This window comes from Pseudomonas sp. NBRC 111133 (genome assembly GCF_001320605.1).
In the GTDB taxonomy this organism is placed as follows: Bacteria; Pseudomonadota; Gammaproteobacteria; order Pseudomonadales; family Pseudomonadaceae; genus Aquipseudomonas; species Aquipseudomonas monteilii.
In genome coordinates this window covers 1-56,043 of record NZ_BCBJ01000076.1, presented here as the reverse complement: position 1 = coordinate 56,043, position 56,043 = coordinate 1, and the positions used below count along the sequence as shown (strand labels likewise).

Sequence of the window (56,043 nt, the reverse complement as noted above, 5' to 3'; positions counted from 1 at the left end):
TGGTGCACAACAAGCCATCAGCCTTTGTGCACAGCTGTTGTTGCAGCCGGGTGATGGTGTGGCTGTGGAAAACCCCGGCTACCGCGCGGCCGGGCATGCCTTTGCGCTGGCTGGCGCCTCATTGTATGGCGTGCCTGTGGACGAAGAGGGCATGGACTGCCGCCTGCTGGGTCAGCAGGCGAACTGCCGGCTGGCATATGTCACGCCGGCCCACCAATACCCGACCGGGGTCACCATGAGCCTGGCACGGCGCCTGGCGTTGCTGGCGTGGGCCGAACGCAACGATGGCTGGATCATCGAGGACGACTATGACGGCGAGTACCGCTACAGCGGTGCGCCCTTGGCCCCATTGGCGGCGCTCGACCGGCACGGTCGGGTGCTGTACGTCGGCACCTTCGGCAAGATTGCGTTCCCCGCGTTGCGCCTGGGTTACCTGGTGCTGCCGCCGCAATTGGTGCAGGGATTCAGTCAGGGCAAGGCGTTGGCCGTGCGGCATTCGGAAGTCAGCAGCCAGTGCGTGATGGCCGAATTCATGGCACGCGGGCATTTCCAGCGGCATATCCGCCGTATGCGCAAGGCCGCTTTGAGTCGACGTAACGTACTCACGGCTGGCTGGCCTGTGGATATTCCCGGGTTGGGCGAGATGCCGGAAGTGGCGGCCGGGCTGCATGTGAAGGTGGATGTGGATAACTTTGCGCGGGAGCAGGAACTGGTGGCAAAGGCAGAAGCAGTGGGGGTAGAGGTGACGCCGCTGAGCAATTTCTGGCTGTCGGACAGCGACGTGCCTGTGGATAAGCGGGCAGGGCTGGTGTTGGGGTTTGCGGCGGTGCCGGAGGGGGCGATTGCCGAAGCCTTGATGAAACTGCGCAAGGCCTGGAGAAAGTGAATTGGGCCCGCTGTGCGGCCCTTCGCGGGCACGCCCGCTCCCACAGAGTCCGCTTGTAATGCGATCAATGTGGGAGCGGGCATGCCCGCGAAGCAGGCGACTCAGGTTCCGGATTTGATCCGCGTCCAGGCCCGGGTTCTGGCCCGCTCTGCGTCCCGCGCCAAGGGCTTGAGGGTATAAAGCTTGGCCATCGCCTCCGCTGTCGGATACAGGTTAGGGTTGTTGCGAATCGCCGGACTCACCTTTTCAGTCGCATCCTTGTTCGGGTTTGGGTAACCGACAAAGTCGCTGATCGGCGCAATCACCTCAGGCCGGAGCAAGTAATTGATGAACGTGTGGGCATCTTCCGGGTTGGCCGCATTCTTTGGAATCGCCAGCATATCGAACCAGATCGGCGCACCTTCCTTGGGCAGGCGCATGTCCACCACCACGCCGTTCTTGGCATCGCGCGCCCGGTTCGCGGCCTGCGAGAAACTGCCGCTGTAACCCACCGCCACGCAAATATCGCCATTGGCGATGTCTGCCATGTACTTCGAAGAGTGGAAGTAGGTGATGTGCGGGCGGATCTTCAGCATCAACGCTTCGGCCTTCTTGTAGTCGGCCGGTTTGTCGCTGTTCGGCGGCAAGCCCAGGTACTGCAGGGCCAGCGGCAGAATCTCCGAAGGCGAATCGAGCAGCGCCACGCCGCACTGCTTGAGCTTGGCGATGTTCTCTTCCTTGAAGATCAGGTCCCAGCTGTCCACCGGGGCGTCATCGCCGAGCGCTGCCTTGACCTTGGCCGGGTTGAAGCCGATCAGCACGGTGCCGTACATGTAGGGCACCGCGTACTTGTTACCCGGGTCGTTGGCCTCGATCAGCTTCATCAGCGCCGGGTCCAGGTGCTGCCAGTTCGGCAGTTTGCTGCGGTCCAGCGGCTGAAACACCCCGGCTTCGATCTGCTTGGCGAGGAACACGTTGGACGGCACCACCACGTCATAGCCGGAGTTGCCGGTGAGCAGCTTGGCCTCCAGCGCCTCGTTGGTGTCGAAGATGTCGTAGATCAGCTTGACCCCGCTGTCCTGCTTGAAATCGGTCAAGGTCTGCGGGGTGATGTAGTCGAACCAGTTATACACACGCAGTGTGCGCTGCTCGGCTTGAGCGTGCAGGGCACCGGTGAACAAGGTGGCAGCGATGAACGGGGCGAGCAGATGCTTGAGTCGGACCATTACCGGGCTCCTGGCTGGGCGCGCTGGAAGCCTTCCAGCACATTGACCGCGTTGATACCGATTTCTTCCACAGCGTAGCCGCCCTCCATCACGAACAGGGTCGGCTTGCCGAGCTGGCCGATACGTTTTCCCATTTCCAGGTAGTCCGGGCTGTCCAGCTTGAACTGCGAGATCGGGTCGTCCTTGAAGGTGTCCACACCCAGCGAGATCACCAGTACGTCGGCGTCATAGCGGGCAATGCGCTGGCAGGCATCCTCCAGGGCTGCGCTCCAGGCCGCCCAGTCGCTGCCGGCCGGAAGCGGGTAGTTGATGTTGCAGCCCTCACCGGCACCTTCGCCGGTTTCGTCGGCATAGCCCAGGAAGAACGGGAATTCGTCCTGCGGGTCGCCATGGATCGAAGCGAAGTACACGTCGTCGCGGCTGTAGAAGATGTCCTGGGTGCCGTTGCCGTGGTGGTAGTCGACGTCGAGGATGGCGACCTTGCGTTTGCCTTGGTCAAGGAAGGCCTGGGCGGCGATGGCGGCGTTGTTCAGGTAGCAATAGCCACCCATGACTTCGCCGGCGGCGTGGTGCCCCGGTGGGCGGCACAGGGCAAAGGCCGAATGGGCGCCTTGCTGGATTGCCGCCTGGGCCGTGAGGGCGACCTGGGCGGCGCTGTAGGCGGCCTGCCAGGTACCGGCGGTGATCGGTGCGCCGGCATCGAAGCTGTAGTAGCCCAACTCGCCATGCAGGCCGGTGGGTTTTACCTGGCGCAAGGTGCGAGCAGGCCAGGTGAACGGCAGCAGGTCGCCCTCCTGGCCCAGTGCGGCCCAGTGCGGCCCAGCGCGCCCAGGCGCCTTCGAAGAAGTCGAGATAGTCGGCGCTGTGGATGCGCAGCAACGGCGCGCGGCCGAAGTCGGTAGGGCCCTGAATGTCGCCCAGGTTGCGTTTTTTTACCTGGTCGAGCACATGGTCAGCGCGCGAAGGCATTTCGAAGCAGGGCATCAGCTTGCCGTCGATCAGCTCGCAGCGGCCGTGGTGCAGGCGGTGATCATCGGAATAGATCGTCAGCATTGTTGTTCTCCGTTGGATACTGGCGTGGGTCCATTGTCATGGGCAGGTCAGTGGCGGAGAACGACGCAAACGGCCAAAAGGGGATCGATGTGGCCAAGCTCTTTGGCCGGCGCTGGTCAACCGCGGAAGAGGCTGGGCGCTACACCACTCCAACGCTGGAACGCATGCCGAAAACTGGCGGTCTCGCTGAACCCCAAGGTTTCCGCAATGCGATAGATCGGCATCTGTTCATCAGCCAGCAACTGCTTGGCCCGCTCGAACCTCAGTTCATCCAGCAACTGTTGATAGCTGCTGCCCAACGCCTGTAAATGCCGGCGCAGGGTGCGCGACGAACAATTCATTTGCCGCGCCAACCCTTCCAGCCCAGGCGCGGCGTCCAGCTGCTGTGCCAGCAGCTGACGAATCCGCCCCAGCCAGGCCTGCCGCCCCGTGAACTCCAGGTTCAGGCGCCGGCAGCGTTCGCTCATGGCCTTGTGGGTAATCGAGTCGGCCAGCGGCAGCGGCATGTCCAGCCAGCGCCGTTCAAAAGCCAAGGCATTGTCCTGAGCGTCGAAACCCACCGGGGATTGGAATGCACCGGCATAGAGCGCGTGGTAACCGGGCCGTGAGTGTTCGAAACGGGCGCCTAGCAGAGGCAGTGGGCGCCCAAGCAAATCGTCGCAGATGACTTTCAGCGACACCAGGCAGAACTCCGCGTTGAATGCGCTCAACGCCGGGCTGTCGTGGTAGTCGCTGGCACTTAGCCAGACCCGCTGGCCGTCCTCGATCAAACGTAGCTTGAACACTGTTCCCAGCAGTGCCGGATATGCCAGCGCCAGGCGCAAGGCGTCACCCAAAGTGGCACTGGAGAGCAAGGCGTAACCGAGCATGCCGTAGCACGACACATGCATGCGCCGGCCCAGTTCAAGGCCGATGTCCTCGCGCCGGGCCACCGCGTTGGCGCACACCTGCAGTTCCTGCTGGGTGGTGATGCGCGCATCGGCATGCCCCAGGTCTGACGGGCCAATGCCGCTGCCGGCCAGCAGCGCTGATGCCTCGCAACCGTCTGCCTGGAAGACGTTGAGGATCAGCGAAACCGCGTTGAGGGTGGTGAGGTGGCTGTGCAGCATGCTGGGTAATCCCGTTGGGCTGGGACGCATTATCGAGCAAGTAGTGTGCCGATATCGGCAAGCGGTCTGCGCGCCGCCTGTTTTGCGGGCAAAAAAAAGGCCCGAAGCATAGGCTCGGGCCTTGAAAGGTTGAGAGGTGTCTAGTCCCTTAACCTGGTGAGACTGTTTGCAGCAGCCGGGTTACGCCTTCAGCGGAACCAGACGGGGAGCGATCATGTTTTCCGGACGCAGGATGTCGTTGAGCATCGCTTCGTCCAGCAGCTTCTCTTCGCGCACCAGTTCCAGTACGCCACGGCCTGTTTCCAGGGCAACGCGGGCGATACGGGTGGCGTTTTCGTAGCCGATGTATGGGTTCAGGGCGGTGACCAGGCCGATCGAGTGCTCGACCAGCTCACGGCAGCGTTGTTCGTTGGCGGTGATGCCGACGATGCAGTGTTCGCGCAGCATGTCCATGGCGCGTTGCAGCAGGCGGATCGAGTCGAAGATCTTGTAGGCGATCAGCGGTTCCATCACGTTCAGCTGCAGCTGGCCACCTTCGGCGGCGACGGTCAGGGCCAGGTCGTTGCCCATGATGGCGAAGGCCACCTGGTTGACGGCTTCCGGGATAACCGGGTTGACCTTGCCTGGCATGATCGAGCTGCCTGGCTGACGCGCTGGCAGGTTGATCTCGTTGATGCCGGTGCGCGGGCCGCTGGACAGCAGGCGCAGGTCGTTGCAGATCTTCGACAGCTTGACGGCGGTACGCTTGAGCATGCCGGAGAACAGCACGAAGGCGCCCATGTCGGAAGTGGCTTCGATCAGGTCGGCAGCCGGCACCAGCGGCTGGCCGCTGATGATTGCCAGGCGCTGCACGGCCAGGGCCTGGTAGCCAGGGTCGGCGTTGATGCCGGTACCGATGGCAGTACCACCCAGGTTGATTTCGGTCAGCAGTTCCGGAGCCAGCGAGCGCAGGCGCTGCAGGTCTTCGGTCATGGTGGTGGCGAAGGCGCGGAATTCCTGGCCCAGGGTCATCGGCACGGCGTCCTGCAGCTGGGTACGGCCCATCTTCAGTACGTGGTCGAATTCTTTACCCTTGGCAGCGAAGGCCTGGATCAGGCTGTCGAGGCTGGCCAGCAGCGCGTCGTGACCCAGCAGCAGGCCCAGACGGATAGCGGTCGGGTAGGCGTCGTTGGTCGACTGCGCCATGTTCACATCGTTGTTCGGGTGCAGGTACTGGTACTCACCCTTTTGGTGGCCCATGGCCTCCAGCGCGATGTTGGCGATGACTTCGTTGGCGTTCATGTTGGTGGAAGTACCAGCACCGCCTTGAATCATGTCCACCACGAACTGCTCGTGGTAGTCGCCCTTGATCAGTCGTGCGCAGGCTGCGCTGATCGCGGCGTGCTTGGCATCGCTCAGGTGCCCCAACTCACGGTTGGCGTCAGCAGCTGCCTGCTTGACCATCGCCAGGCCGACTACCAGTTTCGGGTAGTGCGACAGCGGAACGCCGGAGAGGTGGAAGTTGTTGGCAGCGCGCAGGGTCTGGATGCCGTAGTAGGCATCAGCAGGAACTTCAAGGGTACCCAACAGATCTTTTTCGACGCGGAACGATGCAGCAGAGGACATGATGTATATCATCTCGATTTTGACCCGGCACATGCCGGAATGGCGCCAATCCTAGGCCTGAAGGTGATTTTGCGGCCAATGCTGTTGCACGCTAACCTATGCACAAACGGCATAGTGTTTCATGTGACGCCAATTGACATTCGAGCGTGTTCCATTTTGGTGCATGCCGGGAGATGTGCTTCGTGAACCTTGAAAGCAAATGGCTGGAAGATTTCAGCGCGCTGGCTGCCACCCGCAGTTTTTCCCAAGCTGCAGAGCGGCGTTTTGTGACCCAACCGGCCTTCAGCCGGCGCATTCGCAGCCTGGAGGCAGCATTGGGCCTGCAGTTGGTGAATCGTTCCCGCACACCGATCGAACTGACTGAGGCAGGGCAGCTTTTTCTTGTCACGGCGCGTACGGTTGTCGACCAGTTGAGCGAAATTCTCCGCCATTTGCATCACCTTGAAGGTGGGCAGGGCGAGGTCGTCCAGGTGGCGGCGGCGCACTCCCTTGCATCGGGCTTTTTCCCCCGCTGGGTAGCCCAGTTGCGCAACGACGGTTTGAACATCGCCACCCGCCTGGTTGCGACTAACGTCGGGGATGCCGTGCATGCATTACGCGAAGGTGGCTGCGACCTGATGCTGGCGTTCTATGACCCGGACGCGGCCTTGCAGATGGATGCCGAGATTTTCCCGTCGCTGCACATGGGCACCACCGAAATGTTGCCGGTGTGCGCCGTGGACGCCGAAGGCAAGCCGTTGTTCGACCTGGAGGGCGAGGGCAGCGTGCCGCTGCTGGCCTATACCGCAGGCGCGTTCCTGGGGCGTTCGGTCAATTTGCTGCTGCGCCAGCGTAACCTGCGCTATACCACCGTCTATGAAACCGCTATGGCCGATAGTCTCAAGAGCATGGCGCTGGAAGGCATGGGCATCGCCTGGGTGCCGCGCCTGTCGATGCGCGGCGAGCTGGAACGGGGCGAGCTGGCGATCTGTGGCGGCAGCCAGTGGCATGTGCCGCTGGAGATCCGCCTGTACCGCTGCGCCCTGGTACGCAAGGCCAATGTACGGCTGTTGTGGCGCAAGCTGGAAGGCGCGGCGGCGGTTGACCCAAAAGTCAGCCAAAGCCCCGAAAAATAAGGGGCGACAGTTGGTCGCCGGGGTGCCTTAAACGCACCACCTTACGGTATACTGCGCGGCCTTTCGACCGGATGCGTCCGGTCCTGATCAGCAAACAAGCCACGCCGGTCGTCCCGCGTGGCTTGTTGTTTTTTGACGCGCCCAAGGGCGCACAAGCGAAGAGGCTCGACGATGAGTGCACTGGTTGGCGTGATCATGGGCTCCAAGTCCGATTGGTCCACCCTTAGCCACACCGCCGATATGCTGGAAAAACTCGGCATTCCCTACGAAGTGAAGGTGGTTTCCGCCCACCGCACCCCGGATCTGCTGTTCCAGTATGCCGAGGAGGCCGAAGGCCGTGGCATCGAGGTGATCATCGCCGGTGCCGGTGGCGCAGCCCACCTGCCAGGCATGTGCGCCGCCAAGACCCACCTGCCAGTGCTGGGCGTACCCGTCCAGTCGTCGATGCTGTCGGGCGTCGATTCGCTGCTGTCGATCGTGCAGATGCCAGCCGGCGTACCGGTTGCCACCCTGGCCATCGGCCGTGCCGGTGCCGTCAACGCTGCACTGCTGTCGGCCAGCATCCTGGGCGCCAAGTACCCGCAGTTCCACGCGGCGTTGAAGCAGTTCCGCACGGAACAGACCGACACCGTGCTGGACAACCCAGACCCGCGCCAGGCTTGAGGCTCAACCCATGAAGATCGGTGTAATCGGTGGCGGCCAGCTGGGCCGCATGCTGGCCCTGGCGGGCACCCCGCTGGGCATGAACTTCGCCTTCCTCGACCCGGCGCCGGACGCTTGCGCCGCGCCCCTGGGCGAGCACCTGCGTGCCGACTATGGCGACCAGGATCACCTGCGCAAGCTGGCCGATGAGGTCGACCTGGTCACCTTCGAGTTCGAAAGCGTCCCGGCCGAGACCGTGGCCTTCCTCTCGCAGTTCGTGCCGGTTTACCCCAGCGCCGAAGCGCTGCGCATCGCCCGCGACCGCCTGTTCGAAAAAAGCATGTTCCGCGACCTGGGTATCCCGACCCCGGCCTTCGCCGACATCCTCTCGCAGGCAGACCTGGACGCCGCAGTGGCCAGCATCGGCCTGCCGGCCGTGCTGAAAACCCGCACCCTAGGTTACGACGGCAAGGGCCAGAAGGTACTGCGCACGCCTAAAGACGTGGTAGGCACCTTCGCCGAGCTGGGCAGCGTGCCGTGCCTGCTGGAAGGCTTCGTGCCGTTCACCGGCGAAGTGTCGCTGGTGGCCGTGCGTGCCCGCGATGGCGAAACCCGCTTCTACCCGCTGGTGCACAACACCCACGAAAGCGGCATCCTGCGCCTTTCGGTGGCCAGCCAGGCGCACCCGCTGCAGGCTCTTGCCGAAGACTATGTGGGCCGCGTGCTGCAAAAACTGGACTATGTAGGTGTGATGGCCTTCGAGTTCTTCGAAGTCGACGGTGGCCTCAAGGCCAACGAAATCGCCCCGCGCGTGCACAACTCCGGGCATTGGACCATCGAAGGCGCCGAATGCAGCCAGTTCGAGAACCACCTGCGCGCCGTTGCCGGCCTGCCGCTGGGCTCGACTGCCAAGGTGGGTGAGAGTGCGATGCTCAACTTCATTGGCGAAGTGCCGGCTGTAGATAAAGTGGTCGCCATCGGTGACTGCCACCTGCACCACTACGGCAAGGCCTTCAAGGTCGGCCGCAAGGTTGGCCACGCCACCCTGCGCTGCCACGACATGGCTACCCTCGAGCGCAAGATTGCCGAAGTAGAAGCCCTGATCAGCAACTGATCGAACTTCTACCACCGGCTTGCCCTCTGAAAATGGCAACAAGCCAAAGCGCTGTCTAGGCTTTGGCTTGTTCCATCTTCGAACTGCAGAGGGATTGCCATGGGCATCATTGGAACCATCTTCATCGGCCTCATCGTCGGCCTGCTGGCCCGCTTCATCAAACCGGGCGACGACAGCATGGGCTGGATCATGACCATCCTGCTGGGTATTGCCGGCTCCCTGCTGGCCACCTATGGCGGCCAGGCGCTGGGCATCTACCAGGCCGGGCAGGCAGCGGGCTTCTTTGGCGCGCTGGTCGGTGCCGTGGTCCTTCTGGTGATCTACGGATTCATCAAGAAACGCTGAATACTGGTTAGAATGCCCGGCAATTCATCCGAGTTGCCGAGCATTTCCATGCGTGCCTTTTTCCTTGTCCCCTTGCTGTTGGCCAGCGCCCTGGCCCATGCCGAACTGCCTGAAACCGACTGGCTGGAGCTGATGCCCAAGTCGGACCAGAAGGCGCTCGAGCAAATGCCCGAAATCGACCACAATTCACCGGAAGCCATGGGCACCTTTACCGACAAGGGCGGCCTGAAACAGAGCAAAGGCCTGCCGGCGGTGATGTACTCGACCAAGACCGTTGCAGCCATGAACGGCAAGGACATCCGCCTGGGCGGCTACCCCGTGCCGCTGGAAAGCGATGCCAAGGGCAACAGCACACTGTTCTTCCTGGTGCCGTACCCGGGTGCGTGCATCCACGTGCCGCCGCCGCCGCCGAACCAGCTGGTGCTGGTGCGCTACCCGAAAGGACTGAAGATCGATGACATCTACACACCGCTGTGGGTCAGCGGCACGTTAAAGGTGGAAAAGGTCAGCAATGACCTGGCCGATGCGGCCTATGCGCTGGATGCCGGGAAGGTGAGGGTGGTGGAGGACTCTGACCTCTAACTGTCTGCACCGGCCTCTTCGCGGGCAAGCCCGCTCCCACAGGTCCTCCACAGTATTCAAGGCTCATGGAGACCCTGTGCGGGCTTGCCCGCGAAGAGGCCCGTAAAACCACTGCAAAACTCAGATCATTTCACAACCGATCTGCACGCCCAGCGAATGACTCGCGCCAGGCCTCAGCTGCACCACGTCATCCCAAACATTCGCCGTCTCGATGCACAGCATCCGCTGCCAGCCATCATCCGCCATATCCGGTAACTCCCGAGCCCGCTCGGTCCACGGGTTCCAGATCACCGCCGACCGCGACCCACTGCTGGTCAGGGTAATCCGCCGGCTCCAATGCGGGTCGACAATGCTCAGCGCCTGCGGGGTATCGAGGTAGATCCGGTCCGTCTCCCCGGCAAACGCCAGCGCCCCTTGCTGCTGGCGCTGTTCCCAGCCAGCCAGGGTCTCGATATAGCCCAGCCCCTCGACGCCCTCGACCCGCGCCTGACGCACATCGCTAACTGCAAAGTAACTGTGCAACGCCTGGCTGATGGTAACCGGGGTGTTGCCCATGTTGCGGCTGGTCAGGCTCAGCTTCAGCTCGTCACCCAGCTCCACCACCAGCTTCAGCTCGACGTCATGGGGCCAACCGGGCAGGTCGCCCTGCGCCTCAGGCAGCTCGAACTCGATACGCAGGCCGTCGCCTGTTTCCTCGATGCCCAGCAACTGCCAGTCACGTGAGCGCGCCAGCCCGTGAGCAGGTGCCTGCTCGCCGTGGTACATGGCCTGCACGGCCTGGGGGTTGCGCTGCAAGTTGCCAAACCACGGCCAGCACACCGGCACCCCGGCGCGAACCGACTTGCCCTGGCGGAAGATGGCCTGGTCGCTCAGCCACAGCAGCGGCGGCTCGCCGACCCGCTGGTAGCTGAGGATCTGTGCGCCTTGCTGGGCGATCAGGAGTTCGGCGCGGTCGCTGCTGATACGCCAGCAGTTCAGTTCGCCATGTTGCTCGGTTACGACCTGGTAGGTAGCCATTGCATTCATCTCATTGGTTGCCAGTGGGCCTTGGACCCGGGCACATGCAATGAGTTTACCGCCGGCGAGGCTTAGCGACGAGGCACAGACCGGGTACGGCCACTGCCGTCGATGGCGACGAAGACGAATACCGCTTCAGTAACCTTGCGCCATTCGCTGGACAGCGGGTCGTCGCTCCACACTTCGACCATCATCCGGATCGAGCTGCGGCCGATCTCCAGGGTCTGGGTATAGAACGACAGCTGCGCGCCTACCGCGACCGGTACCAGGAAGGCCATGCGGTCGATGGCCACGGTGGCCACGCGGCCACCGGCGACGCGGCTGGCCATGGCGGTGCCGGCCAGGTCCATCTGGGCAACCAGCCAGCCGCCGAAGATGTCGCCGAAGCCGTTGGTCTCGCGCGGCAATGCGGTGATCTGCAAGGCCAGGTCGCCTTGTGGGATTGGATCTTCTTGTTCGAGCTCAATCATGCGATGGGGCCTCTGACCCGTGACGCTTTTCGTTGGTGTGGCGCAAAGGCCGGGTAAACGATTCAGCTTGAAACATACTACGCCGATTTCGTTTCACTGGGCGGCCGTAGGGAAACTCTGCGAAACCGTCTGACAATACTGACCGGCGTTTTCGCACAACATCCCACGTTAGGGGCAACCTTTTCCTACGAACTGCCAGTATATAGAGCATAACGGCCAGCGACGACCGCGCATTCATGAATATGTGTAGGGATTTTGTATCGCTTTCAGCGCAGCTCGGCTATTTGCTATCTTCGCGTGTCACCTAATCCAGAAGCCGCGTACCAAGCGGCCTGCATGCCCTACAAAGAGAACAACGAGCGATGACTTCCGTGCCCAGCAGTATCGAGCAGCCCTCGCGGCCGCTGACCCGCAGTGACTACAAGACCCTTTCACTGTCTGCCCTGGGCGGTGCGCTGGAGTTCTACGACTTCATCATCTTCGTGTTCTTCGCCACAGTGGTCGGCAAGCTGTTCTTCCCGGCCGACATGCCCGAGTGGCTGCGCCTGATGCAAACCTTCGGCATTTTCGCCGCCGGCTACCTGGCGCGGCCGCTGGGCGGCATCATCATGGCGCACTTTGGCGACCTGCTCGGGCGCAAAAAGATGTTCACCCTGAGCATCTTCATGATGGCCCTGCCGACCCTGATCATGGGCCTGCTGCCCACCTATGCACAAATAGGCATGTGGGCGCCGATCCTGCTGCTGCTGATGCGCGTGATCCAGGGCGCGGCGATCGGCGGTGAGGTGCCGGGTGCCTGGGTGTTCGTGTCCGAGCACGTGCCGGCGCGCAACACCGGCTACGCCTGCGGCACCCTGACTGCGGGCTTGACGGCGGGCATTCTGCTGGGGTCGCTGGTGGCGACCCTGATCAACAGCGTGTACAGCCCTGAAGAAGTGGCCGATTACGCCTGGCGGATTCCGTTCCTGCTCGGTGGTGTGTTCGGCCTGTTCTCGGTGTACCTGCGCCGCTGGCTGCACGAAACCCCGGTGTTCGCCGAGATGCAGCAGCGCAAAGCGCTGGCCGAAGAGCTGCCGTTGCGCGCCGTGCTGCGTGACCACCGTGGCCCGATCATCCTGTCGATGCTGCTGACCTGGATGCTGTCGGCCGGCATCGTGGTGGTCATCCTGATGACCCCGGCACTGCTGCAGAGCTTCTACCACATCAGCCCGACCGACTCGCTCAAGGCCAACAGCCTGGCGATCGTGCTGCTCAGCCTTGGCTGCATCGGCGCCGGCAGCCTGGCCGACCGCTTTGGTGCGGGCCGCGTGTTCGTGATTGGCAGCCTGTTGCTGCTGGCCAGTTCCTGGGCTTTCTACCACAGCCTGCCGACCCGGCCTGAGCTGTTGTTCCCGCTGTATGCGGTGACTGGTCTGTGCGTGGGCGTGATTGGCGCGGTGCCCTATGTGATGGTCAAGGCGTTCCCGGCGGCGGTGCGTTTCAGTGGGCTGTCGTTCTCGTACAACGTGGCCTACGCGATCTTTGGCGGGTTGACGCCGATGGTGGTGACTGCGCTGCTCAAGGTCAGCCCGATGGCGCCTGCTTATTATGTGGCAGGGCTGTGCGCCGTGGGCCTGGCCGTGGGCCTGTACCTGCTCGCCAACAAGCGCTGATCTGCTTCGAGGCCATACCTGCTTTCAGTGATGGCCTTTCATCCAATTGTCACAATGAAGTCATATCGTGTTCATGCGGCCTGCCGATACTTGGGCCCGTTCCATCCAACACCCCAATATTCCTGCTAGGAGCAAGGCATGAAACTGAAGCGTTTGATGGCGGCCCTCACCTTTGCCGCCGCTGGCGTTGCAACCGCCAACGCGGTAGCCGCTGTCGATCCTGCGATCCCGACCTACACCAAGACCACCGGTGTTTCGGGCAACCTCTCCAGCGTTGGTTCCGACACCCTGGCGAACCTGATGACGCTGTGGGCCGAGGCCTACAAGAAGGAATATCCGAACGTAAACATCCAGATCCAGGCGGCCGGCTCCTCCACCGCGCCACCCGCGCTGACCGAAGGCACCGCCAACCTCGGCCCGATGAGCCGCAAGATGAAGGACGTCGAGCTGCAGGCCTTCGAGCAGAAGTACGGCTACAAGCCGACCGCCATCCCGGTTGCCGTCGACGCCCTGGCTGTGTTCGTGCACAAGGACAACCCGATCAAAGGCCTGACCATGGCTCAGGTCGACGCCATCTTCTCTTCCACTCGCCTGTGCGGTGGCAAAGCCGAAATCAAGACCTGGGGCGACGTGGGTGTGACCGGCGACCTGGCCAACAAGCCAATCCAGCTGTTCGGCCGCAACTCGGTATCGGGCACCTACGGCTACTTCAAGGAAGAAGCCCTGTGCAAAGGCGACTTCAAGCCTAACGTCAACGAACAGCCTGGCTCGGCCTCGGTGGTGCAGTCGATCAGCTCTTCGCTGAACGGCATTGGCTACTCGGGTATCGGTTACAAGACCGCCAGCGTCAAGACCGTAGCCCTGGCCAAGAAAGAAGGCGGCGAGTTCGTTGAAGACAACGAAACCAACGCCCTGAACGGCACCTACCCGCTGTCGCGCTTCCTGTACGTGTACGTCAACAAGGCCCCGAACAAGCCTCTGGCCCCGCTGGAAGCCGAGTTCGTCAAGCTGGTGCTGTCGCAAGCTGGCCAGCAGGTCGTGGTGAAGGATGGCTACATCCCACTGCCGGCCAAAGTCGTCGACAAGACCCTGGCTGACCTGGGCCTGTCGCACGCGGGTAACGTTGCAAAGAAGTAACTAACTGAAGAAGAGGCCGGTGCTGATATCCGGCCTCTTCCACGAAATTCCAGTCCGAAGCCAGGCTCCCTGTGCGGCGGGCTTTCGCGCGTCACCACTTTGTAATGTTTTTGTCACACGGGACCGCTAGGGTGTGCGCATGAATGATCTGGCCAATTCCAACATGACCCAAAACTCCCAGCCCGTGCGCATTGATTTCAATACGCCCGAGTTGCAACGCAAGCGCCGCATGCGTGCGCTCAAGGACCGCCTGACCCGCTGGTATGTGCTGGTGGGCGGGCTTGCCGTTCTGGCGGCCATCACCCTCATCTTCTTCTACCTGGCCTATGTGGTGCTGCCACTGTTCCAGGGCGCCCATCTGAGCAGCAAGCAAGCCCTCGCGCCGGCCTGGCTGCAGCAGGATGCCGGCAAGCCGCTGATGATCGCGCTAGAAGAGCAGAACCTGGTGGGGATGCGTGTTTCGGACAAAGGCCAGGCATTGTTCTTCGATACCAAGACCGGTAACGAACTCAAGCGTGCCGACCTGCCCGTGCCGGCAGGCACCCAGGTTACGTCGATCAGTGCCGACCAGCCGGGTAGCCCGCTGGTGGTGCTGGGCTTGTCCAATGGCCAGGCGCTGGTGTTCCACCACACCTACAAGATCACCTACCCGGACAACAAGAAATCCATCACCCCAGGCATCGACTACCCGTACGGCGAGCAGCCGTTCGTGCTCGACGAACAGGGCCGTGCGCTGGAGCACGTCAGCGTCAACGTCAATGGCGATACCTTGCTGCTGGCCGGTTCCACCGGCGCGCATCTGCAGGTGCTGGAGCTGACCCGCACGGAAAACATGATGACCGAAGAGGTCACCACCGAGCAGAACCGCATCGAACTGCCGCAAATGACCGAAGCGGTAAAGAACATCTTCATCGACCCGCGCCAGCAGTGGTTGTACGTGATCAACGGCCGCGCCACTGCCGACGTGTTCAGCCTGCGCGACAAGAGCCTCAACGGCCGTTACAAGCTGTCTGAAAGCGGCGATACCGAAATCACCGCCACGGCCCAGCTGGTTGGCGGCATCTCGCTGATCATCGGTGACTCCAAAGGCGGCCTGGCCCAGTGGTTCATGGCACGCGACCCGGACGGCGAGTCACGCTTCAAGCAGATTCGTATCTTCCAGATGGGCAAAGCGCCTATCGTGCAGATCGACGCCGAAGAGCGCCGCAAAGGCTTCATCGCGCTGGACGCAGACGGCAAGCTGGGTGTGTTCCACAGCACCGCGCACCGTACCCTGCTGGTAGAGCCGGCTGCCGAAGGCCCGGGTATCCTGGCCCTGTCGCCACGCGCCAACCGCATCATCATCGAAGAAGGCGGCAAACTGCTGCCCTTGAGCCTGCGCAACCCGCACCCGGAAATTTCCTTCAGCGCGCTGTGGGGCAAGGTGTGGTACGAGAACTACGACGAGCCGAAATACGTCTGGCAGTCGACCGCCTCGAACACTGACTTCGAGCCCAAGCTGAGCCTGTCGCCGCTCACCTTCGGCACCTTGAAGGCCGCGTTCTACGCGATGATCCTGGCCGCCCCGCTGGCCATTGCCGCCGCCATCTACACCGCCTACTTCATGGCCCCGGGCATGCGCCGCAAGGTCAAGCCGGTGATCGAACTGATGGAAGCGATGCCCACGGTAATCCTCGGCTTCTTCGCCGGCCTGTTCCTGGCCCCTTACCTGGAAGGCCACCTGCCGGGCGTGTTCAGCCTGTTCCTGCTGATGCCGGTTGGCATCCTGCTGGCCGGCTTTGCCTGGACCCGCCTGCCAGAGTCGATCCGCCTGCGTGTGCCGGATGGCTGGGAAGCGGCGATCCTGATCCCGGTCATCCTGTTCACCGGCTGGTTTGCGCTGACCATGAGCCCGCATCTGGAAAGCTGGTTCTTCGGCGGCGACATGCGCCTGTGGATCACCAACGATCTGGGCATCACCTATGACCAGCGCAACGCCCTGGTCGTGGGTATCGCCATGGGCTTCGCGGTTATCCCGAACATCTACTCCATTGCCGAAGACGCCGTGTTCAGCGTGCCGCGCAGCCTGACCCTGGGCTCGCTGGCCCTGGGCGCGACGCCCTGGCAGACCCTGATCCGTGTGGTCATCCTCACCGCCAGCCCGGGCATCTTCTCGGCGCTGATGATCGGCATGGGCCGTGCGGTGGGCGAGACCATGATCGTGCTGATGGCCACCGGCAACACCCCGGTGATGGAGATGAACCTGTTCGAGGGCATGCGCACCCTGGCCGCCAACGTGGCCGTGGAAATGCCGGAATCGGAAGTCGGCGGCAGCCACTATCGCGTCCTGTTCCTGGCCGCTCTGGTGCTGCTGATGTTCACGTTCGTGATGAACACCTTGGCCGAGCTGATTCGCCAGCGTCTGCGCAAGAAATACTCGTCGCTTTGATAGAAAGGTAGCGATCCGTGAAAAAGGATTCCCTCAAAGGCTGGTTCAAGAGCGGCGCCCCCGGCGTCTGGATGAGCGGCGGCGCGGTGGCCATGGCGGTGATCATGACCGTCGGCCTGCTGGCGGTGATTGCCGTGCGCGGCCTGGGCCACTTCTGGCCGGCCGATCTTGTCCAGGCCACCTACAAGGTACCGGGCCAGGCTGACCACGTCGTCATCGGCGAAGTGGTGCAAAAGGAAGAAGTGCCACGCGCCCGACTGAAGGGTGCCGGCCTGCCGGTACCGGACCAGGGCCCGGAGTTCATGACCCGTGAACTGATCAAGATTGGTAACCGCGACCTCAACGGCAGCGACTTTACCTGGGTGGTCGGCGACTGGCTGGTTGACGAAAAACGCCCGGCCGACCTGATCGCCCTGGAACGCCGCGAGTGGGGCAACTTCTACGGCTACCTGGTTAGCGTCAAGGAAGAAGGCCGCGTGGTGGCCGAAGGCCCTGCCGCCTGGCACGAACTGCAGGCCCGCCTCAAGCGCGCCAACCAGCTCAACGGCGAGTTGCAGCAGCTGGAGAAAAAGGACATCGGCGCCATCAACCATGGCCTCGAGCGCCTGCGCCTGCAGGCCCGCAAGCTGGAGCTGGACGGCAAGCTGGACGCCGCTGCCCAGGCCGACATGGATGCCGACCGCGCCGAGCTGAACAGCCGCTACAAGGCCATCGAAGACCGCCTGACCGGCCTGCACCAGGCCTTCGCCCGCGACAGCCTGGTGGCCCGCGATGGCAACGGCCGTGAAGTGGAAATCAACCTGAGCAAGGTGGTGCATGCCATCCAGCCGAACGGCATGTCCGGCTTCACCAAGCTGGGTACCTACTTCGCCAAGGTCTGGGAGTTCCTCAGCGACGACCCGCGTGAAGCCAACACCGAAGGCGGTATCTTCCCGGCCATTTTCGGCACCGTGATGATGACCCTGATCATGGCCGTGATCGTCACCCCGTTCGGCGTGCTGGCGGCGGTCTACCTGCGTGAGTACGCCAGGCAGGGCCCCGTGACGCGCCTGATCCGCATTGCCGTGAACAACCTGGCCGGCGTACCGGCGATCGTCTACGGCGTGTTTGGCCTGGGCTTCTTCGTCTACGTGCTGGGTGGCTCGATCGACCGCCTGTTCTTCCCTGAAGCGCTGCCGGCACCGACCCTGGGTACCCCGGGCCTGCTGTGGGCATCGCTGACCCTGGCACTGCTGGCCGTGCCGGTGGTGATCGTGGCCACCGAAGAGGGCCTGGCGCGGATTCCGCGTACCGTGCGCGAAGGCTCGCTGGCCCTGGGCGCGACCAAGGCCGAAACGCTGTGGAAGATCGTCCTGCCCATGGCCAGCCCGGCCATGATGACCGGCATGATCCTTGCCGTGGCCCGCGCCGCTGGTGAAGTCGCGCCGCTGATGCTGGTGGGTGTGGTGAAACTGGCGCCGTCGCTGCCGGTGGACGGTAATTACCCGTACCTGCACCTGGACCAGAAGATCATGCACCTGGGCTTCCACATCTATGACGTCGGCTTCCAGAGCCCGAACGTCGAGGCCGCCCGGCCGTTGGTGTATGCCACTGCGCTGTTGCTGGTGCTGGTGATCGCGACCCTCAACCTCTCGGCCGTGTGGATCCGTAACCACCTGCGCGAGAAGTACAAGGCGCTGGACAGCTAATTAAGCTTTAAGTCACAAGCGGCAAGCTACAAGCAGATTGCCGCTTTGTCCTAACTTGCAGCTTGCAGCTTGCAGCTCGCAGCTACAAACGGAGTGAGACCATGCAGCAAGATTCCCATACCCACGGCATCGACATGTCTGCCCTGGGCCGCAACAAGCAGAGCCTGCGCCTGGCCGAAGAAACCGTGGCCATCGAAGTGCCGGGCCTGAGCCTGTTCTACGGCGACAAGCAGGCGTTGTTCGACGTCAGCATGAACATCCCCAAGCAACGCGTGACCGCCTTCATCGGCCCGTCCGGCTGCGGCAAGTCGACCCTGCTGCGCACCTTCAACCGCATGAACGACTTGGTAGACGGCTGCCGCGTGGAAGGCGCCATCAACCTGTACGGCAACAACATCTACCGCAAGGGCGAAGACGTGGCCGAGCTGCGCCGCCGTGTGGGCATGGTGTTCCAGAAGCCCAACCCGTTCCCCAAGACCATCTACGAGAACGTCGTCTACGGCCTGCGTATCCAGGGCATCAACAAGAAGCGTGTGCTCGACGAAGCCGTCGAGTGGGCGCTGAAGGGCGCAGCCCTGTGGGACGAGGTCAAGGACCGCCTGCATGAGTCGGCCCTGGGCCTGTCCGGTGGCCAGCAACAGCGTCTGGTCATCGCCCGCACCATCGCCGTGGAGCCGGAAGTGCTGCTGCTCGACGAACCGTGCTCGGCGCTGGACCCGATTTCGACCCTGAAGGTCGAAGAGCTGATCTACGAATTGAAATCCAAGTACACCATCGTCATCGTGACCCACAACATGCAGCAGGCGGCCCGTGTTTCGGACTACACCGCGTTCATGTACATGGGCAAACTGGTTGAATTCGGGGATACCGACACCCTGTTCACCAACCCGGCGAAGAAGCAGACCGAAGACTACATCACCGGTCGCTACGGCTAGCAGCCACGCGGCCCCTGTGGGAGCGGGCGTGCCCGCGAAGCAGGCGCCGCGGTGTGTGGCACCGGCTTCGCCGGTGTTCGCGGGCACGCCCGCTCCCACAGGGAATGACACGAACTACTTGAAGCTTGCAGCTTCTTCGCGGAGCGAACGATGATCAACAAAGAAAGCCTTACCCATCACATTTCCCAGCAGTTCAACGCCGAGCTCGAAGAGGTGCGCAGCCACCTGCTGGCCATGGGCGGGCTGGTGGAAAAGCAGGTCAACGACGCGGTCACCGCGCTGATCGAAGCCGACTCGGGCCTGGCCCAGCAAGTGCGCGAGGTTGACGAGCAGATCAACCAGATGGAGCGCAACATCGACGAGGAGTGCCTGCGTATCCTCGCCCGCCGCCAGCCGGCCGCCTCCGACCTGCGCCTGATCATCAGCATCTCCAAGTCGGTGATCGACCTGGAGCGCATTGGTGACGAGTCGACCAAGATCGCCCGTCGCGCCATCCAGCTGTGCGAAGAAGGTGAATCGCCGCGTGGCTACGTTGAGGTTCGTCACATCGGTGACCAGGTGCGCAACATGGTCCGTGATGCGCTGGACGCCTTTGCCCGCTTCGACGCCGACCTGGCGTTGTCGGTGGCCCAGTACGACAAAACCATCGACCGTGAATACAAGACTGCGCTGCGCGAGCTGGTGACCTACATGATGGAAGACCCGCGCTCTATTTCGCGGGTGCTGAGCGTGATCTGGGTCCTGCGCTCGCTGGAGCGTATTGGCGACCATGCGCGCAACATCTCCGAGCTGGTGATCTACCTGGTGCGCGGCACCGACGTACGTCACATGGGCCTCAAGCGCATGACAGCAGAAGTGCAGGGTACCGCTGTCGCTGATGGCGAAAAGGCTAATGTTTCGGGCGAATCTGACGATAAGTAAGGTTGCTCCCGAGCATCGACGCCCGGCCTTGGCCGGGCGTTTTCGTTTGCGGTCGAGCGCCTGCAGGCACCCGCGAACGATGTGAAGAAGTCCCGGCGTGACCAGGTTGTAGCAAATGGCCATTATTTGGCAGTAGGCTAGTCGGGGTTCAGAAGGAGTATCGATGAGTAAAGTGAATGTGCTGGTCGTGGATGACGCGCCGTTTATCCGTGACCTGGTCCGCAAATGCCTGCGCAGTGCCTTCCCGGGCATGGCCATCGACGACGCGGTAAACGGTCGCAAGGCCATGGCCATGCTGGACAAGGAAGCGTTCGACCTGGTCCTGTGCGACTGGGAAATGCCGGAAATGTCTGGCCTGGAACTGCTTACCTGGTGCCGCCAGCAGCCTGCGCTGAAAAACCTGCAGTTCATCATGGTGACCAGCCGTGGCGACAAGGAAAACGTCATTCAGGCGATCCAGGCGGGTGTTTCCGATTTTGTCGGCAAGCCGTTCACCAACGAGCAACTGCTGACCAAGGTAAAAAAGGCTCTGACCAAGATCGGCAAGCTCGACAGCCTGATGGCCAGCGGCCCGGCGCGGGTGAATTCGGCGTTTGCCAATGACTCGCTGAGTGCCCTGACAGGGGGCAAACCAGAAGCCGCCAAGGTGGCGGCCCCCGCACCGGCCCCGGCGGCCACCAAGCCATTGGCAGCAGCCCCCACGCCACCCGCCCCTGCACCGACCGGGCGTGGCCAGGGCCAGTTGCGACTGGCCAGCGGCATGCAGCCCTGTGTGATCAAGGCACTGAGCTTGAAGGAGGCCTTGCTGGTGGTACGCCGCAGCGAAGCGCTGCCGCAGGTGCTGGAAGGTGCGGTGCTGGACCTGGAGCAGGGTGAGAGCGCCGAAGTCGCGCGTTTGAACGGCTACCTGCATGCTGTCGCGGCATTGGAGCCCAAGCCCGACAGCGACTGGCTGCAGTTGACCTTCAAGTTCGTCGATCAGGATGCCCAGAAGCTCGATTACCTGTCGCGCTTGATTGCCCGCGGCACAGCGCAGAAGCATTTCACCCCTGGTGCTTGACGCCTAAGCAGGGGCAGCACAGTGCTGCTCCTGCGCCATCCGACCAACTGCAATACCTGCCGCAAAACCCGCTGCTAGGCTTCGAGACATCAAAACTGTCAAAAAGCCACTATCATGCCCACGCGCCTGCTGCTGTTCTGTGCATTGCTCATGGTCTCGGCGTCGAGCCTGGGTGTGACCCTCTACAAGATCACTGACGATTCCGGTGTGGTCTCCTATTCCGACCGGCCAGGCCCGGGCGCCAAGCCCTTGGTGCTGCGCGAGCCCATGGTCGAGACGCTGGAGGGCCAGGTGCTGTTGAACGCCAGGACCTTCGACGGTGGCGTGAGCTTTTCGGCGCGCAACGAGCTGCATGTACCCGTGGAGGTCGAGTTGCGACTGGACAATCTGGTGAACGCGCAAGGTGGCGATGCTCCGCGCATCGTGCGCCGCTTGCTGCCGCCGCAGACCACGCAAATGCTCAGTGTGCTCCGGGGGCGTCCCGGGCTGCTGCTGAACTACCGCTCGACCCTGCTGCAGGCCATGGGTGACCCGGGCATGCGGCCACAGGGCTTCCGTTACGCATTCCCCTGGATTGGCGGGCCGTTCCGTGTCACTCAAGGGCCCAACGGGCGTGTCAGCCACTTTGGGCCAAAGGGGCGCTATGCCATGGACATCGCCATGCCTGAAGGCACCACCATCATTGCGGCGCGCGAAGGCGTGGTGGTGAAGACGGAAAACACCCAGAGCGGGCGGGGGACCAACCCTTCAGGGAATTTCGTCAGGATCCTGCACCCGGACGGCACCATGGGCGTGTACTTGCACCTGATGCGCGGTTCGGTGGTGGTGGCGGAGGGGCAGCGGGTACGGCAGGGGCAGATGCTGGCCAAGTCAGGGAATACTGGCAACAGCACCGGGCCGCACCTGCATTTCGTGGTGCAGCGCAATGTGGGGCTGGCGCTGGAGTCGATACCTTACCGGTTCGACAGGCCGATCAGCGGGTTACCGGACTTCACTGCCGGCAACCCCTGACCGATATAGCCATCAGTCCAGCTTCAGCACCTTGGCCAGCACGATCTTGGGCCCTTTCATCTTCTTGATGATGATGCGCAGCCCCTCGACCTCAAGCACTTCCTCTTCTTCAGGCACGCGCTTGAGCGTTTCGTAGACCAGCCCGGCTAGGGTCTCTGCCTCGATGTGGTCGAGGTCGACCCCCAGCAGGCGCTCGACCTTGAACAGCGGCGTGTCGCCGCGCACCAGCAGTTTGCCTGGCTGGTAAGCGAGGATGCCGCGCTCGGTCTTGCGGTGCTCGTCCTGGATATCGCCTACCAGCACTTCCAGCACGTCTTCCATGGTCAGGTAGCCGATAACCTTGCCGTCGGCTTCCTCCACCAACACGAAGTGCGCGCCGCCCTTGCGGAACTGCTCCAGCAACTGGGCCAGCGGCATGTGCCGCGATACGCGCTCCAGGGGGCGGGCAAGGTCTTCCAGGTCGATGGTTTCGGGCAAGTGCTCCAGCTCGGCCAGCTCCAGCAGCAGGTCCTTGATGTGCAGCAGGCCGGTGAACTCTTCGCGCTCGACGTCGTACACCGGATAGCGGCTGAACTTGTGGCGGCGTACCAGGGCCAGGATCTGCTTCAACGGCGCATGGGCGTCGATGCTGACCATGTCCTCACGCGAGTTGGCCCAGTCGACCACCTCCAGTTCGCCCATTTCCACGGCCGACGCCAATACGCGCATACCCTGGTCGCTTGGGTCCTGACCACGGCTGGAGTGCAAAATCAGCTTCAGCTCTTCACGGCTGTAGTGGTGCTCGTGGTGCGGGCCAGGCTCGCCTTGACCGGCAATACGCAAAATGGTGTTGGCGCTGGCATTGAGCAGGTAGATGGCCGGGTACATCGCCCAGTAGAACAGGTACAGCGGCACGGCGGTCCACAGCGACAGCAGCTCCGGCTTGCGGATAGCCCAGGACTTGGGCGCCAGCTCGCCGACCACGATGTGCAGGTACGAGATGACGAAGAAGGCGACGAAGAACGAGACGCCTTTGATCAGCTCGGGCGAGTCGACCCCGAAGTACGCCAGCAGCGGCTCAAGCAGGTGGGCAAACGCCGGTTCACCGACCCAGCCCAGGCCCAGCGAGGCGAGGGTAATGCCTAACTGGCAGGCCGACAGGTAGGCGTCGAGCTGATTGTGAACCTTGCGCAGGATACTGCCGCGCCAGCCATGCTGCTCGGCGATGGCCTCGACGCGGGTGGCGCGCAGCTTGACCATGGCGAACTCGGCGGCAACGAAGAAGCCGTTGAGCAGCACCAGCAGGAAGGCAAAGATGATCATGCCGAAATCGGCGAATAACGAGGTGAGGCTGATACCAGGGGAAGGGTCCATGATGGAGTTTTTACGGGGTCCGTCTTAGAGATAGAGAGAAAAAAAGTGCCAGCTTTTGCTGGCACAGGGGATCCAATGTAGCGGCTGGAGCCGTAAAAGCAAAGGGTGGCTGATGTATTGCGGTCGCTGTAGGAGCGGGCGCGCCCGCGAAGGGCTGCACCGCAGCCCCAATCTCAAACCTTGCCGTTGGCCAATTGTGCCGGTGCAAAGTGACAGGTAAAGGTGCTGCCATGCCCCGGCAAACTGCTGATTTCCAGCTTGCCGCGATGGCGCATCAGCACATGCTTCACAATCGCCAGCCCCAGCCCGGTGCCGCCGGTATTCGACGCGCGGCTGGAGTCCACCCGATAGAAGCGTTCGGTCAGGCGGGGCAAGTGCTTCGCGTCAATGCCCACCCCCGAGTCTTGCACCGACAAATGCGCACCTTGGGCATCGACCCACCAGCGGATGCGGATGTTGCCTTCGTCCTGGGTGTACTTGACGGCGTTGAACACCAGGTTGGAAAAGGCGCTGCGCAGCTCCGACTCGCTGCCCTTCAGCTTCACGCCGGGCGCAGCTTCCAGGCTGATGCGCTGGTTGCGTGGCCCGGACAGGGCCTGGGCATCATTCTTGATGGCGGCGAGCAGGGCATCGACGGCCACTGGCTGGTTGTCCGACGGGTAATCGGTGGCTTCCAGCTTGGCCAGCAGCAGCAGGTCGTTGAGCAGCGATTGCATGCGTGAGCCTTGCTGGCTCATCTGCTGCAGGGCGCGGCTCCAGCGCGGGTTCACGTCCTCGACGTTGTCCAGCAAGGTTTCCAGGTAGCCGGTGATAACCGTCAGCGGCGTGCGCAGCTCGTGCGACACGTTGGCGACGAAGTCCTTGCGCATCTGTTCCAGCTGGTGAATGCGGGTGACATCGCGTACCAGCATCAGGTGTTCGTTGTTGCCGTAGCGGGTGATGTGCAGTTGCACGCGCATGCGGTCGTTGATGGGCGAGGGGATTTCCAGCGGTTCGAGGTAATTCTCCGCTTCGAAGTATTCCTTGAAGCGCGGGTGACGCACCAGGTTGGTGACCTGCTGGCCGCCGTCCTGTGGGGTTTTGAAGCCCAGCAGGGTCTCGGCGGCGCGGTTCCACCACTCCAGGTTACCGTCGCTGTCGAGCATGATCACGGCGTCACGTAGCGCGGCGGTGGACTCCTGCACCCGGTCGATCACGGCCTGCAGGCGGCCACGCACACGCTGGTCGCGGCGTTGCAGGTGGTAGATGCTGTCGAACACCTCGCCCCAAAGGCCGTAGCCATCGGGCGGTGCCTCATCGGGTTGGTGGTTGCGCAGCCAGTCGTGCAGGCGCAGCAGTTGCTTGAGGGTCCAGCCCAGGTAGAGTGCCAGGCCAATGGCCAGGCTCCAGCCATAGTAGCCGCTGACCAGCCCGCCGATCAGGCAGACGGTAATCAGCAACAGCAGATGACGAATCAGGGTCGCGTGCCAGTTCTGGTTCAATTGACGGTCCTTGTACAACAACGTGCAGCGTGGCGCTTTTGAACCCGATCAGCTCTTGGTCGAGAAGCGGTAGCCAGTGCCCCGGACGGTTTGTACCAGATTTTCATAGGCTTCACCCAGCGCCTTGCGCAGGCGACGGATGTGCACGTCGACCGTGCGTTCCTCGACATAGACGTTGCCGCCCCATACCTGGTCCAGCAGTTGGCCACGGGTGTAGGCACGCTCCTGGTGGGTCATGAAGAACTGCAGCAGGCGGTATTCGGTCGGGCCCATCTCGGCCGGCTTGCCGTCGATGGTGACGCGGTGGCTGATCGGGTCAAGCAGCAGGCCGCCAACTTCGATCGGCGCCTCGCCGTCGCTCGGGCCGGTACGGCGCAACACGGCTTTCAGGCGGGCCACCAGCTCACGCGGCGAGAACGGCTTGGTGATGTAATCGTCGGCACCCACTTCCAGGCCCTGGATCTTGTTGTCCTCTTCACCCTTGGCGGTAAGCATGATGATCGGGATGTCGCCGGTCAGCTCGTCGCGCTTGAGGCGGCGGGCCAACTCGATGCCGGAGGTGCCCGGCAGCATCCAGTCGAGCAGGATCAGGTCCGGTTTGCGGTCGACGATGATCGCGTGGGCCTGTTGGGAGTTTTCCGCTTCCAGGCAGTCATAGCCGGCCATTTCCAGGGCAACGGCGATCATCTCGCGAATGGGCGCTTCGTCGTCGACGATCAGAATGTTCCTGCCAACCATGCTCAAAACCTCTCCTGGATTCGGTGTCTTGGCCCGCATTAGATAACGGAATTATTGCAGCTGTGTGACAGGGTGTTGGCCGTTATGGCGACATTCCGTGACTGGACTAGGCTTCAAAGGGCCGCTGTGGCGGTTACCCGAACTTACCTCCCCCCGAAACAATGGTGAATCCAATGACACGACAAACGCTGAGCTGGATGGCCCTTTTCGCTGCGCTGGCGCTCCCGGGGGTGGCGTCGGCCCACCATGCCATGGAGAAGGACGGCATGTGGGTCGATCATGCCGGCATGACCCTGTACACCTTTGACAAGGATGCGGGTGGTAAGTCGATGTGCAATGGTGAGTGCGCCACCAACTGGCCGCCGTTGATGGTCAAGAAAGAAGACGAAGCGCCCAAGGACAAATGGACCCATGTAACCCGTGACGACGGTTCGATGCAGTGGGCCTACGACGGCAAGCCGCTGTATACCTTCATCAAGGACAAGAAAGCTGGTGACATGACCGGTGATGGCGTGAAGGACGTCTGGCACGTCGCCAAGCCTTGAGATTGCCGGGGCCGCTGCGCGGCCCATCGCAGGCAAGCCAGCTCCCACAGGTACAGCGCTGCCCTTGAGGCTTGCACATGACCTGTGGGAGCTGGCTTGCCTGCGATTGGGCCATCAGCTTTAACGCAACGTGTAATCCAGCACTACGCCAATGAACACCAGCAACCCCGCCCAGTGGTTGTGCAGAAACGCCTTGAAGCACGACTCCCGGTCCAGCTTGCGCGTCGACCAGTACTCCCACGCAAAGCACGCAGCAGCCCCCAGCAGCCCCAGGTGGAACCAGCCCCCCAGGTCGAAGCGGCTACCCGCCAGCAACAGGCAGCCCAGCGACAGCAGCTGCAAGGTCAGGATGATGGTGCGATCGGCGTCGCCAAACAGGATCGCAGTCGACTTCACGCCAATTTTCAGGTCGTCATCGCGGTCCACCATGGCGTAGTAGGTGTCATAACCCACCGTCCACAGCAGGTTGGCGATATACAGCAGCCACGCGCTGGCCGGCAGTTCGCCCCCCGCTGCCGTGAACGCCATGGGGATGCCCCAGGAGTACGCCGCCCCCAGCACCACCTGCGGGTAATAGGTGTAGCGCTTCATGAACGGGTAGCAGAACGCCAGCGCCACCGCGCCGAACGACAGCCATACCGTGCGGCTGTTGGTGCACAGCACCAGCAGGAAGCTGACCCCGACCAGGATGGCGAACAGCGCCAGCGCTTCGCGTGGCCTTACTCGGCCACTGGCCAGAGGCCGGTCGGCAGTGCGCTTGACGTGGCCATCCACCTTACGGTCGGCGAAATCGTTGATGCAGCAGCCCGCAGCGCGCATCAGCACCACGCCGAGGCCGAAGATCAGCACATTGGCCACGGTAGGTGAACCGTTGCCGGCAATCCACACCGCCGACAGGGTTGGCCACAGCAGCAGGTAGATACCGATCGGCCGGTCCATGCGGCTGAGCTGGACGAAGTCCCAGGCTCGCGGGTGCAGGCGGTTCAGCGACTTGAGCAGTTGCAGGTACATCAGCGGTTTTCCTCCTTGGCCGCTTGCCACAATGCTGGCAGGAACACTTCTGCCACCAGCAGGTCCAGTCCGCCCCGTTCGAAGCGCGAGCGGCGGCCCCACAGTGCTGCGCGGGTGGCTTCGGTCGGCAGCCAGGCCTGTGGATAACTGCACACTTCAATCGGGTGGCGGATGAACGCCTGGTCGCAGAACAGCAATTCGCCCAGCGAGCGGCTGCCCAGGGTTTCCAGGTCCAGCCCGCCGCGCTCCAGGGCGCTGCGGCTGGCGACGCTGCGGGCGAACACCCAAGGTTGGCCATGGCCACGCAGGTACACCTCGCGCACCCAGCCTTCGGCACCAGCGGCAATGCCCAGCGCCTGGCATTCGTCATCGCGCAGTGGCTGCCAGCCCTCGAACAGCGGGGTGACGGAGAAGTGATCGTCGGAGAGGCGGGTCAGGCGGCGAGTCAGTGAGCCCTCGTCGAACAGCCAGTCAAGGGTGAGCTGGTCGATGCCGGTCGCCAGCTGTGAATACGGCAGCCACGCGACAGCGGCTGCTTGCGGGGATTCGTACGACACGTCGGTCTGCTTGTTACAACCAGAGAGGCGGCGAGCTTAGCATGATTGCCCTGACTGCTTGCATAATGCATGGAAGCAGGGCCAAAGACCGGCCCGATAAAGCCTGAGTTCCACCAAGGAAAAGACCTGATGAAAAAGTGGCAATGTATTGTCTGTGGCCTGATCTACGACGAAGCCGAAGGCTGGCCCGACGACGGCATCGCCCCCGGCACCCGTTGGGAAGATGTGCCTGAAGACTGGCTGTGCCCTGACTGCGGGGTTGGTAAAAGCGACTTTGAAATGATCTCCATCGGCTAATCGAGGAAAGCACGACATGACGTCCCCTGTGGTAATCATCGGTACCGGCCTTGCGGGTTACAACCTGGCGCGTGAATTTCGCAAGCTCGATACGCAGACGCCGTTGCTGCTGATCACCGCCGACGATGGTCGTTCCTACTCCAAGCCCATGCTCTCCATGGGCTTTGCCAAGCAGAAAGAGGCCGACGGCCTGGTCATGGCCGAGCCAGGCGCAATGGCCGAACAGCTGAATGCCGAGATCCGCACCCATACCCGTATCAGCGGCATCGACCCAGGCCACAAGCGCCTGTGGATCGGCGAAGAGGCCGTGGAGTACCGCGATCTGGTGCTGGCCTGGGGCGCGCAGACCGTGCAGGTGCCGATCGAAGGCGACGGCAGCCATCTGGTGTTCCCGATCAACGACCTCGAAGACTACGCGCGCTTCCGTGCTGCCGCTGTCGGCAAGCAGCGCGTGCTGATTCTCGGTGCCGGCCTGATCGGCTGCGAGTTTGCCAACGACATGAGCCTGGGTGGCTTCCAGGTGGAGGTCGTGGCGCCATGTGAGCAAGTGATGCCAACCCTGTTGCACCCGGCCGCAGCGGCGGCCGTGCAAACCGGGCTGGAAGGCTTGGGCGTGCGCTTCCACCTGGGCCCGGTGCTGACCCGCTTGCAGCAGGTGGCCCAAGGCCTGGAGGCGCACCTGTCGGATGGCAGCGTGATCGCCTGCGACCTGGTGGTTTCGGCCATCGGCCTTCGCCCGCGCACCGACCTGGCTGCCGCAGCCGGCTTGCAGACCAACCGTGGCGTCAGCGTAGACCGCGAATTACGTACATCCCACGCCAACATCTTCGCCCTCGGCGACTGTGCCGAGGTCGATGGCATCAACCTGCTCTACGTGATGCCACTGATGAGCTGTGCCCGGGCGCTGGCGCAAACCCTGGCCGGCAAGCCGACGGCGGTCGCCTATGGGCCGATGCCGATCACGGTAAAAACCCCGGCCTGCCCGCTGGTGGTTTCGCCGCCGCCCATGGGCCACGAAGGTACTTGGCAGGTGGACGGTCAGGGCAGTGACCTCAAGGTGCTCTGCCACGGCGCAGACGGCAACTTGCTGGGCTACGCCCTGACCGGGAAAGCCGTGATGGAGAAGCTGGCGCTGAATCGTCAGTTGCCAGCCATAATGGCGTAAATAGAGGCTGTTCTGTCGGATTTATCCTGTTGTTGCCCGCACAATGGCCGCCCAGATACTGGCGCGGCCCCGGAGCTCGTGCCATTCTCACTTCCGTCTGCCGCAGATTAGAGCCTGCGGTGCCTTGAGCGCTGCTCCCAAAGGCAGCACGGCATAACAACAAGAATTCCGTCAAAGAGGCTTCACTATGCGCAAACCAGAACTCGCCGCCGTCATCGCCGATAAGGCCGATCTGACCAAGGAAAAGGCCAATCAGGTTTTGAACGCGATTCTCGACAGCATCACCGGCGCCCTGGACAAGGACACCGTGACCCTGGTCGGTTTCGGCACCTTCGAAAAACGTCATCGCGGCGCGCGTACCGGCAAGAACCCGCAAACCGGCGAGCCGGTCAAGATCAAAGCCAGCAACACCGTGGCCTTCAAGCCAGGCAAGAACCTGCGCGACAGCGTCAACGCCCCCGTCAAGCCAGCCAAGAAAGGCAAGTGATCGCTCCCTGACAACCCCCGTGTCAGCCAAACGGGCGCCTCAGGGCGCCCGTTGTGCTTTCTGCAGGCAAAATGTTTCGAACTTGCATAATTAGTTCAGGAAAGGGATAAACTGCGCGCCTTAGTCACTTTTCATTCGAGGCGCGTTGATGAAGTTTCGCTTTCTTCTCTGGGCCATGGGGCTGTTGATGGCCAGGGCCAGCCGCAATAACCCGGCGTTCCAGCAGCAGCTCAAGGGCAAGGACCTGGTGTTCCAGATGCAGACCCTGGACGGCAAGGTCGCCCGCCACTTCATCGTCAATAACGAGCGCATCAGCAGTAAGGGCGGGGCGCACGCACAGCCATCTTTCGCCATTGCGTTCAAGGACGCAGCCTTTGGCTTCGCCACGATGCAAGCGGGCAACAAGCAATTGGCGTTCATGCAGGGGATTCAGGACAAGCACATCCAGATCAAGGGCAATCCGGCGCTGGTGATGTGGTTCCAGGGGTTGATGAAGTACCTGAAGCCGAAGAAGAAAGGCTGAGCCTCAACTGGGCTGCCAATACTTACCTGTGGGAGCGGGCTTGTCGAGGCGTCGAACCGCCGCGAACACCGGCGAAGCCGGTGCCATGCACCGCAGCGCTTGTTTCGCGGGCAAGCCCGCTCCCACAGGGTTCCTGACAAGCCTCAGTGCGGTGCGTGAAACTGCGAAGCCAGTTCGCGCAACATGTTCTCGGCCTCGAGTACCTTGTTCACCACATCCTCCGCCTTGTCCCGGGTAATCCCCAGGCGCTCCAGCAACGCGTCCGGGATCTCCTCCATCGGCCCCGAACCAATGCCTCGCGAGCGCAGCAAACGGGTGGCCAGGCACACCAGGTTGGGGAATGCCGAGTACTCGCCGTCGTAGGCCGGGTCGTGCTGGAAACGCAGCGCGGTCGACAGCTCTTCCGGCATGTCCCACAGCTTCATCAGCCAGGCGCCGATTTGTTCGCGGCTGATGCCCAGCAGGTGCTGCTCCACGTAGGTGTGGCTCAGGTGCGGGTTTACCTCCAGGTGGCGGCAAATCAGCGAAAAGTGCGGTGGGAACACGTGTGCCAGCAGCAGGTAGCCGAAGTTGTGCAGCAGCCCGGCCAGGTAGGTAAGCCCGGCCTCGGGGCGTTCTGCCCTCGGCATGGCACGGGTCAGGCCTTCGATGATTGCAGCGGTGTAGATCGACTGCTGCCAGTACGGTGTGGCCTGCTGCGGGTGGTCTTTAGGCAGGCTCAGGGTCTTGCCCAGCGCCAGGCCCAGGGCCAGGTTGATCACCAGGTCGAAGCCCAGCACGCGCACGATGGCATCTTCCACCGAGCGGATCTTGCCGGGTGAGGCGTAGTACGGCGATGCCGCCCAGCTCACCACTTGGGCCGCCAGCGCCGGGTCGGTTTCGACCACGCCGGTGATGTCATCGATGCTGGCGTTGGGGTCTACCCGCAGCTTGATGATCTTTTGCGCGGTATCGGCCAGCGGTGGGATCTCGATGGTTTCTTCCAGGCGCTTCTGGATGCGTCGGGCCGTGAAGGCCTGCACGGCATTGGTGATTTCCCGGGTGTCGTCATCGGGGCGGTCGAGGTTTGGGCTGATGGCCTCGACTTCCTGGCCGAAGCTGCTGGCGCTGGCTTTGGCCAGCATGCGCTTGAAGTGCGCGCGTTCGATTTCCAGCAGCAGGCCGGTTTCGCCCGACTGGATATAGACGGTTTCGGCGTCGAGCAGGCTCTTCTCGTACTGGCACGGTGAGCTGGTCAGCGCCGGAATGCCTGGCAGGGCCTTGAGCTGGTGTTTGTCGAGCATCTGCTTCAGGCGCGGCACCGACACGGCGGTGAGCTTGCGCCCGGTCAGTTCGGCCAGGCGGTTGAGGTCCAGCAGTTGGCTCTGCGGGAACAGCACCATGAGGGCGCCGACCTCGTCGTCGAGAAGCACTGCCTGCACCCGCGAAGCCGCAGGAAGGTGCGGGTGCTCGGTCACCTCGCGGTAGGCGACGCCGAGCTTGTCGAGCAGCCGCCTGATGACAGAGGGTGCGTGTGGGGTTGCGGTGTCCAGGGCAACTTCAGTCATGGTCCGTATCCACTGTTTCTTTTAAACGCGAAGTATAACCAGCCTGCGAGCAAATCTGGATCCATTCTGGTACTGGCGTCACACTTGGCCATATTGCTGGCCATGACGCAGCCAACGGTCGAGCAGCGGGCTGACGTGTTCCGGCCAGCGCGCGATCAGGGCCTGGGCGGCGTCGCGCACCGCTGGCAACAGGTCGGCGTCACGCATCAGGTCGGCGACCTTGAACTGTAGCAGGCCGGTCTGGCGGGTCCCCAGCATCTCGCCCGGGCCGCGCAGCTCTAGGTCCTTTTCGGCGATGATGAAGCCGTCGTTGGTCTCGCGCATGATCCCCAGGCGCTCGCGGCCGATCTGCGACAGTGGCGGGTGGTACAGCAGCACGCAATGGCTCACGGCACTGCCCCGGCCAACCCGGCCGCGCAGCTGGTGCAACTGGGCCAAGCCAAGGCGCTCGGGGTTCTCGATGATCATCAGGCTGGCGTTGGGCACGTCCACGCCTACCTCGATGACCGTGGTCGCAACCAGCAGCTGCAAATCACCGGCCTTGAACTGCGCCATGATCTCGGCTTTCTCCGCAGGCTTCATGCGACCGTGGATCAGGCCCACACGCAGTTCACCCAAGGCGCTGCCAAGTTCTTCATAGGTGCTCTCGGCTGCTTGGCAGGTCAGCTCTTCAGACTCTTCGATGAGGGTGCAAACCCAGTAAGCCTGACGGCCCTCGGCGCAGGCGGCGCGTACCCGTTCGACCACTTCGAAGCGGCGGCTATCGGCTACCAGCACGGTGTTCACCGGGGTACGCCCAGGCGGCAGCTCGTCGAGCACCGAGGTGTCCAGGTCGGCGTAGGCGCTCATGGCCAGGGTGCGCGGAATAGGCGTTGCGGTCATGATCAGCTGGTGCGGGCACAGCTCGCCGGCCACGCCCTTCTTGCGCAAGGCCAGGCGTTGCTGAACGCCAAATCGGTGCTGTTCGTCGATGATCGCCAGGGCCAGGTGCTTGAACTTCACCTCTTCCTGGAACAGCGCGTGGGTGCCGACCACCATCGGTGCGCCGTTGGCGATCTGCTCCAGGGAAGCTGCCCGAGCCTTGCCCTTGAGCTTGCCGGCCAGCCAGGCCACTTCGATGCCCAGTGGTTCGAGCCAGCGCTTGAAGGTGATGTAGTGCTGTTCGGCAAGGATCTCGGTGGGTGCCATCAAGGCCACCTGATAGCCGGCTTCCAACGCCTGCAACGCGGCCAGTGCGGCGACCACGGTCTTGCCTGCCCCCACATCGCCCTGCACCAGGCGCATCATCGGTTCGTGCTGGCTGAGGTCGTAGGCAATTTCGTTGGCCACCCGCTGCTGCGCGCCGGTCGGGTGGAAGCCCAGGTTGGCCAGGTACTGCGCTTGCAGGCGTTTGGCCTTGGGCAGGACCGGTGCGCGCAGGCTACGCAGGCTTTCACGCAGGCGTTGCTGCGACAGCTGGTGGGTCAGCAGTTCTTCGAAGGCCAGGCGGTGCTGGGCCCAGTGCTGGCCTTCGGCGAGCTCGTCGAGGTCGGCATCGGCCGGCGGGTTGTGCAGGTAGCGGATGGCATCGTCCAGCGGCGCCAGTTGGTAGTCCCGGGCCAGCTCGTCAGGCAGCCAGTCAGGCAGGCTGCGCGGGCCAAGCAGGCCCAGGCTCTGCTGGCACAACAGGCGCAGGCGTTGTTGGGTGAGGCCTTCGGTGGACGGGTAGATCGGTGTCAGGGTCTGCTCGACCGGTGGCGGCGGCTCGTCACCATTCAGCGCCCGGTATTCCGGGTGGTAGATTTCCAGGCCCGAGGCGCCGGGGCGGGCCTCGCCGTAGCAGCGCAGGTGGGTGCCACGTTTAAGGCCTTCTTTCTGCGCGTTGCTGAAATGGTAGAAGCGCAGGCTCAGCACACCTGTGCCGTCACCCAGGCGTACCACCAGGCTGCGGCGCTTGCCCATGGTCACATCGGCACCGCTGACCACACCCTCGATCACGGCATCCTGGCCGGGGCGCAACTGGCCAATCGGCACCACGCGGGTGCGGTCCTGATAGCGCAGGGGCAGGTGGAACAGCACATCCTGCAGGTTCTCCAGGCCGACCTTGGCGAGTTTTTCCGCCATGGCCTCGCCAACACCCTTGAGTACCGTGACCGGGACCTTCGACAGCTCACTCATGACTCAGGCCGGTTGTTCCGCAGGGGCTTTGGCGACCGAGCACAGGCGGATCGAATCAGCGAGGATTTCGATGGCCTTTGGCCGCGGGAAGCTGGCACGCCAGGCAATGGCGACGGTGCGGAACGGCGCCGGCGCTGTCAGCGGGCGGACCTCGATGATGCCAGGGGCGTAGTGGTGGCTGTGCACCGCCGACAGCGGCAGGATCGAAACGCCAAGGCCTGATGCCACCATATGGCGGATGGTTTCCAGCGAGCTGGACTCGACCGTAGTGTGCTTGGAGCCTTCACCACCTTTGTTCAGGGTCGGGCAGGCTTCCAGTACCTGGTCGCGGAAGCAGTGGCCCTCACCCAGCAGCAACAGGCTCTTGTCGTTGAGCATGGCGGTGTCGATGGTCTTTTTCGCCGTCCACGGGTGGTCGGCCGGCATCAGGGCGCAGAACGGCTCATCGTACAGCGGCAGGGTCAGCACGTCGGCTTCGTTGAATGGCAGGGCGATGATCACCGCGTCCAGTTCGCCATTGCGCAGCTTTTCGCGCAGTACGTGGGTGAAGTTTTCTTCGATGTACAGCGGCATCTGCGGCGCTACGCGGTGCAGTTGCGGAATCAGGTGCGGGAACAGGTAGGGGCCGACGGTATAGATGGCGCCAACCTTGAGCGGGGCAGTGAGCTGGTTCTTGCCGGCCTGGGCCAGTTCGCGAATGCCTTGGGCCTGCTCCAGTACCTTCTGCGCCTGGGCGACGATGCTTTCACCGACCGGGGTCAGGCGCACCGCGCTCTTGCTGCGTTCGAAGATCAGAACGCCAAGCTCATCCTCGAGCTTCTTCACACCGACCGACAGGGTCGGCTGGCTCACGTGGCAGCGTTCGGCGGCATGGCCGAAGTGCTGTTCCTGGGCGAGTGTGACGATGTAGCGTAATTCTGTGAGGGTCATAACGTGCGTCCATGAAGTTGCGGGCCCAGCATAGCGGCTGCAATCGATAGACGCACGTTATCAGACTTGCCGATTTGTGACAGAAACAAAAGTCTCAGCGGCGGTCCAGCGAGTAGACGAACGGTGCCACGACTTCAATCGTGCCATTGTTCAGCAACTCGGGTGGCGGCTTGGGTACCGTGCCGGCCCGACGGATCATTTCCAGGGTCGCCCGGTCCAGTGCGGCACTGCCCGAACCACCGGCCATGGCGTACGACACCACCTTGCCTTCGGCGTCGACCACGAAGCGCAAGCGGTTGATACCCTGCAGGCCGCGACGGCGCGCGTCTTCCGGGTAACGCTTGTACTTGGCCAGGTGACGCAGCAGGTCGCTCTGCCAGGTCGGCAGGGCGTTGCTGTTGGACGCAATGCTCGGCGCCGGTGCCGCGGACTTCTGCGGCGGCGTGTTGCTGGGCGGTGCGTCTACCGTTTGTTCGGTCGGCGGCGCTTCCTTCGGCGGCTCAGGCTTTTTCTCGGGCTTGGGCGGCTGTGGCTTGGCCTTCGGCTTGGGCGGCTTGGGAATGGCGATCTTGGGCTTGGGCGCCTCGGCCAGCTTCGGCAGCGGCGGTTCCTCGACCGGTGCCGGTGGCTGCGGTGCCGCTTTCGGGGGCGGTGGTGGCGCAGGCTCCGGCAATGGCGCCAGCTCGACCATCATGGCTGCCGGTGGCAGTTCGATGGCCTGGGGCACCGACCAGTTGAGCGTCAGCAGCACGGCGACCACGTGCACGCCCAGCACGATCGCCAGGCTGCCACCGTAGCGCGCCATGTTAGAGCGCGTTTTTGTCATTTCTTGGCTGCCGTCTCTAGACCTACCAGACCGACCTTGAGGTAGCCGGCCGCGCGCATGTTGTTCATCACTTCCATCAGGTCACCGTAATCCACGCCTTTGTCAGCCTGGAAGAAGATGGTGGTTTCCTTGTCACCCTTGGTCTTGGCGTCGAGCATCGGGCCAAGCTGGTCGGGTGCAGCAACCTGATCGTCGCCGACGTACAGCTTCTGGTCGGCCTTGACGCTGACGAACACCGGTTTCTCGGGCCTCGGCGCCGGTTTGGCGGTCGAGGCCGGCAGGTCGACCTTGATGTCGACCGTGGCCAAGGGGGCTGCGACCATGAAGATGATCAACAGCACCAGCATCACGTCGATGAACGGCGTAACGTTGATTTCGTGGTTTTCGGCGAGGTCGTCGCCACCTTCGTTGAGATGCAGGCCCATGGCTTACCCCACTTTCACCATGTGCGGGGCGGCGCGATCGCTGCCCTGGCGGTCCAAGTCACGGCTAACCAGCAGCAGTACCTGAGCGGAGGCGTCGGACACCTGGGCCTTGTAGCCAGCGATGGAGCGGGCGAAGACGTTGTAGATGACCACGGCCGGGATTGCTGCGACCAGGCCCAGGGCGGTGGCCAGCAAGGCTTCGGCGATACCTGGGGCAACCACGGCCAGGTTGGTGGTCTGGGTCTTGGCGATGCCGATGAAGCTGTTCATGATGCCCCATACGGTACCGAACAGGCCGACGAACGGCGCGGTGGAGCCGATGGTGGCCAGTACGCCGGTGCCGCTGCTCATGGTACGGCCGCTGGCATGCACGAGGCGCTCCAGGCGGAAGCTGACACGCTCCTTGATGCCTTCTTTTTCGCGGGCGTTGGCCGACAGGCGCATTTCTTCGAGGGCGTCGTGAACCAACGTGTGGGCCAGGGTGCCTTCTTTGTTGGAGACTTCGCTGGCTTCTTTCAGGGTGGTGGACTTCTTCAGCTGGGCGATCTCACCACGCAGGCGACGTTTGGCGCCCATCAGCTCGAAGCCTTTGGCGATCCAGATGGTCCAGGTGATGATGGAGGCGATAGCCAGGCCGATCATGACGATCTTCACCACGATGTCGGCGTTTTTGTACATGCCCCACGGGGACAGGTCGTGGGCCATGCCCAGGGACGTGTCTTCAACCAGTGCATCGGTAGCGGGATCAACCACTACCTGCGAATCTGCCGGGGCGGCAGCTTGTGCTTCGCCAGCGGGAGCCTGGCCTTCCACAGCCGGTGTCGCTGGAGTAGCCGGGGCGGAAGCAGCGGCTGGTGTAGCGGCATTGGCGGTTGGCTCATCGGCCATGGCCACCGGGGCCAGCACCAGGCTGAGTGTCAGCGCGGCGATGGCGCGCCAGGCGCGCGACGGGGTTGGCGAAGCGGAAGGTTGAGTGCGTGTCATGCTGGCCGGACCTGATGAAGAAAAAGTGGACGTTCTCCAAGGCCTCGAGATAGGCCGAGAACAAATTGGCCGCCATTATTGCAAGTAATTCTTGTTAACAAAAGTAATCTTGTGGCTTTTTTCGCCTATGGTCTAGCCGCCCATCGTGTAGCGTGGCCGGGGTGATCAATTGGTCTAGGGAGTTTTGTGATGTCAGACCTATCCGTGATGGTGGTGGGATGTGGTGATGTAGGCGGGCGTTTTGCCAAACAGATGCTGGCCAAAGGCTGGCAGGTAAGCGGCCTGCGCCGTTCTGTCGGGCAACTGCCTGCGGGGATCGCGCCGGTTGCCGCCGACCTGGCCGAGCCGTCGATTCCGCAAGCCTGGCCGCAGGGTTCGCTGGACTACCTTGTGTACTGCGTGGCGGCCAGCCAGCACGACGAGGCAGGTTACCAGGCGGCCTACGTCGACGGCTTGCGCCATGTGCTGGCGTGGCTGGCCGAGCGAGGCCAGCACCCGCGTCGCCTGCTGTTTGTATCGAGCAGCAGCGTGTATGCCCAAAAAGACGGTGAATGGATCGAAGAAGGTGCGGCCACCGAGCCTGAAGGTTATTCCGGGCGGGTGATGCTTGAGGCCGAGCAGCTGGCGCTGGCCAGCGGCATTCCGGCAAGTGTGGTGCGCCTGACCGGCATCTATGGCCCAGGCCGCGAGTGGCTGCTGAGCCAGGTGCGCCAGGGTTACCGCGTCGCCGAGGAGCCGCCGCTGTATGGCAACCGCATTCATGCCGAGGATGCTGCCAGCCTGCTGGCGCACCTGCTGCAGGCCGATGCCGACGGCAAGGCGCTGGACGACTGTTACATTGGTGTCGATGACGACCCGGCTCCGCTGGCCGATGTGGTGGCCTGGCTGCGGGCATACATGGGGGTTACCGAATGGTCTGATGAGCAGCGGGTGCGGCGTACCGGCAGCAAGCGCTGTAGCAATGCCCGGGCGCGAGCGTTGGGCTGGGTGCCGGAATATCCGAGTTACAAGGAAGGGTATGCAGCCATCCTGAAAGGAGGGCGTTGAGTCTGCCGGCCTCTTCGCGGGTAAACCCGCTCCCACAGGGATATCACAAGGCCTGAAGACAGTGATTACCCTGTGGGAGCGGGTTTACCCGCGAAGAGGCCAGTGCATTCAGTGCAAATGCATTAGGGCTCAGTTGAGCTCCAGCACCCACTGGCGCTTGCCCGCCGCCAGCTCCGGCATGTCATCCGGCTGCGCACGGTTCACCGCCTGGAAAATCTCCAGCTTGCCGCCATCACGCTTGATGATGAACGGTGCACCACGCTGGTTACGCTCCAGCCACAGGCTGTCATTGCTGCCGCCCATGGTCGCGCAATCGCCCGCCAGGCACAGGGCGAAACGGTCTGGCCCTGGCAGGCCGGTGACGTTGCCGGTGTCGCTGAAGCGCACGCTGGCACCTTTGCCCTGGCCTTCGGTGATCTTCCAGTCGCCGCCCAGGTAGGCCTGGTACAGCGCCTTCTCGAAGCTGCTACCCAGCGGGGCATTGGCGGTAGCCGGTGCCTTGGCGCGTACGAAGGTCTGCTTGGCTCCGCTTTGATCAACGGTCAGCAGTTCATCGCCATCAAGCGACAACTGCTCGGTCTGGCCACCTTCGAAGTTGGCCTGCCACTGCTTGTCGTTGGCGCTCAACTGGCCGTCAGCGGCCTCGAAACCATTGCTGTAGCTGGCCTGTTGGCTGGCAACGTCGAGTTTCCACTCGAACACCGGGCCGTGCTCGTTCAGCGCCTGGCGCAGGCTGCTGCCCTTGACGGCCGCAGTGATGGCGTCCTGGTTGATCCAGGTGCCGTTGAAGTCTTCGGGTTTGTGGCTGGCGCAGCCGCCCAGAAGCAGGGCTGCCAGTGCGAAGGGCAGTGCTTGACGCATGAGGGAATAACCTTGCAGAAGAGGGAGGGGTGACGGGCAGGGCGCTCGTCACCAGGGGCATCATTCGATGACCAGGATGGCGTCCATTTCGACCTGGGAGCCTTTCGGCAGCGCGGCAACGCCGATGGCGGCGCGGGCCGGGTAGGGCTGCTCGAAGTAGCGGCCCATCACCTCGTTGACCTTGGCGAAGTGGCTCAGGTCGGTGAGGAAGATGTTCAGCTTGACGATGTCCTTGAACGAACCGCCAGCGGCTTCAGCCACGGCCTTGAGGTTTTCGAACACTTGCACGGTCTGGGCTTCGAAGCCTTCAACCAGCTCCATGGTCTTCGGGTCCAGCGGGATCTGGCCCGACATGTACACGGTGTTGCCGGCCTTGATCGCCTGCGAGTAGGTGCCGATGGCAGCTGGGGCCTTGTCGCTGTTGATGACGGTCTTGCTCATGATGACTCCTTGCGGTTGGCGGACTACGTACGCATGCGGGTGATGCGGACCACACCGGTCAGGGTACGCAGCTTCTTGATCACACGCGCCAGGTGCACGCGGTCGTGCACGCTGACCACCAGTTGGACCACGCTGATACGGCCGTCGCGTTCGTCCATGCTGATCTTCTCGATGTTGCCGTCGGCGGCGTTGACGCTGCTGGCCAGCAGGGCGATCAGGCCGCGCTGGTGCTCCAGTTCGACACGCAGTTCGACATTGAACTCGCCCGTGATGTCCTTGGCCCAGGAGAGTTGCACGCACTTCTCCGGGTTGTGGCGGATTTCACTGATGTTGCGGCAGTTCTCAAGGTGCACGACCATGCCTTTGCCAGCCGACAGGTGGCCGACGATCGGGTCACCCGGGATCGGCGTACAGCACTTGGCGTAGCTCAGCACCAGGCCTTCGGTACCACGAATCGCCAGCGGGCCTTCCGGCGCTGGCAACTGCTCGCCTTCGGCCGACAGCAGGCGACGTGCAACCACGTAGGCCATGCGGTTGCCTAGGCCGATGTCTTCGAGCAGGTCTTCGATGAGTTCCAGGCGGTACTCGGCGAGAATCGACTGGATACGCTCCTGGGGGACTTTCTCCAGGCTGCTGTCGAAGCCGGTGAGTACCTTGTTCAGCAGGCGTTCGCCCAGGCTGATGGACTCGGACCGACGCTGCTGCTTGAGGGCATGGCGGATGTGCGTGCGCGCCTTGCCGGTGACCACGAAGTTGAGCCAGGCCGGGTTCGGCCGTGCGCCCGGTGCGCTGACGATTTCCACCGTCGAGCCGCTTTGCAGCGGCTCGGACAGCGGCGCCAGGCGGCGGTTGATGCGGCAGGCGATGCAGCTGTTGCCCACGTCGGTGTGGACCGCGTAGGCGAAGTCGACGGCCGTGGAGCCTTTGGGCAGCTCCATGATGCGGCCTTTGGGCGTGAACACGTAGACCTCGTCCGGGAACAGGTCGATCTTCACGCTTTCGATGAATTCCAGCGAGTTGCCGGCACGTTGCTGCAGTTCAAGGATGCCCTTGACCCACTGGCGGGCACGGGCGTGGCTGCCCTTGGGCTGCTCGTCGTCGTTGGACTTGTACAGCCAGTGCGCGGCGATGCCGTTGTTGGCCATCTCTTCCATCTCTCGGGTGCGGATCTGGATTTCGATGGGCACGCCGTGCATGCCGAACAGCGTGGTGTGCAACGACTGGTAGCCGTTGGCCTTGGGGATCGCGATGTAGTCCTTGAAGCGACCGGGCAGCGGCTTGTACAGGTTGTGCACGGCGCCGAGCACGCGGTAGCAGGTGTCGACCTTGTCGACGATGATGCGGAAGGCGTACACGTCCATGATCTCGTTGAAGGCGCGGCGCTTGCCGCGCATCTTCTTGTAGATGCCATAGAGGTGTTTCTGCCGGCCGCTGACCTCGCCCTCGATACCGTCGGCGGCCAGGCAGTTGGCCAGCGAGTGCTCGATCTTGGCGACGATCTCTTTACGGTTGCCGCGTGCGCTTTTCACCGCCCGGTGAATCAGCGACGAGCGCATCGGGTGCATGGCCTTGAAGCCCAGGTCCTCGAACTCCACGCGCACGGTGTGCATGCCCAGGCGGTTGGCGATGGGGGCGTAGATTTCGAGGGTTTCCTTGGCAATGCGCCGGCGCTTTTCGCCAGACAGCACTTCCAGGGTGCGCATGTTGTGCAGGCGGTCGGCCAGCTTGACCAGGATCACGCGGATATCGCGAGCCATGGCCATGGCCATCTTCTGGAAGTTTTCGGCCTGCGCCTCGGCCTTGGTTTCGAAGTTCATCTGGGTCAGTTTGCTGACCCCATCGACCAGTTCGGCCACGGTCTCGCCAAATTGCTGGCTGAGGGCTTCCTTGGCGATGCCGGTGTCTTCGATCACATCGTGCAGCATGGCCGCCATCAGGCTCTGATGATCCATGTGCATGTCGGCGAGGATGCTGGCCACGGCCAGCGGGTGGGTCACGTAGGGCTCGCCGCTGCGGCGGCGCTGCCCGTCGTGGGCCTGTTCGGCGTAGAAATAGGCGCGGCGGACCAGGTTGACCTGTTCGGGGCCAAGATAGGTCGACAGCCGTTCGGCCAAGGCTTCTATACCCGGCATGGGTTCACCTCCTGCGGAGGAAGAGGGCCTTGCGCCGTGCGACGTCGACCTGGCATCAATCAGACAGCCTCGTTGTTCTCGTCCTCGAACGCGGCGAACACCGGATCCTCGGTGACGATCTCTTCAGCGGCGATGAACTCGTTGGTGACGATGCCTTCGGCGATTTCACGCAGGGCAACAACGGTTGGCTTGTCGTTTTCCCACGCAACGCGTGGCTCTTTGCCGCCGGTCGCCAGCTGGCGAGCGCGCTTGGTCGAGAGCATGACCAGCTCAAAGCGGTTATCCACGTGTTCCAGGCAGTCTTCAACAGTTACGCGGGCCATGGTCTTCCTCAGTAGCAAATGCGGTGGGCGTGCAGCCCAGTAATGGGCAGGCGGACTCGATAGTTTAAAAAATCACCAGCCAATAGGGAAGCGCTGTTTTGTCGGGTGATACCTTCAAGCCCCTGTTTGCTTCTTCGCGGGTAAACCCGCTCCCACAGGCACCGCGCACCCTGTGGGGGCGGGTTTACCCGCGAAAGGGCCGGAACAGACAGCCTCAGACTTGAGCCTGACGATAACCTCAGAGCATCGCGTCACGCAACCGCGGGGTCAGCTCTTCGAACAAGGTCTGTACCGAGCGCAATGCCCGGCAATCCGGCCGGGTCAGCAGCCACAGCTGGGTGTCACAACCCGGCAGCGGCCCACTCAACGCATCCACGCCGGGCAAGGCATGCACCATATAGTCCGGCAACGCCGCCACGCCCAGGCCGGCGGTGACCAGCTGGGCGATGGTCGACATGCTGCTGCACTGGTAGCGCGGGCTTACCCCAGGGTGCTGCTGGTTGCGCCAGACCACCGTAGGGTGGTCCACCATCGAGTCATCGGGGGCGATCCACGGCACGTTGGCGGGCGACTCGGCCAGGCGCTCGCGCCACTGTGGCTGGCCGCAGACGACATAGGAGGTAGACCCCAGGTTGCGACCCACAAGGTGCTCCGGTGGGGTGTTGGTCAGGCGCAGGGCGATGTCGGCATCGCGCCGGCTGAGGTTGGCAAACGTGTTGGAGGTGCCCATCTCCAGCGATAGCGCCGGGTAGTTGGGCATGAACTCGGCCAGCGCCGGCAGCAACAGGCTGTGCATCACCGCCTCGGTACAGGTCAGCCGCACCGTGCCGCTGACCACCTGCTCGCCACTGGTCATGGCAATGCGCGCCGCCTCCAGCGCCTGTTCGGCACGTTCGGCCTGCTCGGCCAGGGCCTGAGCGGTATCGGTCGGCAGGTAGCCCTTGCGGCTCTTGACGAACAAGGCGGTGCCCAGCGCCGACTCCAGCCGGCGGATCGAGCGGAATACTGTCGAAACATCGACTTTCAGCAGCTCGGCGGCCTTGGCCAGCGAGCGGCCTCGCTCCAGTGCCAGGACCAGGGAGAGGTCGGCGTGGGTAATCTGATATTGCATTGGTGCACGCTCTGCTTGCCGAATTGCCAATGTCTGTTGCATCAGGGCCATTTTATAGTGAAACGGCCCCCCGGAATCAATGCGCCCGGTCGGGTAACCAGTCCCCACGATGGGAAAGTGAAAAGAACAACAGCTGCAACCATCGTCGCCCGTGAGGCGCCAGCCGTATCCCACATCGCCGCAGCACATCAAAGGATGTACACCATGACGTCGGTAACCCCGTGCGCCAGTTCTTCCAGCGAGATGAATGACTTCCTCCAGGCCCATCCGGACACGCAGTACGTCGACCTGCTGATCTCCGACATGAATGGCGTGGTACGTGGCAAGCGCATCGAGCGGGCCAGCCTGCACAAGGTGTACGAGAAGGGCATCAACCTGCCCGCATCGCTGTTCGCCCTGGACATCAATGGCTCCACCGTCGAGAGCACCGGCCTTGGCCTGGACATCGGCGATGCCGACCGCATCTGCTTCCCGATCCCGGGCACGTTGTCGGACGAGCCGTGGCAGAAGCGCCCCACTGCCCAGCTGCTGATGACCATGCACGAGCTGGATGGCCAGCCGTTCTTCGCCGACCCGCGCGAAGTGTTGCGCCAGGTGGTGAGCAAGTTCGACGATCTGGGCCTGGATATCTGCGCGGCGTTCGAGCTGGAGTTCTACCTGATCGACCAGGACAACCTCAATGGTCGCCCGCAGCCGCCACGTTCGCCCATTTCCGGCAAACGCCCCCAGTCGACCCAGGTGTACCTGATCGACGACCTCGATGAATACGCCGACTGCCTGCAGGACATGCTCGAAGCCGCCAAGGAGCAAGGCCTTCCCGCCGACGCCATCGTCAAGGAAAGCGCCCCTGCGCAGTTCGAAGTCAACCTGCACCACGTGGCCGACCCGCTCAAGGCCTGCGACTACGCGATCCTGCTCAAGCGCCTGATCAAGAACGTGGCATACGACCATGAAATGGACACCACGTTCATGGCCAAGCCCTACCCGGGCCAGGCAGGTAACGGCCTGCACGTACACATTTCGTTGCTGGACAAGAAAACCGGCAAGAACATCTTTGCCAGCGATGACCCGTTGCAAAGCGACACGCTGCGCCACGCCATCGGTGGTGTGCTGGAAACCATGCCGGCGTCGATGGCGTTCCTGTGCCCGAACATCAACTCCTATCGCCGTTTCGGCGCGCAGTTCTACGTGCCCAATGCGCCAAGCTGGGGTCTGGATAACCGCACCGTGGCGGTACGCGTGCCCACCGACAGCAGCGACAACGTGCGCCTGGAGCACCGTGTGGCCGGCGCCGACGCCAACCCGTACCTGATGCTGGCGGCCATCCTGGCCGGCGTGCATCACGGTCTGACCAACAAGGTCGAGCCGCAGGCGCCGATCGAAGGCAACTCCTACGAACAGCTGGAGCAAAGCCTGCCGAACAACCTGCGCGATGCCCTGCGCGCGCTGGACGACAGCGAAGTCCTCAACCAATACATCAGCCCGGACTACATCGACATCTTCGTGGCCTGCAAGGAAAGCGAACTGGCCGAGTTCGAAGTGTCGATTTCCGACCTTGAGTACAACTGGTACCTGCACACGGTGTAAGCCCATGAGCGCAACTGCGGTCCCCTTGATCGGTGTCAGCGCCTGCCGCCAGCAGGTGGGGAAGAACTCGTCGCACACGGTAGGCGACAAGTATGTCGAGGCGGCCGGCTTTGCCGGCTTGCCGCTGATCTTGCCGGCCCGCGACGGGGGCAGCGACACACAGGCGCTGCTGTCCCGTCTGCACGGCATTGTTTTTACAGGCTCGCCTTCAAATATCGAACCGCATCATTACAATGGCGCCCCCAGCGTGGCGGGTACCCGGCACGACCTGGCGCGTGATCGGCTGACCTTGCCACTGCTGCAGGCGGCGATTGCCGCCGGTGTGCCGGTGTTCTGCATTTGCCGTGGCTATCAGGAACTGAACGTGGCCCTTGGCGGCAGCCTGCACCAACGCGTGCAGGAGCTGCCTGGCTACCTTGATCATCGCGAACCTGAGGACGCACCCCTGGAGGTGCAATACGGCCCTCGTCACCCGGTCGGCATCGAGCCTGGCGGGTTGTTCGAGCGCCTGGGCCTGGCGGCGCAGTTCGAGGTCAACTCGCTGCACAGCCAGGGCATCGACCGCCTTGCCCCAGGCTTGCGCGTCGAGGCACGGGCCCCGGATGGCCTGATCGAAGCAGTGTCCATGCCCGATGCGCCGGGCTTTGTGCTCGGTGTGCAGTGGCACCCGGAGTGGCGCTTCAACGAAAACCCGGTCTCGCTGCGCCTGTTTCAGGCGTTTCGCCAGGCCTGCATTGCCTATGCAGCAGGGGAGGGCGCACGGCAGGAATGATTCTGACGTCAGCCGAAGGTCTCGGATGACTTGTCCCCGACAGCAAGCTTTCAATGAGTGAAAGCGGGCCTTGTACGCAAGGCCTGTGAAAACAATTCCAAAATTTACGGCAAATACTCATGAGCAATTACACAGAAGCCGGCCGCCCATCCGACGTGGCAGCCGACGCGGGCAACACTCAGCGCAGCAAAGGCCTGGCCAAGGGCCGTTTGGGCTTGCTGGCCAGCGTGGTGCTGGGCATTTCCACCATCGCCCCGGTCTACACCCTGACCGGCGCCCTTGGCCCGACCGTGCGCGAGGTCGGTGCCCACCTGCCAGCCGTGTTCATCGTCGGCTTCCTGCCGATGTTGCTGGTGGCCCTGGGCTACCGCGAGCTGAACTCGGCAGAACCGGACAGCGGTACATCGTTCACCTGGTCGGCACGTGCCTTCGGCCCGATGATCGGCTGGATTGGCGGTTGGGGGTTGGTGGTTGCCACCACCATCGTGCTGTCGAACCTGGCAGGGGTGGCAGTCGACTTCTTCTACCTGTTTCTGGGCCAGATTACCGGCAAGCATGAGCTGGCGGCGTTGGCCGATAACCTGTTGATCAACATCGTTACCTGTTGCGTGTTCATCGCCCTGGCCGTGTGGATCTGCTGTCGCGGCATCGCCACCACCATGACCGTGCAGTACGGCCTGGTGGCCTTGCAGTTGGTGGTGCTGATCGGATTTGCCGTCGCCGCCTTTGGCGGTACCACCGCGCCGCCACCGCTGGCGTTCGATTTCGCCTGGTTCAACCCGTTTGGTGTCGAGTCGTTCTCGGCCTTTGCCGCTGGGCTGTCGCTGTCGATCTTCATCTTCTGGGGCTGGGACACGTGCCTGACCGTCAGCGAAGAGTCGGTGGGCAGCGAAGAGGTGCCGGGCAAGGCCGCCACCTGGACCGTGATGCTGATCCTCGGCCTTTACCTGTTCACCGCCATCGCCACTCTGCAGTTTGCCGGTATCAGCGAAACGGGCCTGGGCCTGAACAACCCGCGCATCCAGGAGAACGTCTTTGCCCACCTGGCCGGCCCGGTCATGGGGCCGCTGGCGATCCTGATGTCCATCGCGGTGCTGGCCAGTACGGCGGCGTCGTTGCAGTCGACCTTCGTGGCGCCGGCGCGCACCCTCCTGGCGATGGGGTACTACGGTGCAGTGCCGCCGAAATTCGCCAGCGTCTGCCCGCGTTCGCAAACCCCGCGCTACGCCACTATTTGTGCGGGCCTGGCAGCAGGTCTGTTCTACGTGACCATGCGTAGCCTGAGCGAGAACGTGCTGGCAGATACCATCACCGCGCTGGGCATGATGATCTGCTTCTATTATTCGCTGACCGCATTTGCCTGCGTCTGGTATTTCCGTGGCAGCCTGTTCGACAGCCTGCGCCACTTCATCATGCGCGGCCTGTGCCCGTTGGTGGGTGGGGTGATCCTGTCGGTGATCTTCATACGGACTGCCATCGACAGCGCCTCGCCGGACTTCGGCAGTGGTTCGCATGTGGGCGGGTTGGGGCTGGTGTTCGTGATTGCCGCGATCATCTCGGTGCTGGGCATCGGGCTGATGATGCTGTCGCGCATGCGCGCGCCGGCTTACTTCCTGGGGGCTACCCTGCGTCAGCAGGCTACCCTGCCGTTGCAGGAATAAATAATTGGGGCTGCAAAGCAGCCCCAATTCGTTCTTCAGCTGATCATTTGCTTCAGCAGCGTCGCATGACGCTGTTGCTGTTTCTTCAACAGCAAGCGATTCGAGCGGAACACCGCCTTCAAATCCTCCAGCGCCACGTCGAAATCATCATTGATGATCACGTAGTCATACTCGTCGTAGTGCACCATCTCGCTGACCGCTTCTTTCATGCGCCCGGCAATGATTTCTTCGCTGTCCTGCCCACGGCCATCCAGGCGGTGACGCAGCGCCTCCTGACTAGGTGGCAGGATGAACACCGACAACGCCTGTGGCATCAGCTTGCGCACCTGCTGGGCGCCTTGCCAGTCGATTTCCAGGATCAGGTCGTAGCCCTGATCCAGCGTCTGCTGCAGCGCGCTGCGCGAGGTGCCGTAGAAGTTGCCGAACACTTCGGCATGCTCCAGAAAGTCGCCTTGCGCGATCAGCGCCTTGAATTCTTCGTGGACCACGAAGTGGTAGTTCACCCCGTGTTCCTCGCCCGGGCGCATGGCGCGGGTGGTGTGCGAGACCGAAACGCGGATCTGCCGGTCGTCCTTGGTCAGGGCCGTTACCAGGCTGGTCTTGCCGGCGCCCGAAGGGGCCGAAACGATGTAGAGGGTGCCGCTGCTGTGGTTCATGGTCGGGGTGGCCTTACTCGATGTTCTGTACTTGTTCACGCATCTGTTCGATCAATACCTTCAGGTTGACCGCCGCTTGCGTGCTGCGTGGGTCGAAGGCCTTGGAGCCGAGGGTGTTGGCTTCGCGGTTGAGTTCCTGCATCAGGAAGTCCAGGCGCCGCCCTGCGGCGCCGCCGCCCTTGAGTACCCGGCGCACTTCAGTGACGTGGGTGCTGAGGCGGTCGAGCTCCTCGGCCACGTCGCTCTTCTGCGCCAGCAGCACCATCTCTTGTTCCAGGCGCTGTGGGTCGAGCTCGGCTTGCATGTCGCCGAAACGGTCGAGGATCTTCTGCCGCTGCGCCGCCAGCATCTGCGGCACCAGGGCGCGCAAGGTGGTGACTTCGCTGGACATGTTGTCCAGGCGCTCGTTGATCAGCCGGGCCAGTTCCTGGCCTTCGCGCAGGCGGCCGGCCTTGAGTTCGGCCAGGGCTTCGTCGAACAGTGCCATGGCTTCGGCGTTCAGTGCCTGCGGGTCGCTGGTGTCGGCCACCAGCACGCCTGGCCACGACAGCACTTCCAGCGGGTTCAGGGGTGCTGGCTGCTTGATCAGGCCGGCCACTTCCTCGGCGGCGGCAACCAGTTGCGCGGCGCGTTCGCGGTCTACCTTCAGCGGCTTGCCGTTGCTGTCTTCGTTGAGGCGCAAGGTGCATTCCACCTTGCCCCGCGACAAGCCCTGGCGCAGGCCTTCACGCACGGCGCCTTCGAGGTCGCGCAGGGCCTCTGGCAGGCGCAGGTGCGGTTCCAGGTAGCGGTGGTTGACCGAACGCAGCTCCCAGATCAGGGTGCCTTGGCTGCCGGCGCGCTCGACACGAGCAAAAGCGGTCATGCTGTGCACCATGGGGAGTACCTCGCTTAGTTGAATGGACGGTGGGAGCCTCTCGGCTGCAAGGCGCAGGATTGTAGCGCAGTGGGGCCGTGGCGCCCAATCCACCTATGTTACCGACGGGCGGCCGCGCCAGTAGGAAAAGGCGACGGGCTGTGGCGGGTACGACAATAGGCATGTCTTCCCCGGGCTGCGGGCTCTATAATGCTCGGCAGATTCAAAGTCCCAGTACAGGTATCCCAGATGAAACGTCCAAGTGGTCGCGCCGCCGATCAGCTCCGCTCGATCCGCATCACCCGCAACTACACCAAGCACGCCGAAGGGTCGGTACTGGTCGAGTTCGGTGACACCAAGGTCATCTGCACGGTCAGCGTTGAAAACGGTGTGCCGCGCTTCCTGAAAGGCCAGGGCCAAGGCTGGCTGACCGCCGAATACGGCATGCTGCCGCGTTCTACCGGTGAGCGTAACCAGCGCGAAGCCAGCCGTGGCAAACAGGGTGGTCGCACCCTGGAAATCCAGCGCCTGATCGGCCGCTCGCTGCGCGCCGCACTGGACATGAGCAAGCTGGGCGACATCACCCTGTACGTCGACTGCGACGTGATCCAGGCCGATGGCGGTACCCGTACCGCGTCCATCACCGGTGCCATGGTCGCCCTGTGCGACGCGCTGGCGGTGATCAAGAAACGCGGTGGCCTGAAGGCCGGCAACCCGCTCAAGCACATGATCGCTGCTGTGTCGGTGGGCATGTACCAGGGCGAAGCCGTGCTCGACCTGGACTACCTGGAAGACTCCGCCGCCGAAACCGACCTGAACGTGGTCATGACCAGCGCCGGTGGCTTTATCGAGGTGCAGGGCACTGCCGAAGGTGCGCCGTTCCAGCCTGAAGACTTCAACGCCATGCTGGCGCTGGCGCAGAAGGGCATGACCGAAATCTTCGAGCTGCAGCAGGCTGCACTGGCGGACTGACTGATTTCGTAAATACAAAAAAAAGCCGACATTACTGTCGGCTTTTTTGTATCTGAGCAACACGCTTAGATGGTCAACGTCCAGTCATAGTCCACGATCAGCGGCGCATGCTGGGAGAAGCGCGGCTGACGCGGCAGGCGGGCGTTACGCACGAAGCGGCGCAGGCCTGGCGTGAGGATCTGGTAGTCGAACCGATAGCCCAGGTTGAGCATCTCGGCCTGCTCGTTGTCCGGCCACCAGCTGTACTGGTCGCCTTCACGGCTGACTTCGCGCAGGGCATCGACGTAACCCATCTCGCCAGTGATCGCATCCATCCAGGCGCGCTCCGGCGCCAGGAAGCCCGGCGATTGCTGACTGTCACGCCAGTTCTTGATGTCGAGCTTCTGCTGCGCCACGTAGAACGAGCCGCAATAGATGTACTCGCGACGCTTGCGACGCTGCTTGTCCAGGTACTTGGCGAAGTCGTCCATCAACTTGAACTTCTGATTCAAGTCTTCGTCGCCGTTCATGCCCGAAGGCAGCAGCAGGCTGGCAATACTGACTTTGTCGAAATCTGCTTGCAGGTAACGCCCGTAGCGGTCGGCTGTCTCGAAGCCCAGGCCGGTGATGACTGCCTTGGGCTGCATGCGCGAATAAAGGGCCACACCACCTTGGGCAGGCACCTCCGCGTCGCAGGCATAAAGGAAATAGCCATCGAGCTGGAAAGCTGGGTCATCGAGTTCAAAGGCCGAGGCGCGGGTATCCTGAAGGCAGATGACGTCGGCATTCTGGGCTTGCAGCCAGCTGAGCAAACCACGCTCGGCCGCAGCCTGAATGCCATTCACGTTCACACTGATGATCCGCATAAATGGCCCCAAAAATCTCGTGCGTGTATGATACCCGAGCTCAACCCATTTAGCTAAATCCGTGGTGTCCGGGACTATTCATGCAGCCGTATCAGCGCGACTTTATCCGTTTTGCCATCGATCGCGGGGTACTGCGTTTCGGTGAATTCACCCTGAAATCGGGGCGTACCAGCCCGTATTTCTTCAATGCCGGCCTGTTCAACACAGGTTCCGCGCTGGCCGAGCTGGGGCGCTGCTACGCTGCCGCCATCGTCGACAGCAAGATCTCATTCGACGTGCTGTTTGGCCCGGCCTACAAGGGTATTCCGTTGGCGGCGACCACTGCCGTGGCCTTGGCGGACCAGCATAAGCTCGACGTGCCTTGGTGCTTCAACCGCAAGGAAGCCAAGGACCACGGCGAAGGCGGCAGCCTGGTTGGCGCACCGCTGGCCGGTGATGTGCTGATCATCGACGACGTGATCACCGCCGGTACTGCCATCCGCGAAGTCATGCAGATCATCAACGCCCAGCAGGCCAAGGCCGCCGGCGTGCTGATCGCGCTGAACCGCGAAGAGCGTGGCAATGGCGAGCTGTCGGCGATCCAGGAAGTGGAGCGCGACTTCGGTATCCCGGTGGTCAGCATCGTTTCGCTGACCCAGGTGCTGGAGTTCCTGGCCGATGACCCGCAGCTGAAGCAGCATCTGCCGGCTGTCGAGGCTTACCGGGCGCAGTACGGGATCTGATCCTGGCCTGGAAATGAAAAAGGCGACCTTCTTGTGAAGGTCGCCTTTTTTTGTCGCCTGTTTCGGCCGATCAGCGCTGCTTGCGGTTGGTAATCAGGGTACCCACGCCGCTGTCGGTGAAGATTTCCAGCAGCACAGCATTCGGCACACGGCCGTCGATGATGTGCGAGCTGTTCACGCCGCCCTGCACCGCATCCAGTGCGCACTTGATCTTCGGCAGCATGCCGCCGTAGATGGTGCCGTCAGCGATCAGTTCGTTGACCTGTTCGGTGGTCAGGCCAGTCAGAACCTGGCCCTGCTTGTCCATCAAACCGGCGATGTTGGTCAGCAGCATCAGCTTCTCGGCTTTCAGCGCCTCGGCTACCTTGCCTGCTACCAGGTCGGCGTTGATGTTGTACGACTCACCGTTGGCACCCACGCCGATCGGCGCGATGACCGGGATGAAGTCACCCTTCACCAGCATGTTCAGCAGGTCGGTGTTCACGCTCACCACTTCGCCAACGTGGCCGATGTCGATGATTTCCGGGGTGGTCATCTCGGGCGTCTGGCGGCTGACGGTCAGCTTGCGGGCGCGAATCAGCTCCGCGTCCTTGCCGGTCAGGCCGATGGCGCTGCCGCCGTGGCGGTTGATCAGGTTGACGATGTCCTTGTTCACCTGGCCACCCAGCACCATCTCCACCACGTCCATGGTCGCCGAGTCGGTGACGCGCATGCCGTCGATGAAGTGGCTTTCGATCGACAGGCGCTTGAGCAGGTCGCCGATCTGCGGGCCACCACCGTGGACCACCACCGGGTTGATACCCACAGCCTTCATCAGCACGATGTCACGGGCGAAGCCGGTTTTGAGCTCCTCGCTCTCCATCGCGTTGCCGCCGTACTTGATCACCAGGGTCTTGCCGACAAAGCGGCGGATGTAAGGCAGTGCTTCGGACAAAACCTCGGCTACATGGGAAGCGGCATCGCGATCGAGGGTCATGCAGGGCTCCTGTAAGGAACAGATAGTCGGTCAGAACGGCAGTTGCAGCTCAGGGGCAACCCGCAGCAACTGGGTACGGAAAACATCCTTGATACGTTGCAATTCGGCGTCGCTGTCGGCCTCGAAGCGCAGCACCAGCACCGGGGTGGTGTTGGAGGCGCGAACCAGGCCCCAGCCGTGGGCATAGTCCACCCGCACACCGTCGATGGTGGTCAGGTTGGCTTCGCCCCAGTCGGCGTCGCGTTGCAGTGCATCAATGATGCTGAATTTACCCTCGTCGGTCACATCAATATTGATTTCCGGCGTGGAAATATCGTTCGGGAAGGCGGCAAACAGGTTTTCGGCGCTTTGCCCGGCCTGGCTGAGGATTTCCAGCAGGCGTGCGGCACTGTAGATGCCGTCGTCGAAACCGTACCAGCGTTCCTTGATGAAGATGTGACCGCTCATCTCGCCGGCCAGCAGCGAGCCTGTCTGTTTCATCTTCTTCTTGATCAACGAATGACCGGTCTTCCACATCAGTGCGCGGCCGCCGTGTTGCTCGATCAGCGGAGTCAGGCGACGGGTGCATTTGACGTCGAAGATGATTTCGGCGCCCGGGTTGCGCGCCAGCACGTCCTGGGCAAACAGCATCAGCAGGCGGTCGGGGTAGACGATGCTGCCGGTATTGGTCACTACGCCAACGCGGTCGCCATCGCCGTCGAAGGCAAGGCCGATGTCGGCGCCGGTTTCCTTGACCTTGGCGATCAGGTCTTCAAGGTTTTCCGGCTTGCCCGGGTCCGGGTGGTGGTTGGGGAAGTTGCCGTCCACCTCACAGAACAGCGGGATCACTTCGCAGCCCAGGGCTTCGATCAGTTGGGGTGCGATCACGCCAGCGGCACCGTTGCCGCAGTCCACCACCACCTTGAGCTTTTTCGCCAGCTTCACGTCATCGACGATCTGCTGGAAGTAGCGGTCAAGGATCTCGACCTTTTCCACGCGGCCTTCGGCCAAGGTCAGGTCGTTGGTTTTCAGACGGGTGAGCAGGGCCTGGATCTGTTCGTTGGCCAGCGTGTCGCCAGCGATGACGATCTTGAAGCCGTTGTAGTCCGACGGGTTGTGGCTGCCCGTCAGCATCACGCCCGACTTGCCTGCCAGCACGTTGGCCGCGTAGTACAGGGCCGGGGTGGGCACCAGGCCGACGTCGCTGACGTGGCAGCCGGCATCGACCAGGCCCTTGATCAGTTGTTCGACCAGCATCGGGCCGGACAGGCGGCCATCACGGCCGACCGAAACCTGCGGTTCGCCCTGGGCCAGGCTTTGCGCACCGATGGCGCGACCGATCCAGTAGGCGGTTTCGGCGTGAAGGGTTTTGCCGACCACGCCGCGGATGTCATACGCGCGGAAAATGCTGTCGGGCAATGCGGCGGGGACCAGGTGGGCCATGTCGTTCATCTCTGGAAGCTCCATTAGTCAAAGGCTTTCTGGGCAGGCGCAAACTGAACGCTTGGACGGTGCTTTCGCCAGAGAGTTCGCCATCCTTGGCCTGAACGGTCCTCTGCCGGCTCAGTGGCTGCCGGAGTGACCGAAGCCGCCAGCACCACGCTGGCTTTCATCGAAGGCTTCGACGATGTCGAAATGGGCCTGTACCACCGGCACCAGCACCAGCTGGGCGATACGCTCGCCAACGGCGATGGTGAACGGCGTGTTGCCGCGGTTCCAGCACGACACCATCAGCTCGCCCTGGTAATCCGAGTCGATCAGGCCGACCAGGTTGCCCAGCACGATGCCGTGTTTATGGCCCAGGCCCGAGCGCGGCAGGATCACCGCCGCCAGGCCCGGGTCGCCGATGTAGATCGACAGGCCGGTAGGGATCAGCAGGGTCTGGCCTGGCTCAAGGACAGTGTCCTCCTTGAGCAGGGCGCGCAGGTCCAGGCCGGCGGAGCCAGGGGTGGCGTAGGTCGGCAGGGGGAATTCGGTGCCCAGGCGTGGGTCGAGGATCTTGGCTTGAAGAGCGTGCATGTAACTTATTGAACCTGATTGAGCCGTTCGGCGATGAAGGCGACCAGTTGCCGGGCGATCTTGCCCTTGCTGGTCTGCGCGAAGAGGGTCTGGTGCTGCTGGCGGTCGATCACGGTCAAGGCGTTTTCTTCGCTGTTGAAGCCGATGCTGGGGTTGGCCACATCATTGGCGACGATCAGGTCGAGGTTCTTGTCCTTGAGCTTGCGCGTGGCGTAATCGAGCAGGTGTTCGGTTTCGGCGGCGAAGCCGACGCTGAACGGGCGGTCGCTGCGGCCAGCAATGGTGGCAAGGATATCGGGATTGCGCACCATCTGCAGCAGCATGCCGTCGCCGGTCGTAGGATCTTTCTTCAGTTTTTGTGTGGCAACCACTTCCGGGCGGTAGTCCGCGACCGCTGCCGAGGCGATGAACAGGTCGCACGGCATGGCCGCTTCACAGGCCGCGAGCATGTCCCGCGCGCTGACCACGTCGATACGGCTGACCCGGTCGGGGGTTGGCAGGTGCACCGGGCCAGTGACGAGGGTCACCCGAGCCCCGGCTTCGGCAGCCGCTTCGGCCAGGGCGAAGCCCATCTTGCCGGAGCTATGATTGGTGATGTAGCGCACCGGGTCGATGTTTTCCTGGGTCGGCCCGGCAGTGATCAATACGTGTTTGCCGGTGAGTGCCTGGCGCTTGAAGCTTTCTGCGGCGCACCAGGCCAGGTCGGTGGCTTCGAGCATGCGGCCCAGGCCCACGTCACCACAGGCCTGGCTACCGGAGGCCGGGCCGAACACCTGGATACCACGGCTCCTGAGCAGCTCAAGGTTGGCCTGGGTGGCCGGGTCGCGCCACATGGTCTGGTTCATGGCCGGGGCCACGGCGACGGTGGCATCGGTGGCCAGCACCAGGGTGGTCAGCAGGTCGTCGGCCATGCCTTGGGCCATGCGCGCCATGAGGTCGGCGGTGGCCGGGGCGATCAGCACCAGGTCGGCCCACTTGGCCAGTTCGATATGGCCCATGGCTGCTTCGGCGGCCGGGTCGAGCAGGTCCATGTGCACCGGGTGGCCCGACAGCGCCTGCAGGGTCAGCGGGGTGATGAACTCGGCACCACCACGGGTCATGACGACGCGCACCTGCGCGCCGTGCTCCAGGAGTCGGCGAATCAGCTCGGCGCTTTTGTAGGCGGCAATGCCGCCACCTACGCCGAGAACGATGCGCTTGCGATACAGCCGCTGCATAGGCTTGCCTTTTTCCAGTGAGAGCGGGCGGCGACGTTCGAAAATGCCTGCGGCAGAACGTCGCATGTACGAGGCGAAATAGATTAACACAGGGTCGAAATGGGCCGCAGCAAGGGCAGGGGACGGGGATGAATATCAGGGAGTGGCCCGCTGAAGAGCGGCCGAGGGAGAAGTTGTTGTTGCGTGGGGCTGGGAGCCTGACCGATACGGAGTTGCTGGCTGTTTTTCTTGGCTCAGGTGTACGCGGGCGCAATGTCGTGGAGATGTCGCGAGGTCTGCTGGTGAAGTTCGGCAGCTTGCGTCAGCTGCTGGAGGCCGACCGTGAAGCCTTCATGAGCGAGCTTGGGTTGGGCCCTGTGAGGTACGGCCAGTTGCAGGCATTGCTGGAGATCGGACGCAGGCACCTTGCAACTTCGATTGAGCGTGAGTCTGCCATGGACAGCCCGGAAACGGTGCGGCGCTATTTGAAGGCCATGCTGCGGCATGAGGCCAGTGAAGTGTTCGGGTGCCTGTTTCTGGACACCAAGCACCGGCCGTCGGCGTTCGAGATCCTGTTCAGGGGCACGATAGACCGGGCGAGTGTTTACCCGAGAGAGGTGGTGCGGCGGGCTTTGCTGCATAACGCGGCGGCGTTGATCCTTTGCCACAACCACCCCTCAGGCAACAGTGAACCGAGCCAGGACGATGTGCATTTGACCCTGTCGTTGAAGCGGGGACTGGGGCTGATCGATGTGCGGGTGCTGGATCACATCATCATCGGTGACGGGGAGCCGTTGTCGATGGTTGAGCAGGGGTGGGTTGTGGCTTAGGCAGGTCAATGCTGCCATGGCTGCTAGGTGCCTGTCTTGAGGGCTGTAGCGCCTTA

53 protein-coding genes and 2 pseudogenes (1 of these 55 only partly in view) are annotated in these 56,043 nt (G+C 62.9%); 26 read left to right on the top strand and 29 right to left on the bottom strand.

All coding sequences use genetic code 11. The features are described from left to right. Positions 1–886: the 3' portion of a PLP-dependent aminotransferase family protein gene (locus APH36_RS18020; RefSeq protein WP_060499698.1), read on the top strand. Its footprint begins 644 nt before the window's first position; the window shows 886 of its 1,530 coding nt (coding positions 645–1,530); its start codon lies beyond the left edge, outside the window; the stop codon is at positions 884–886. A gap of 101 nt (positions 887–987) precedes the next feature. Here the strand turns inward: APH36_RS18020 and APH36_RS18015 are convergent, their stop codons facing one another. The 4 genes and pseudogenes from APH36_RS18015 to aspA all read right to left on the bottom strand — a co-directional run bounded on the left by APH36_RS18015 (position 988) and on the right by aspA (position 5,858). Then, a complete protein-coding gene (locus APH36_RS18015; protein ID WP_060499697.1) occupies positions 988–2,091 on the bottom strand; it encodes a polyamine ABC transporter substrate-binding protein in 1,104 nt (367 codons plus the stop codon). After that, positions 2,091–3,144, bottom strand: a pseudogene (locus APH36_RS18010) (histone deacetylase family protein). The gene APH36_RS18015 and the pseudogene APH36_RS18010 overlap by 1 nt, the downstream one beginning before the upstream one ends. A 116-nt stretch (positions 3,145–3,260) precedes the next feature. After that, on the bottom strand, positions 3,261–4,253 hold the full coding sequence (locus APH36_RS18005) for an AraC family transcriptional regulator (protein ID WP_060499696.1): 993 nt from the start codon (positions 4,251–4,253) through the stop codon (positions 3,261–3,263). Between the two features lie 180 nt (positions 4,254–4,433). Then, positions 4,434–5,858: an aspartate ammonia-lyase gene (gene aspA, locus APH36_RS18000; RefSeq protein ID WP_060499732.1), complete on the bottom strand. Its 1,425-nt coding sequence runs from the start codon at positions 5,856–5,858 to the stop codon at positions 4,434–4,436. Between the two features lie 182 nt (positions 5,859–6,040). On the opposite strand from aspA, the gene APH36_RS17995 reads away from it, so the two are divergent. From APH36_RS17995 to APH36_RS17975, 5 genes are all read left to right on the top strand, one after another. Next, positions 6,041–6,973: a LysR substrate-binding domain-containing protein gene (locus APH36_RS17995; RefSeq protein ID WP_161751324.1), complete on the top strand. Its 933-nt coding sequence runs from the start codon at positions 6,041–6,043 to the stop codon at positions 6,971–6,973. Positions 6,974–7,144: 171 nt separating this feature from the next. Further along, positions 7,145–7,636, top strand: a complete 492-nt coding sequence (gene purE, locus APH36_RS17990; protein WP_009684500.1) for a 5-(carboxyamino)imidazole ribonucleotide mutase — start codon at positions 7,145–7,147, stop codon at positions 7,634–7,636. 10 nt (positions 7,637–7,646) lie between these two features. Then, positions 7,647–8,729, top strand: coding sequence for a 5-(carboxyamino)imidazole ribonucleotide synthase (locus APH36_RS17985; protein WP_060499695.1), 1,083 nt, complete (start codon positions 7,647–7,649; stop codon positions 8,727–8,729). A 99-nt stretch (positions 8,730–8,828) separates the two neighbouring features. Next, entirely contained in the window at positions 8,829–9,074 is a 246-nt protein-coding gene (locus APH36_RS17980) for a GlsB/YeaQ/YmgE family stress response membrane protein (RefSeq protein WP_010955824.1), read from the top strand. A gap of 48 nt (positions 9,075–9,122) precedes the next feature. Beyond that, on the top strand, positions 9,123–9,656 hold the full coding sequence (locus APH36_RS17975) for a DUF3299 domain-containing protein (protein ID WP_164525207.1): 534 nt from the start codon (positions 9,123–9,125) through the stop codon (positions 9,654–9,656). 120 nt (positions 9,657–9,776) lie between these two features. Here the strand turns inward: APH36_RS17975 and APH36_RS17970 are convergent, their stop codons facing one another. Together APH36_RS17970 and APH36_RS17965 are read right to left on the bottom strand one after the other, a co-directional pair. Continuing rightward, entirely contained in the window at positions 9,777–10,673 is an 897-nt protein-coding gene (locus APH36_RS17970) for a D-hexose-6-phosphate mutarotase (protein WP_060499693.1), read from the bottom strand. 71 nt (positions 10,674–10,744) lie between these two features. After that, positions 10,745–11,143, bottom strand: coding sequence for an acyl-CoA thioesterase (locus APH36_RS17965; RefSeq protein ID WP_016712731.1), 399 nt, complete (start codon positions 11,141–11,143; stop codon positions 10,745–10,747). 362 nt (positions 11,144–11,505) lie between these two features. Between APH36_RS17965 and APH36_RS17960 the strand changes: the two genes are divergently transcribed. The 8 genes from APH36_RS17960 to APH36_RS17925 all read left to right on the top strand — a co-directional run bounded on the left by APH36_RS17960 (position 11,506) and on the right by APH36_RS17925 (position 21,975). Then, positions 11,506–12,795, top strand: coding sequence for an MFS transporter (locus APH36_RS17960; RefSeq protein WP_060499692.1), 1,290 nt, complete (start codon positions 11,506–11,508; stop codon positions 12,793–12,795). A gap of 138 nt (positions 12,796–12,933) precedes the next feature. Next, positions 12,934–13,932, top strand: a complete 999-nt coding sequence (locus APH36_RS17955; protein ID WP_060499691.1) for a phosphate ABC transporter substrate-binding protein PstS — start codon at positions 12,934–12,936, stop codon at positions 13,930–13,932. Between the two features lie 139 nt (positions 13,933–14,071). Then, on the top strand, positions 14,072–16,360 hold the full coding sequence (locus APH36_RS17950; RefSeq protein ID WP_060499690.1) for an ABC transporter permease subunit: 2,289 nt from the start codon (positions 14,072–14,074) through the stop codon (positions 16,358–16,360). A gap of 71 nt (positions 16,361–16,431) precedes the next feature. Next, on the top strand, positions 16,432–18,048 hold the full coding sequence (gene pstA / locus APH36_RS17945; RefSeq protein WP_156866896.1) for a phosphate ABC transporter permease PstA: 1,617 nt from the start codon (positions 16,432–16,434) through the stop codon (positions 18,046–18,048). Between the two features lie 101 nt (positions 18,049–18,149). Next, positions 18,150–18,983: a phosphate ABC transporter ATP-binding protein PstB gene (gene pstB, locus APH36_RS17940; protein ID WP_012274853.1), complete on the top strand. Its 834-nt coding sequence runs from the start codon at positions 18,150–18,152 to the stop codon at positions 18,981–18,983. Between the two features lie 150 nt (positions 18,984–19,133). Then, complete coding sequence (phoU, locus tag APH36_RS17935; protein WP_016712726.1) at positions 19,134–19,904, top strand: phosphate signaling complex protein PhoU; 771 nt, start codon at positions 19,134–19,136, stop codon at positions 19,902–19,904. 163 nt (positions 19,905–20,067) lie between these two features. Beyond that, complete coding sequence (locus APH36_RS17930) at positions 20,068–20,964, top strand: response regulator (protein WP_060499689.1); 897 nt, start codon at positions 20,068–20,070, stop codon at positions 20,962–20,964. Positions 20,965–21,078: 114 nt separating this feature from the next. Continuing rightward, positions 21,079–21,975, top strand: a complete 897-nt coding sequence (locus APH36_RS17925; protein ID WP_060499688.1) for a peptidoglycan DD-metalloendopeptidase family protein — start codon at positions 21,079–21,081, stop codon at positions 21,973–21,975. A 12-nt stretch (positions 21,976–21,987) separates the two neighbouring features. Here the strand turns inward: APH36_RS17925 and APH36_RS17920 are convergent, their stop codons facing one another. The 3 genes from APH36_RS17920 to phoB form a co-directional block, all read right to left on the bottom strand. Continuing rightward, on the bottom strand, positions 21,988–23,328 hold the full coding sequence (locus tag APH36_RS17920) for a hemolysin family protein (protein WP_060499687.1): 1,341 nt from the start codon (positions 23,326–23,328) through the stop codon (positions 21,988–21,990). A 173-nt stretch (positions 23,329–23,501) separates the two neighbouring features. Beyond that, positions 23,502–24,809: a phosphate regulon sensor histidine kinase PhoR gene (gene phoR, locus APH36_RS17915; RefSeq protein WP_060499686.1), complete on the bottom strand. Its 1,308-nt coding sequence runs from the start codon at positions 24,807–24,809 to the stop codon at positions 23,502–23,504. 48 nt (positions 24,810–24,857) lie between these two features. Continuing rightward, a complete protein-coding gene (gene phoB, locus APH36_RS17910) occupies positions 24,858–25,547 on the bottom strand; it encodes a phosphate regulon transcriptional regulator PhoB (protein ID WP_060499685.1) in 690 nt (229 codons plus the stop codon). Positions 25,548–25,720: 173 nt separating this feature from the next. Between phoB and APH36_RS17905 the strand changes: the two genes are divergently transcribed. Continuing rightward, a complete protein-coding gene (locus tag APH36_RS17905) occupies positions 25,721–26,092 on the top strand; it encodes a hypothetical protein (protein ID WP_060499684.1) in 372 nt (123 codons plus the stop codon). Positions 26,093–26,212: 120 nt separating this feature from the next. Here the strand turns inward: APH36_RS17905 and ubiA are convergent, their stop codons facing one another. Further along, the gene (ubiA, locus tag APH36_RS17900; protein WP_060499683.1) at positions 26,213–27,103 is read right to left on the bottom strand and encodes a 4-hydroxybenzoate octaprenyltransferase; all 891 of its coding nucleotides are present in this window, start codon (positions 27,101–27,103) and stop codon (positions 26,213–26,215) included. Then, positions 27,103–27,660 carry a chorismate lyase gene (locus APH36_RS17895; RefSeq protein WP_060499682.1) on the bottom strand — a complete coding sequence of 186 codons (558 nt, stop codon included), beginning with the start codon at positions 27,658–27,660 and terminating at the stop codon, positions 27,103–27,105. Before APH36_RS17895 ends, ubiA begins: the two co-directional genes overlap by 1 nt. A gap of 129 nt (positions 27,661–27,789) precedes the next feature. Here APH36_RS17895 and APH36_RS17890 point away from each other — a divergent pair, with 129 nt between their 5' ends. The 4 genes from APH36_RS17890 to APH36_RS17875 all read left to right on the top strand — a co-directional run bounded on the left by APH36_RS17890 (position 27,790) and on the right by APH36_RS17875 (position 30,132). After that, positions 27,790–27,957, top strand: coding sequence for a rubredoxin (locus tag APH36_RS17890; RefSeq protein WP_003253349.1), 168 nt, complete (start codon positions 27,790–27,792; stop codon positions 27,955–27,957). A gap of 16 nt (positions 27,958–27,973) precedes the next feature. Beyond that, a complete protein-coding gene (locus APH36_RS17885; RefSeq protein ID WP_060499681.1) occupies positions 27,974–29,122 on the top strand; it encodes an NAD(P)/FAD-dependent oxidoreductase in 1,149 nt (382 codons plus the stop codon). Between the two features lie 187 nt (positions 29,123–29,309). Continuing rightward, positions 29,310–29,609 carry an HU family DNA-binding protein gene (locus APH36_RS17880; RefSeq protein ID WP_016712717.1) on the top strand — a complete coding sequence of 100 codons (300 nt, stop codon included), beginning with the start codon at positions 29,310–29,312 and terminating at the stop codon, positions 29,607–29,609. Positions 29,610–29,757: 148 nt separating this feature from the next. Continuing rightward, entirely contained in the window at positions 29,758–30,132 is a 375-nt protein-coding gene (locus APH36_RS17875; RefSeq protein ID WP_060499680.1) for an SCP2 sterol-binding domain-containing protein, read from the top strand. 143 nt (positions 30,133–30,275) lie between these two features. Here APH36_RS17875 and APH36_RS17870 read toward each other — a convergent pair whose 3' ends face one another. The 6 genes from APH36_RS17870 to exbB form a co-directional block, all read right to left on the bottom strand. Further along, a complete protein-coding gene (locus tag APH36_RS17870) occupies positions 30,276–31,679 on the bottom strand; it encodes an aminoacyl-tRNA deacylase and HDOD domain-containing protein (RefSeq protein WP_060499679.1) in 1,404 nt (467 codons plus the stop codon). Positions 31,680–31,757: 78 nt separating this feature from the next. Beyond that, positions 31,758–33,836: an ATP-dependent DNA helicase RecG gene (recG, locus tag APH36_RS17865; RefSeq protein ID WP_060499678.1), complete on the bottom strand. Its 2,079-nt coding sequence runs from the start codon at positions 33,834–33,836 to the stop codon at positions 31,758–31,760. Positions 33,837–33,839: 3 nt separating this feature from the next. Next, positions 33,840–34,766 carry a hydrogen peroxide-inducible genes activator gene (locus APH36_RS17860; protein WP_016712714.1) on the bottom strand — a complete coding sequence of 309 codons (927 nt, stop codon included), beginning with the start codon at positions 34,764–34,766 and terminating at the stop codon, positions 33,840–33,842. A gap of 94 nt (positions 34,767–34,860) precedes the next feature. After that, positions 34,861–35,592, bottom strand: coding sequence for an energy transducer TonB (locus APH36_RS17855; protein ID WP_060499677.1), 732 nt, complete (start codon positions 35,590–35,592; stop codon positions 34,861–34,863). Continuing rightward, the gene (exbD, locus tag APH36_RS17850; protein WP_003253367.1) at positions 35,589–36,017 is read right to left on the bottom strand and encodes a TonB system transport protein ExbD; all 429 of its coding nucleotides are present in this window, start codon (positions 36,015–36,017) and stop codon (positions 35,589–35,591) included. The genes APH36_RS17855 and exbD overlap by 4 nt, the downstream gene beginning before the upstream one ends. Before the next feature lie 3 nt (positions 36,018–36,020). Further along, positions 36,021–37,001, bottom strand: coding sequence for a tonB-system energizer ExbB (gene exbB / locus APH36_RS17845; protein ID WP_060499676.1), 981 nt, complete (start codon positions 36,999–37,001; stop codon positions 36,021–36,023). Positions 37,002–37,190: 189 nt separating this feature from the next. Between exbB and APH36_RS17840 the strand changes: the two genes are divergently transcribed. Then, entirely contained in the window at positions 37,191–38,048 is an 858-nt protein-coding gene (locus tag APH36_RS17840) for an SDR family oxidoreductase (RefSeq protein WP_060499675.1), read from the top strand. A 129-nt stretch (positions 38,049–38,177) separates the two neighbouring features. Here APH36_RS17840 and APH36_RS17835 read toward each other — a convergent pair whose 3' ends face one another. The 5 genes from APH36_RS17835 to APH36_RS17815 all read right to left on the bottom strand — a co-directional run bounded on the left by APH36_RS17835 (position 38,178) and on the right by APH36_RS17815 (position 42,916). Next, on the bottom strand, positions 38,178–38,909 hold the full coding sequence (locus APH36_RS17835; RefSeq protein WP_060499674.1) for a hypothetical protein: 732 nt from the start codon (positions 38,907–38,909) through the stop codon (positions 38,178–38,180). 60 nt (positions 38,910–38,969) lie between these two features. Continuing rightward, entirely contained in the window at positions 38,970–39,350 is a 381-nt protein-coding gene (locus APH36_RS17830; RefSeq protein WP_003253379.1) for a RidA family protein, read from the bottom strand. Positions 39,351–39,373: 23 nt separating this feature from the next. Beyond that, the gene (spoT, locus tag APH36_RS17825; protein ID WP_060499673.1) at positions 39,374–41,482 is read right to left on the bottom strand and encodes a bifunctional GTP diphosphokinase/guanosine-3',5'-bis pyrophosphate 3'-pyrophosphohydrolase; all 2,109 of its coding nucleotides are present in this window, start codon (positions 41,480–41,482) and stop codon (positions 39,374–39,376) included. A gap of 59 nt (positions 41,483–41,541) precedes the next feature. Continuing rightward, positions 41,542–41,805: a DNA-directed RNA polymerase subunit omega gene (gene rpoZ / locus APH36_RS17820; RefSeq protein WP_003253383.1), complete on the bottom strand. Its 264-nt coding sequence runs from the start codon at positions 41,803–41,805 to the stop codon at positions 41,542–41,544. Between the two features lie 238 nt (positions 41,806–42,043). Next, positions 42,044–42,916 (bottom strand): LysR family transcriptional regulator, encoded by an 873-nt coding sequence (locus APH36_RS17815; protein ID WP_016712709.1) that lies wholly within the window; start codon positions 42,914–42,916, stop codon positions 42,044–42,046. Positions 42,917–43,120: 204 nt separating this feature from the next. Here APH36_RS17815 and APH36_RS17810 point away from each other — a divergent pair, with 204 nt between their 5' ends. From APH36_RS17810 to APH36_RS17800, 3 genes are all read left to right on the top strand, one after another. After that, a complete protein-coding gene (locus APH36_RS17810) occupies positions 43,121–44,503 on the top strand; it encodes a glutamine synthetase family protein (RefSeq protein ID WP_012274830.1) in 1,383 nt (460 codons plus the stop codon). 4 nt (positions 44,504–44,507) lie between these two features. Beyond that, the gene (locus APH36_RS17805) at positions 44,508–45,275 is read left to right on the top strand and encodes a gamma-glutamyl-gamma-aminobutyrate hydrolase family protein (protein ID WP_060499672.1); all 768 of its coding nucleotides are present in this window, start codon (positions 44,508–44,510) and stop codon (positions 45,273–45,275) included. Positions 45,276–45,394: 119 nt separating this feature from the next. Beyond that, entirely contained in the window at positions 45,395–46,936 is a 1,542-nt protein-coding gene (locus APH36_RS17800; protein ID WP_060499671.1) for an APC family permease, read from the top strand. A gap of 35 nt (positions 46,937–46,971) precedes the next feature. Here APH36_RS17800 and gmk read toward each other — a convergent pair whose 3' ends face one another. Beyond that, positions 46,972–47,592: a guanylate kinase gene (gene gmk, locus APH36_RS17795; protein ID WP_060499670.1), complete on the bottom strand. Its 621-nt coding sequence runs from the start codon at positions 47,590–47,592 to the stop codon at positions 46,972–46,974. Between the two features lie 13 nt (positions 47,593–47,605). Beyond that, positions 47,606–48,469 (bottom strand): YicC/YloC family endoribonuclease, encoded by an 864-nt coding sequence (locus APH36_RS17790; protein WP_028699257.1) that lies wholly within the window; start codon positions 48,467–48,469, stop codon positions 47,606–47,608. A 228-nt stretch (positions 48,470–48,697) separates the two neighbouring features. Here APH36_RS17790 and rph point away from each other — a divergent pair, with 228 nt between their 5' ends. Beyond that, positions 48,698–49,420, top strand: coding sequence for a ribonuclease PH (rph, locus tag APH36_RS17785; RefSeq protein WP_051096411.1), 723 nt, complete (start codon positions 48,698–48,700; stop codon positions 49,418–49,420). A 65-nt stretch (positions 49,421–49,485) separates the two neighbouring features. Here the strand turns inward: rph and APH36_RS17780 are convergent, their stop codons facing one another. Then, positions 49,486–50,265 (bottom strand): exodeoxyribonuclease III, encoded by a 780-nt coding sequence (locus tag APH36_RS17780; protein WP_003253401.1) that lies wholly within the window; start codon positions 50,263–50,265, stop codon positions 49,486–49,488. 80 nt (positions 50,266–50,345) lie between these two features. Here APH36_RS17780 and pyrE point away from each other — a divergent pair, with 80 nt between their 5' ends. Further along, positions 50,346–50,987: an orotate phosphoribosyltransferase gene (pyrE, locus tag APH36_RS17775; protein WP_060499669.1), complete on the top strand. Its 642-nt coding sequence runs from the start codon at positions 50,346–50,348 to the stop codon at positions 50,985–50,987. A 70-nt stretch (positions 50,988–51,057) separates the two neighbouring features. On the opposite strand, the gene argB is transcribed toward pyrE, so the two are convergent. The 4 genes and pseudogenes from argB to coaBC all read right to left on the bottom strand — a co-directional run bounded on the left by argB (position 51,058) and on the right by coaBC (position 55,178). Beyond that, positions 51,058–51,963, bottom strand: coding sequence for an acetylglutamate kinase (argB, locus tag APH36_RS17770; protein WP_060499668.1), 906 nt, complete (start codon positions 51,961–51,963; stop codon positions 51,058–51,060). Positions 51,964–51,993: 30 nt separating this feature from the next. Beyond that, positions 51,994–53,361 (bottom strand): annotated as a pseudogene (locus tag APH36_RS17765) (phosphomannomutase/phosphoglucomutase); the annotation flags it as partial. Between the two features lie 144 nt (positions 53,362–53,505). Further along, complete coding sequence (dut, locus tag APH36_RS17760; protein ID WP_060499666.1) at positions 53,506–53,961, bottom strand: dUTP diphosphatase; 456 nt, start codon at positions 53,959–53,961, stop codon at positions 53,506–53,508. A 5-nt stretch (positions 53,962–53,966) separates the two neighbouring features. Next, positions 53,967–55,178: a bifunctional phosphopantothenoylcysteine decarboxylase/phosphopantothenate--cysteine ligase CoaBC gene (coaBC, locus tag APH36_RS17755; RefSeq protein WP_060499665.1), complete on the bottom strand. Its 1,212-nt coding sequence runs from the start codon at positions 55,176–55,178 to the stop codon at positions 53,967–53,969. A gap of 128 nt (positions 55,179–55,306) precedes the next feature. On the opposite strand from coaBC, the gene radC reads away from it, so the two are divergent. Beyond that, on the top strand, positions 55,307–55,987 hold the full coding sequence (radC, locus tag APH36_RS17750) for a DNA repair protein RadC (RefSeq protein ID WP_060499664.1): 681 nt from the start codon (positions 55,307–55,309) through the stop codon (positions 55,985–55,987). The last annotated feature ends 56 nt before the right edge of the window (positions 55,988–56,043 follow it).

Coding starts and splice junctions, on each gene's coding strand:
- argB (WP_060499668.1), bottom strand. CDS start 51,963: ATGACCCTCGATCGCGATGCCGCTTCCCATGTAGCCGAGGTTTTGTCC.
- exbB (WP_060499676.1), bottom strand. CDS start 37,001: ATGACACGCACTCAACCTTCCGCTTCGCCAACCCCGTCGCGCGCCTGG.
- APH36_RS17980 (WP_010955824.1), top strand. CDS start 8,829: ATGGGCATCATTGGAACCATCTTCATCGGCCTCATCGTCGGCCTGCTG.
- APH36_RS17970 (WP_060499693.1), bottom strand. CDS start 10,673: ATGGCTACCTACCAGGTCGTAACCGAGCAACATGGCGAACTGAACTGC.
- APH36_RS17965 (WP_016712731.1), bottom strand. CDS start 11,143: ATGATTGAGCTCGAACAAGAAGATCCAATCCCACAAGGCGACCTGGCC.
- exbD (WP_003253367.1), bottom strand. CDS start 36,017: ATGGGCCTGCATCTCAACGAAGGTGGCGACGACCTCGCCGAAAACCAC.
- APH36_RS17930 (WP_060499689.1), top strand. CDS start 20,068: ATGAGTAAAGTGAATGTGCTGGTCGTGGATGACGCGCCGTTTATCCGT.
- APH36_RS17885 (WP_060499681.1), top strand. CDS start 27,974: ATGACGTCCCCTGTGGTAATCATCGGTACCGGCCTTGCGGGTTACAAC.
- APH36_RS17830 (WP_003253379.1), bottom strand. CDS start 39,350: ATGAGCAAGACCGTCATCAACAGCGACAAGGCCCCAGCTGCCATCGGC.
- phoB (WP_060499685.1), bottom strand. CDS start 25,547: ATGGTTGGCAGGAACATTCTGATCGTCGACGACGAAGCGCCCATTCGC.
- APH36_RS17855 (WP_060499677.1), bottom strand. CDS start 35,592: ATGACAAAAACGCGCTCTAACATGGCGCGCTACGGTGGCAGCCTGGCG.
- APH36_RS17985 (WP_060499695.1), top strand. CDS start 7,647: ATGAAGATCGGTGTAATCGGTGGCGGCCAGCTGGGCCGCATGCTGGCC.
- APH36_RS17950 (WP_060499690.1), top strand. CDS start 14,072: ATGAATGATCTGGCCAATTCCAACATGACCCAAAACTCCCAGCCCGTG.
- phoU (WP_016712726.1), top strand. CDS start 19,134: ATGATCAACAAAGAAAGCCTTACCCATCACATTTCCCAGCAGTTCAAC.
- recG (WP_060499678.1), bottom strand. CDS start 33,836: ATGAGTGAGCTGTCGAAGGTCCCGGTCACGGTACTCAAGGGTGTTGGC.
- ubiA (WP_060499683.1), bottom strand. CDS start 27,103: ATGTACCTGCAACTGCTCAAGTCGCTGAACCGCCTGCACCCGCGAGCC.
- pyrE (WP_060499669.1), top strand. CDS start 50,346: ATGCAGCCGTATCAGCGCGACTTTATCCGTTTTGCCATCGATCGCGGG.
- APH36_RS17805 (WP_060499672.1), top strand. CDS start 44,508: ATGAGCGCAACTGCGGTCCCCTTGATCGGTGTCAGCGCCTGCCGCCAG.
- APH36_RS17860 (WP_016712714.1), bottom strand. CDS start 34,766: ATGACCCTCACAGAATTACGCTACATCGTCACACTCGCCCAGGAACAG.
- aspA (WP_060499732.1), bottom strand. CDS start 5,858: ATGTCCTCTGCTGCATCGTTCCGCGTCGAAAAAGATCTGTTGGGTACC.
- APH36_RS17955 (WP_060499691.1), top strand. CDS start 12,934: ATGAAACTGAAGCGTTTGATGGCGGCCCTCACCTTTGCCGCCGCTGGC.
- purE (WP_009684500.1), top strand. CDS start 7,145: ATGAGTGCACTGGTTGGCGTGATCATGGGCTCCAAGTCCGATTGGTCC.
- gmk (WP_060499670.1), bottom strand. CDS start 47,592: ATGAACCACAGCAGCGGCACCCTCTACATCGTTTCGGCCCCTTCGGGC.
- APH36_RS17840 (WP_060499675.1), top strand. CDS start 37,191: ATGTCAGACCTATCCGTGATGGTGGTGGGATGTGGTGATGTAGGCGGG.
- spoT (WP_060499673.1), bottom strand. CDS start 41,482: ATGCCGGGTATAGAAGCCTTGGCCGAACGGCTGTCGACCTATCTTGGC.
- APH36_RS17790 (WP_028699257.1), bottom strand. CDS start 48,469: ATGGTGCACAGCATGACCGCTTTTGCTCGTGTCGAGCGCGCCGGCAGC.
- APH36_RS17810 (WP_012274830.1), top strand. CDS start 43,121: ATGACGTCGGTAACCCCGTGCGCCAGTTCTTCCAGCGAGATGAATGAC.
- rpoZ (WP_003253383.1), bottom strand. CDS start 41,805: ATGGCCCGCGTAACTGTTGAAGACTGCCTGGAACACGTGGATAACCGC.
- APH36_RS17815 (WP_016712709.1), bottom strand. CDS start 42,916: ATGCAATATCAGATTACCCACGCCGACCTCTCCCTGGTCCTGGCACTG.
- APH36_RS17780 (WP_003253401.1), bottom strand. CDS start 50,265: ATGCGGATCATCAGTGTGAACGTGAATGGCATTCAGGCTGCGGCCGAG.
- APH36_RS18015 (WP_060499697.1), bottom strand. CDS start 2,091: ATGGTCCGACTCAAGCATCTGCTCGCCCCGTTCATCGCTGCCACCTTG.
- dut (WP_060499666.1), bottom strand. CDS start 53,961: ATGCACGCTCTTCAAGCCAAGATCCTCGACCCACGCCTGGGCACCGAA.
- APH36_RS17875 (WP_060499680.1), top strand. CDS start 29,758: ATGAAGTTTCGCTTTCTTCTCTGGGCCATGGGGCTGTTGATGGCCAGG.
- APH36_RS17905 (WP_060499684.1), top strand. CDS start 25,721: ATGACACGACAAACGCTGAGCTGGATGGCCCTTTTCGCTGCGCTGGCG.
- rph (WP_051096411.1), top strand. CDS start 48,698: ATGAAACGTCCAAGTGGTCGCGCCGCCGATCAGCTCCGCTCGATCCGC.
- APH36_RS17890 (WP_003253349.1), top strand. CDS start 27,790: ATGAAAAAGTGGCAATGTATTGTCTGTGGCCTGATCTACGACGAAGCC.
- APH36_RS17870 (WP_060499679.1), bottom strand. CDS start 31,679: ATGACTGAAGTTGCCCTGGACACCGCAACCCCACACGCACCCTCTGTC.
- pstB (WP_012274853.1), top strand. CDS start 18,150: ATGCAGCAAGATTCCCATACCCACGGCATCGACATGTCTGCCCTGGGC.
- coaBC (WP_060499665.1), bottom strand. CDS start 55,178: ATGCAGCGGCTGTATCGCAAGCGCATCGTTCTCGGCGTAGGTGGCGGC.
- APH36_RS17835 (WP_060499674.1), bottom strand. CDS start 38,909: ATGCGTCAAGCACTGCCCTTCGCACTGGCAGCCCTGCTTCTGGGCGGC.
- APH36_RS17920 (WP_060499687.1), bottom strand. CDS start 23,328: ATGGACCCTTCCCCTGGTATCAGCCTCACCTCGTTATTCGCCGATTTC.
- APH36_RS17960 (WP_060499692.1), top strand. CDS start 11,506: ATGACTTCCGTGCCCAGCAGTATCGAGCAGCCCTCGCGGCCGCTGACC.
- APH36_RS17880 (WP_016712717.1), top strand. CDS start 29,310: ATGCGCAAACCAGAACTCGCCGCCGTCATCGCCGATAAGGCCGATCTG.
- APH36_RS17925 (WP_060499688.1), top strand. CDS start 21,079: ATGCCCACGCGCCTGCTGCTGTTCTGTGCATTGCTCATGGTCTCGGCG.
- pstA (WP_156866896.1), top strand. CDS start 16,432: ATGAGCGGCGGCGCGGTGGCCATGGCGGTGATCATGACCGTCGGCCTG.
- APH36_RS18005 (WP_060499696.1), bottom strand. CDS start 4,253: ATGCTGCACAGCCACCTCACCACCCTCAACGCGGTTTCGCTGATCCTC.
- radC (WP_060499664.1), top strand. CDS start 55,307: ATGAATATCAGGGAGTGGCCCGCTGAAGAGCGGCCGAGGGAGAAGTTG.
- APH36_RS17800 (WP_060499671.1), top strand. CDS start 45,395: ATGAGCAATTACACAGAAGCCGGCCGCCCATCCGACGTGGCAGCCGAC.
- APH36_RS17975 (WP_164525207.1), top strand. CDS start 9,123: ATGCGTGCCTTTTTCCTTGTCCCCTTGCTGTTGGCCAGCGCCCTGGCC.